At 70.9% G+C, this 57,236-nt stretch carries 47 protein-coding genes and 1 pseudogene (1 of these 48 only partly in view); 22 read left to right on the forward strand and 26 right to left on the reverse strand.

The window, feature by feature from the left end:
* Nucleotides 1-167 precede the first annotated feature (167 nt).
* From ccrA to pssA, 7 genes are all read left to right on the forward strand, one after another.
* Nucleotides 168-1,505, forward strand: coding sequence for a crotonyl-CoA carboxylase/reductase (ccrA, locus tag ACZ4MH_RS19735; protein WP_351597300.1), 1,338 nt, complete (start codon nucleotides 168-170; stop codon nucleotides 1,503-1,505).
* 38 nt (nucleotides 1,506-1,543) lie between these two features.
* The gene (locus tag ACZ4MH_RS19740) at nucleotides 1,544-3,556 is read left to right on the forward strand and encodes a protein meaA (RefSeq protein WP_351597302.1); all 2,013 of its coding nucleotides are present in this window, start codon (nucleotides 1,544-1,546) and stop codon (nucleotides 3,554-3,556) included.
* Entirely contained in the window at nucleotides 3,553-4,530 is a 978-nt protein-coding gene (locus ACZ4MH_RS19745) for an HpcH/HpaI aldolase/citrate lyase family protein (protein WP_351597305.1), read from the forward strand. Before ACZ4MH_RS19740 ends, ACZ4MH_RS19745 begins: the two co-directional genes overlap by 4 nt.
* 1 nt (nucleotide 4,531) lies before the next feature.
* Nucleotides 4,532-5,044: a MaoC family dehydratase gene (locus ACZ4MH_RS19750; protein ID WP_351597308.1), complete on the forward strand. Its 513-nt coding sequence runs from the start codon at nucleotides 4,532-4,534 to the stop codon at nucleotides 5,042-5,044.
* 2 nt (nucleotides 5,045-5,046) lie between these two features.
* Nucleotides 5,047-6,252: an acyl-CoA dehydrogenase family protein gene (locus tag ACZ4MH_RS19755; RefSeq protein WP_351597311.1), complete on the forward strand. Its 1,206-nt coding sequence runs from the start codon at nucleotides 5,047-5,049 to the stop codon at nucleotides 6,250-6,252.
* Nucleotides 6,253-6,420: 168 nt separating this feature from the next.
* A complete protein-coding gene (locus ACZ4MH_RS19760; RefSeq protein ID WP_351597313.1) occupies nucleotides 6,421-7,068 on the forward strand; it encodes a phosphatidylserine decarboxylase in 648 nt (215 codons plus the stop codon).
* Nucleotides 7,055-7,897, forward strand: coding sequence for a CDP-diacylglycerol--serine O-phosphatidyltransferase (pssA, locus tag ACZ4MH_RS19765; protein ID WP_351597316.1), 843 nt, complete (start codon nucleotides 7,055-7,057; stop codon nucleotides 7,895-7,897). The genes ACZ4MH_RS19760 and pssA overlap by 14 nt, the downstream gene beginning before the upstream one ends.
* A 273-nt stretch (nucleotides 7,898-8,170) precedes the next feature.
* Here the strand turns inward: pssA and ACZ4MH_RS19770 are convergent, their stop codons facing one another.
* Nucleotides 8,171-9,295, reverse strand: a complete 1,125-nt coding sequence (locus ACZ4MH_RS19770; RefSeq protein ID WP_351597319.1) for a glycerate kinase — start codon at nucleotides 9,293-9,295, stop codon at nucleotides 8,171-8,173.
* 217 nt (nucleotides 9,296-9,512) lie between these two features.
* Between ACZ4MH_RS19770 and ACZ4MH_RS19775 the strand changes: the two genes are divergently transcribed.
* Both ACZ4MH_RS19775 and ACZ4MH_RS19780 read left to right on the forward strand, forming a co-directional pair.
* The gene (locus ACZ4MH_RS19775) at nucleotides 9,513-10,622 is read left to right on the forward strand and encodes an ADP-ribosylglycohydrolase family protein (protein WP_351597322.1); all 1,110 of its coding nucleotides are present in this window, start codon (nucleotides 9,513-9,515) and stop codon (nucleotides 10,620-10,622) included.
* A gap of 74 nt (nucleotides 10,623-10,696) precedes the next feature.
* Nucleotides 10,697-11,194 (forward strand): NUDIX hydrolase, encoded by a 498-nt coding sequence (locus tag ACZ4MH_RS19780; protein WP_351597325.1) that lies wholly within the window; start codon nucleotides 10,697-10,699, stop codon nucleotides 11,192-11,194.
* 36 nt (nucleotides 11,195-11,230) lie between these two features.
* On the opposite strand, the gene ACZ4MH_RS19785 is transcribed toward ACZ4MH_RS19780, so the two are convergent.
* The 15 genes from ACZ4MH_RS19785 to ACZ4MH_RS19855 form a co-directional block, all read right to left on the reverse strand.
* Complete coding sequence (locus tag ACZ4MH_RS19785; RefSeq protein ID WP_351597362.1) at nucleotides 11,231-11,710, reverse strand: methylated-DNA--[protein]-cysteine S-methyltransferase; 480 nt, start codon at nucleotides 11,708-11,710, stop codon at nucleotides 11,231-11,233.
* Between the two features lie 100 nt (nucleotides 11,711-11,810).
* Entirely contained in the window at nucleotides 11,811-13,325 is a 1,515-nt protein-coding gene (locus tag ACZ4MH_RS19790) for an AlkA N-terminal domain-containing protein (protein WP_351597328.1), read from the reverse strand.
* 151 nt (nucleotides 13,326-13,476) lie between these two features.
* Nucleotides 13,477-14,037 (reverse strand): O-acetyl-ADP-ribose deacetylase, encoded by a 561-nt coding sequence (locus ACZ4MH_RS19795; RefSeq protein WP_351597331.1) that lies wholly within the window; start codon nucleotides 14,035-14,037, stop codon nucleotides 13,477-13,479.
* Nucleotides 14,038-14,184: 147 nt separating this feature from the next.
* Complete coding sequence (locus tag ACZ4MH_RS19800; RefSeq protein WP_351597334.1) at nucleotides 14,185-15,513, reverse strand: hypothetical protein; 1,329 nt, start codon at nucleotides 15,511-15,513, stop codon at nucleotides 14,185-14,187.
* A gap of 52 nt (nucleotides 15,514-15,565) precedes the next feature.
* Complete coding sequence (locus ACZ4MH_RS19805) at nucleotides 15,566-16,237, reverse strand: hypothetical protein (RefSeq protein ID WP_351597337.1); 672 nt, start codon at nucleotides 16,235-16,237, stop codon at nucleotides 15,566-15,568.
* Nucleotides 16,225-17,409, reverse strand: coding sequence for a putative T7SS-secreted protein (locus tag ACZ4MH_RS19810; protein ID WP_351597340.1), 1,185 nt, complete (start codon nucleotides 17,407-17,409; stop codon nucleotides 16,225-16,227). Before ACZ4MH_RS19810 ends, ACZ4MH_RS19805 begins: the two co-directional genes overlap by 13 nt.
* Nucleotides 17,406-17,705: a hypothetical protein gene (locus ACZ4MH_RS19815; protein WP_351597342.1), complete on the reverse strand. Its 300-nt coding sequence runs from the start codon at nucleotides 17,703-17,705 to the stop codon at nucleotides 17,406-17,408. The genes ACZ4MH_RS19810 and ACZ4MH_RS19815 overlap by 4 nt, the downstream gene beginning before the upstream one ends.
* A gap of 445 nt (nucleotides 17,706-18,150) precedes the next feature.
* Nucleotides 18,151-19,563: a phytoene desaturase family protein gene (locus ACZ4MH_RS19820; protein ID WP_351597344.1), complete on the reverse strand. Its 1,413-nt coding sequence runs from the start codon at nucleotides 19,561-19,563 to the stop codon at nucleotides 18,151-18,153.
* 106 nt (nucleotides 19,564-19,669) lie between these two features.
* Nucleotides 19,670-20,635, reverse strand: a complete 966-nt coding sequence (locus tag ACZ4MH_RS19825) for an inositol monophosphatase family protein (RefSeq protein ID WP_467754596.1) — start codon at nucleotides 20,633-20,635, stop codon at nucleotides 19,670-19,672.
* Nucleotides 20,636-20,753: 118 nt separating this feature from the next.
* Nucleotides 20,754-22,625: a gamma-glutamyltransferase family protein gene (locus tag ACZ4MH_RS19830; RefSeq protein WP_351597349.1), complete on the reverse strand. Its 1,872-nt coding sequence runs from the start codon at nucleotides 22,623-22,625 to the stop codon at nucleotides 20,754-20,756.
* A 119-nt stretch (nucleotides 22,626-22,744) separates the two neighbouring features.
* On the reverse strand, nucleotides 22,745-23,797 hold the full coding sequence (locus ACZ4MH_RS19835) for an ABC transporter ATP-binding protein (protein ID WP_351597352.1): 1,053 nt from the start codon (nucleotides 23,795-23,797) through the stop codon (nucleotides 22,745-22,747).
* Nucleotides 23,794-24,846 (reverse strand): ABC transporter ATP-binding protein, encoded by a 1,053-nt coding sequence (locus tag ACZ4MH_RS19840; protein ID WP_351597356.1) that lies wholly within the window; start codon nucleotides 24,844-24,846, stop codon nucleotides 23,794-23,796. The genes ACZ4MH_RS19835 and ACZ4MH_RS19840 overlap by 4 nt, the downstream gene beginning before the upstream one ends.
* Entirely contained in the window at nucleotides 24,843-25,754 is a 912-nt protein-coding gene (locus ACZ4MH_RS19845; RefSeq protein ID WP_467754597.1) for an ABC transporter permease, read from the reverse strand. The genes ACZ4MH_RS19840 and ACZ4MH_RS19845 overlap by 4 nt, the downstream gene beginning before the upstream one ends.
* On the reverse strand, nucleotides 25,751-26,704 hold the full coding sequence (locus tag ACZ4MH_RS19850) for an ABC transporter permease (RefSeq protein ID WP_467754598.1): 954 nt from the start codon (nucleotides 26,702-26,704) through the stop codon (nucleotides 25,751-25,753). The genes ACZ4MH_RS19845 and ACZ4MH_RS19850 overlap by 4 nt, the downstream gene beginning before the upstream one ends.
* Nucleotides 26,705-26,732: 28 nt before the next feature.
* Complete coding sequence (locus ACZ4MH_RS19855; RefSeq protein ID WP_351596009.1) at nucleotides 26,733-28,334, reverse strand: ABC transporter substrate-binding protein; 1,602 nt, start codon at nucleotides 28,332-28,334, stop codon at nucleotides 26,733-26,735.
* Nucleotides 28,335-28,529: 195 nt separating this feature from the next.
* Here ACZ4MH_RS19855 and ACZ4MH_RS19860 point away from each other — a divergent pair, with 195 nt between their 5' ends.
* From ACZ4MH_RS19860 to ACZ4MH_RS19900, 9 genes and pseudogenes are all read left to right on the forward strand, one after another.
* On the forward strand, nucleotides 28,530-29,303 hold the full coding sequence (locus ACZ4MH_RS19860; protein ID WP_351596012.1) for an SIR2 family NAD-dependent protein deacylase: 774 nt from the start codon (nucleotides 28,530-28,532) through the stop codon (nucleotides 29,301-29,303).
* Nucleotides 29,276-29,410: pseudogene (locus ACZ4MH_RS19865) on the forward strand (NAD-dependent deacetylase); the annotation flags it as partial. The gene ACZ4MH_RS19860 and the pseudogene ACZ4MH_RS19865, both read left to right, overlap by 28 nt.
* A gap of 98 nt (nucleotides 29,411-29,508) precedes the next feature.
* A complete protein-coding gene (locus ACZ4MH_RS19870; RefSeq protein WP_351596015.1) occupies nucleotides 29,509-30,585 on the forward strand; it encodes a lipoate--protein ligase family protein in 1,077 nt (358 codons plus the stop codon).
* A 471-nt stretch (nucleotides 30,586-31,056) separates the two neighbouring features.
* Nucleotides 31,057-32,526 (forward strand): xanthine dehydrogenase small subunit, encoded by a 1,470-nt coding sequence (locus ACZ4MH_RS19875; RefSeq protein ID WP_351596018.1) that lies wholly within the window; start codon nucleotides 31,057-31,059, stop codon nucleotides 32,524-32,526.
* Nucleotides 32,523-34,913, forward strand: coding sequence for a xanthine dehydrogenase molybdopterin binding subunit (xdhB, locus tag ACZ4MH_RS19880; RefSeq protein ID WP_351596021.1), 2,391 nt, complete (start codon nucleotides 32,523-32,525; stop codon nucleotides 34,911-34,913). Before ACZ4MH_RS19875 ends, xdhB begins: the two co-directional genes overlap by 4 nt.
* Before the next feature lies 1 nt (nucleotide 34,914).
* Entirely contained in the window at nucleotides 34,915-35,739 is an 825-nt protein-coding gene (xdhC, locus tag ACZ4MH_RS19885) for a xanthine dehydrogenase accessory protein XdhC (protein WP_351596082.1), read from the forward strand.
* Between the two features lie 266 nt (nucleotides 35,740-36,005).
* Nucleotides 36,006-36,509: a nucleoside deaminase gene (locus tag ACZ4MH_RS19890; RefSeq protein ID WP_351596024.1), complete on the forward strand. Its 504-nt coding sequence runs from the start codon at nucleotides 36,006-36,008 to the stop codon at nucleotides 36,507-36,509.
* 303 nt (nucleotides 36,510-36,812) lie between these two features.
* Nucleotides 36,813-38,984 (forward strand): hypothetical protein, encoded by a 2,172-nt coding sequence (locus tag ACZ4MH_RS19895; RefSeq protein ID WP_351596027.1) that lies wholly within the window; start codon nucleotides 36,813-36,815, stop codon nucleotides 38,982-38,984.
* Between the two features lie 5 nt (nucleotides 38,985-38,989).
* Complete coding sequence (locus ACZ4MH_RS19900) at nucleotides 38,990-40,609, forward strand: ABC transporter substrate-binding protein (RefSeq protein WP_351596030.1); 1,620 nt, start codon at nucleotides 38,990-38,992, stop codon at nucleotides 40,607-40,609.
* A gap of 80 nt (nucleotides 40,610-40,689) precedes the next feature.
* On the opposite strand, the gene ACZ4MH_RS19905 is transcribed toward ACZ4MH_RS19900, so the two are convergent.
* On the reverse strand, nucleotides 40,690-41,271 hold the full coding sequence (locus ACZ4MH_RS19905) for a CGNR zinc finger domain-containing protein (RefSeq protein ID WP_467754599.1): 582 nt from the start codon (nucleotides 41,269-41,271) through the stop codon (nucleotides 40,690-40,692).
* Between the two features lie 103 nt (nucleotides 41,272-41,374).
* On the opposite strand from ACZ4MH_RS19905, the gene ACZ4MH_RS19910 reads away from it, so the two are divergent.
* Nucleotides 41,375-42,169 carry an MBL fold metallo-hydrolase gene (locus ACZ4MH_RS19910; protein ID WP_351596036.1) on the forward strand — a complete coding sequence of 265 codons (795 nt, stop codon included), beginning with the start codon at nucleotides 41,375-41,377 and terminating at the stop codon, nucleotides 42,167-42,169.
* Nucleotides 42,170-42,227: 58 nt separating this feature from the next.
* On the opposite strand, the gene ACZ4MH_RS19915 is transcribed toward ACZ4MH_RS19910, so the two are convergent.
* The 3 genes from ACZ4MH_RS19915 to hydA form a co-directional block, all read right to left on the reverse strand.
* A complete protein-coding gene (locus ACZ4MH_RS19915) occupies nucleotides 42,228-43,754 on the reverse strand; it encodes an NCS1 family nucleobase:cation symporter-1 (protein ID WP_351596038.1) in 1,527 nt (508 codons plus the stop codon).
* Nucleotides 43,751-44,755 (reverse strand): TIGR03842 family LLM class F420-dependent oxidoreductase, encoded by a 1,005-nt coding sequence (locus ACZ4MH_RS19920; protein ID WP_351596041.1) that lies wholly within the window; start codon nucleotides 44,753-44,755, stop codon nucleotides 43,751-43,753. Before ACZ4MH_RS19920 ends, ACZ4MH_RS19915 begins: the two co-directional genes overlap by 4 nt.
* A gap of 66 nt (nucleotides 44,756-44,821) precedes the next feature.
* A complete protein-coding gene (gene hydA, locus ACZ4MH_RS19925; RefSeq protein WP_351596044.1) occupies nucleotides 44,822-46,228 on the reverse strand; it encodes a dihydropyrimidinase in 1,407 nt (468 codons plus the stop codon).
* Between the two features lie 379 nt (nucleotides 46,229-46,607).
* On the opposite strand from hydA, the gene ACZ4MH_RS19930 reads away from it, so the two are divergent.
* Nucleotides 46,608-46,805 (forward strand): hypothetical protein, encoded by a 198-nt coding sequence (locus ACZ4MH_RS19930; protein ID WP_351596047.1) that lies wholly within the window; start codon nucleotides 46,608-46,610, stop codon nucleotides 46,803-46,805.
* A gap of 79 nt (nucleotides 46,806-46,884) precedes the next feature.
* Here ACZ4MH_RS19930 and ACZ4MH_RS19935 read toward each other — a convergent pair whose 3' ends face one another.
* The 5 genes from ACZ4MH_RS19935 to lpdA form a co-directional block, all read right to left on the reverse strand.
* The gene (locus ACZ4MH_RS19935; RefSeq protein WP_351596050.1) at nucleotides 46,885-49,161 is read right to left on the reverse strand and encodes a terpene synthase family protein; all 2,277 of its coding nucleotides are present in this window, start codon (nucleotides 49,159-49,161) and stop codon (nucleotides 46,885-46,887) included.
* A 188-nt stretch (nucleotides 49,162-49,349) separates the two neighbouring features.
* Entirely contained in the window at nucleotides 49,350-50,960 is a 1,611-nt protein-coding gene (locus tag ACZ4MH_RS19940) for a M4 family metallopeptidase (RefSeq protein ID WP_351596052.1), read from the reverse strand.
* Nucleotides 50,961-51,282: 322 nt separating this feature from the next.
* Nucleotides 51,283-52,146: an endonuclease I family protein gene (locus ACZ4MH_RS19945; RefSeq protein ID WP_467754600.1), complete on the reverse strand. Its 864-nt coding sequence runs from the start codon at nucleotides 52,144-52,146 to the stop codon at nucleotides 51,283-51,285.
* A gap of 193 nt (nucleotides 52,147-52,339) precedes the next feature.
* On the reverse strand, nucleotides 52,340-52,534 hold the full coding sequence (locus ACZ4MH_RS19950) for a hypothetical protein (RefSeq protein ID WP_351596055.1): 195 nt from the start codon (nucleotides 52,532-52,534) through the stop codon (nucleotides 52,340-52,342).
* 97 nt (nucleotides 52,535-52,631) lie between these two features.
* Nucleotides 52,632-54,035: a dihydrolipoyl dehydrogenase gene (gene lpdA, locus ACZ4MH_RS19955; protein WP_351596058.1), complete on the reverse strand. Its 1,404-nt coding sequence runs from the start codon at nucleotides 54,033-54,035 to the stop codon at nucleotides 52,632-52,634.
* Between the two features lie 630 nt (nucleotides 54,036-54,665).
* On the opposite strand from lpdA, the gene ACZ4MH_RS19960 reads away from it, so the two are divergent.
* On the forward strand, nucleotides 54,666-55,073 hold the full coding sequence (locus tag ACZ4MH_RS19960) for an ATP-binding protein (RefSeq protein ID WP_351596061.1): 408 nt from the start codon (nucleotides 54,666-54,668) through the stop codon (nucleotides 55,071-55,073).
* Nucleotides 55,074-55,186: 113 nt separating this feature from the next.
* Here the strand turns inward: ACZ4MH_RS19960 and ku are convergent, their stop codons facing one another.
* On the reverse strand, nucleotides 55,187-56,338 hold the full coding sequence (gene ku, locus ACZ4MH_RS19965; protein WP_351596064.1) for a non-homologous end joining protein Ku: 1,152 nt from the start codon (nucleotides 56,336-56,338) through the stop codon (nucleotides 55,187-55,189).
* A gap of 63 nt (nucleotides 56,339-56,401) precedes the next feature.
* On the opposite strand from ku, the gene ligD reads away from it, so the two are divergent.
* Nucleotides 56,402-57,236 carry the 5' portion of a non-homologous end-joining DNA ligase gene (ligD, locus tag ACZ4MH_RS19970; protein ID WP_351596067.1) on the forward strand. 59 nt of this gene lie beyond the right edge of the window, so only the first 835 of its 894 coding nucleotides appear in the window; it begins with the start codon at nucleotides 56,402-56,404; its stop codon lies off the right edge, out of view.

The following is a 57,236-nucleotide window of genomic DNA, read 5'->3' on the forward strand; positions in this document are numbered from 1 at the left end:
TCCCCGCGAACCACTGGTCCGCGCGCCCGGATGCCTGCGTCACAGGCAACCTCCCGCGCACACCCGCGCCTGCCGAGCACCACACAGCCGAACCGACGGCACCGCCTTCGCACCACCCCCGACGTTCCCTCAGCCGTTCCCCAAGCGTGCTTCGCCGGAGGCATACCGTGAACCACATTCTGGATGCGATCGTCGCACCCGACAGCAAGCGCGAAGACTTCGCGAACCTGTCCATCCCCGAGTCGTACCGCGCGATCACCGTGCACAAGGACGAGGCCGAGATGTTCGCCGGCCTCGCCAGCCGGGACAAGGACCCGCGCAAGTCGCTGCACCTCGAAGAGGTGCCGGTGCCGGAGCTCGGCCCGGGCGAGGCCCTGGTCGCCGTCATGGCGTCCTCGGTCAACTACAACTCCGTCTGGACCTCGATCTTCGAGCCGGTGTCGACCTTCTCCTTCCTGGAGCGGTACGGCAAGATGTCGCCGCTCAGCAAGCGCCACGACCTGCCGTACCACGTCATCGGCTCCGACCTGGCCGGCGTCGTGCTGCGTACCGGCCCCGGCGTGAACTCCTGGCACCCCGGCGACGAGGTCGTCGCGCACTGCCTCTCGGTGGAGCTGGAGTCCTCCGACGGCCACAACGACACGATGCTCGACCCCGAGCAGCGCATCTGGGGCTTCGAGACCAACTTCGGTGGCCTCGCCGAGATCGCGCTCGTGAAGTCCAACCAGCTGATGCCCAAGCCGGACCACCTGACCTGGGAGGAGGCGGCGGCCCCCGGCCTGGTGAACTCCACCGCGTACCGCCAGCTGGTCTCCCGCAACGGCGCCGGCATGAAGCAGGGCGACAACGTCCTCATCTGGGGCGCCTCCGGCGGCCTGGGCTCCTACGCCACCCAGTTCGCGCTGGCCGGCGGCGCCAACCCGATCTGCGTCGTCTCCAGCGAGGACAAGGCGGAGATCTGCCGGAAGATGGGCGCCGAGGCGATCATCGACCGCAAGGCCGAGGGCTACAAGTTCTGGAAGGACGAGAGCACCCAGGACCCGAAGGAGTGGAAGCGCTTCGGCAAGCGCATCCGCGAGCTGACCGGCGGCGAGGACATCGACATCGTCTTCGAGCACCCCGGCCGCGAGACCTTCGGCGCATCGGTCTACGTCACCCGCAAGGGCGGCACGATCACCACCTGCGCCTCGACCTCGGGCTACATGCACGAGTACGACAACCGCTACCTGTGGATGTCGCTGAAGCGCATCATCGGCTCGCACTTCGCCAACTACCGCGAGGCGTGGGAGGCCAACCGCCTGATCGCCAAGGGCAAGATCCACCCGACGCTGTCGAAGACGTACTCCCTGGAGGAGACCGGCCAGGCCGCGTACGACGTGCACCGCAACCTCCACCAGGGCAAGGTCGGCGTCCTCGCGCTGGCCCCCGAGGAGGGCATGGGCGTGCGCGACCACGAGAAGCGCGCGAAGCACATCGACGCCATCAATCGCTTCCGGAACGTCTGAGCCGACGGAACGACGGAAACGTCTGGGAGACCACACTCATGACTGAGCGTCAGAAGGATCGTCCGTGGCTGATGCGGACATACGCGGGACACTCGACCGCCGAGGCGTCCAACGAGCTGTACCGGCGTAACCTCGCCAAGGGCCAGACCGGCCTGTCGGTCGCGTTCGACCTCCCGACGCAGACCGGTTACGACCCCGACCACGTCCTCGCCCGCGGCGAGGTCGGGCGGGTCGGGGTCCCGGTCTCCCACCTCGGCGACATGCGCCGGCTGTTCCAGGACATCCCGCTGGAGCAGATGAACACCTCGATGACCATCAACGCCACCGCCATGTGGCTGCTGGCGCTGTACGAGGTGGTCGCCGAGGAGCAGGGCGCGGACATCACCAAGCTGTCCGGGACCACGCAGAACGACATCGTGAAGGAGTACCTGTCGCGCGGGACGCACGTCTTCCCGCCGGGACCGAGTCTCCGGCTGACCACCGACATGATCACGTACACGGTCGCCCATATCCCGAAGTGGAACCCGATCAACATCTGCAGCTACCACCTGCAGGAGGCCGGGGCCACGCCGGTGCAGGAGATCGCGTACGCGATGTCCACCGCCGTCGCGGTGCTGGACGCCGTACGGGACTCCGGGCAGGTGCCGCCCGAGAAGTTCGGTGACGTGGTCGCGCGGATCTCCTTCTTCGTGAACGCGGGCGTCCGCTTCGTCGAGGAGATGTGCAAGATGCGCGCCTTCGGCCGCATCTGGGACAAGATCACCCGCGAGCGGTACGGCATCGAGAACCCCAAGCAGCGCCGCTTCCGGTACGGCGTCCAGGTCAACTCTCTGGGCCTGACCGAGGCGCAGCCCGAGAACAACGTCCAGCGGATCGTCCTCGAAATGCTGGCCGTCACGCTCTCCAAGGACGCCCGCGCCCGCGCCGTGCAGCTGCCCGCCTGGAACGAGGCGCTGGGCCTGCCCCGCCCCTGGGACCAGCAGTGGAGCCTCCGTATCCAGCAGGTCCTCGCGCACGAGTCGGACCTGCTGGAGTACGAGGACATCTTCGCCGGGTCGCACGTCATCGAGGCCAAGGTGGACGCGCTGGTCGAGGAGTGCCTGGCCGAGATCGACCGGATCCAGGAGATGGGCGGCGCGATGGCCGCCGTGGAGTCCGGCTACCTGAAGTCGCAGCTGGTCGCCTCGCACGCGGAGCGGCGCGGCCGGATCGAGGCCGGCGAGGAGAAGATCGTCGGCGTCAACTGCTACGAGTCCACCGAGCCCAACCCGCTCACCGCCGACCTGGACACCGCCATCATGACGGTCGACCCGGAGAACGAGGCGCGGGTGGTGCAGGCGCTGCACGAGTGGCGCGACTCCCGGGACGAGCACCGGGCGCAGGAGGCCCTGTCGGCGCTGAAGAAGGCGGCGGCCGGGGACACCAACCTCTTCGCGGCCACTCTGGAGTGCGCCAGGGCCGGTGTGACGACCGGGGAGTGGGCCTGGGCCCTCCGGGACGTCTTCGGTGAGTTCCGGGCGCCCACGGGCGTCTCCAGCGCCCCGCTGGCGGTCGCCGCCGAGCAGGGCACCCCGCTCGCGGCCGTCCGCGAGAAGGTCGCCCGCACCGCCGCAGAGCTCGGCAGCGGCAAGCTGCGCCTCCTGGTCGGCAAGCCCGGCCTGGACGGGCACAGCAACGGCGCCGAGCAGATCGCCGTACGGGCCCGCGACGCCGGCTTCGAAGTGGTCTACCAGGGCATCCGGCTGACGCCCGAGCAGATCGTCTCGGCGGCCGTCGCCGAGGACGTGCACTGCGTCGGCCTGTCCATCCTCTCCGGCTCGCACGCCGAGCTGGTGCCGGACGTGCTCGCCCGGCTGCGCCGCACGGGCGTGGACGACATGCCCGTCATCGTCGGCGGCATCATCCCCTCGGCGGACGCGGCAGCGCTGCGCGAGGCCGGTGTCGCCGCCGTTTTCACCCCGAAGGACTTCGGTATCACGGAGATCATCGGCCGTATCGTCGACGAGATCCGTACCGCGAACAAGCTCGATCCCCTGGAGGTCCCCGCATGACCAGCCCCGTGAACGGTCCCGTGAACCGTCTGCGTCCGCGCCGCTCCTGCCTCGCGGTGCCCGGCAGCAACCCGCGCTTCCTGGAGAAGGCCCAGGGCCTGGCCGCCGACCAGGTCTTTCTGGACTTGGAGGACGCCTGCGCGCCGCTGGCCAAGCCGGAGGCCCGGCACACCATCGTCAAGTTCCTCAACGAGGGCGACTGGACGGGCAAGACGCGCGTCGTGCGGGTCAACGACTGGACGACCGAGTGGACGTACCGCGACGTCGTGACCGTCGTCGAGGGCGCGGGCCAGAACCTCGACTGCATCATGCTGCCGAAGGTGCAGAGCGCCGACCAGGTCGTGGCGCTCGACTTCCTGCTGACCCAGATCGAGAAGACGATGGGCTTCGAGGTCGGCAAGATCGGCATCGAGGCGCAGATCGAGAACGCCCAGGGCCTCAACAACGTCAACGCGATCGCGCAGGCCTCCCCGCGCGTCGAGACGATCATCTTCGGCCCGGCCGACTTCATGGCCTCCATCAACATGAAGTCCCTGGTCGTCGGCGAGCAGCCGCCCGGCTACCCGGCCGACGCCTACCACTTCATCCTGATGAAGATCCTGATGGCCGCCCGCGCCAACAACCTCCAGGCGATCGACGGTCCTTACCTCCAGATCAAGAACGTCGACGGCTACCGCGAGGTCGCGAACCGCGCCGCCGCTCTCGGCTTCGACGGCAAGTGGGTGCTGCACCCCGGCCAGGTCGACGCCGCCAACGAGGTCTTCTCGCCCTCCCAGGAGGACTTCGACCACGCCGAGCTGATCCTGGACGCGTACGAGTACTGCACGTCCGAGGCGGGCGGCAAGAAGGGCTCCGCGATGCTCGGCGACGAGATGATCGACGAGGCCAGCCGCAAGATGGCGCTCGTCATCTCGGGCAAGGGGCGTGCCGCAGGCATGCAGCGCACGTCCAAGTTCGAAGCCCCGGAGGCCTGAGATGCAGTTCGGCCGCACCTACGAAGAGTTCACCGTCGGGGACGTGTACAAGCACTGGCCCGGCAAGACGGTCACCGAGTACGACGACCACCTCTTCTGTCTGCTCACCATGAACCACCACCCGCTCCACATGGACAGCAATTACGCCGAGTCCACGACCGACTTCGGCAAGAACGTGGTGGTCGGGAACTACATCTACTCGCTCCTGCTCGGCATGTCCGTGCCGGACGTGTCCGGGAAGGCCATCGCCAACCTGGAGATCGAGTCGCTCAAGCACGTGGCGCCGACCTTCCACGGCGACACGATCTACGGCGAGACGACCGTGCTGGACAAGACGCCGTCGAGGTCGAAGAACGACCGCGGCATCGTGTACGTCGAGACCAAGGGCTACAAGCAGGACGGCACGCTCGTCTGCGTCTTCCGGCGCAAGGTGATGGTGCCGACGGCCACGTACATCAAGGAGCGCGGCGGCGAGCAGCCCGGCCGCCCCGAGCTTCAGGTCAAGGAGAAGTAGCGATGGCGCGCCTGGCACAGACCGAGGGTCTGACGGACATCCAGCGGGAAATCCTCTCCACCGTCCGCGATTTCGTGGACAAGGAGATCCTTCCGGTCGCGACCGGGCTGGAGCACAAGGACGAGTACCCGACGCAGATCGTCGAGGGGCTCAAGGAGCTCGGCGTCTTCGGGCTGATGATCCCCGAGGAGTACGGCGGTCTCGGCGAGTCGCTGCTGACGTACGCCCTGACGGTCGAGGAGATCGCCCGCGGCTGGATGTCGGTGTCCGGCATCATCAACACCCATTTCATCGTCGCCTACATGCTCAAGCAGCACGGCACGCAGGAGCAGAAGGACTACTTCCTGCCGAAGATGGCGGCCGGTGAGATACGGGGCGCCTTCTCGATGTCGGAGCCGGCGCTCGGCTCGGACGTGTCGGCGATCTCGTCCAAGGGTGTGAAGGACGGCGACGAGTACGTCCTCAATGGTCAGAAGATGTGGCTGACGAACGGCGGTTCGTCCACGCTGGTCGCGGTCCTCTGCAAGACGGACGAGGGCCACCCCGAGGGCACGGCCCCGCACAAGTCGATGACGACCTTCCTCGTGGAGAAGGAGCCCGGCTTCGGCGAGGTCCGCCCGGGACTCACCATCCCCGGCAAGATCGAGAAGATGGGCTACAAGGGCGTCGACACGACCGAGCTCATCATGCAGGACCTCCGGATCCCGGCGAACCGCGTGCTCGGCGGCGAGACCGGACGTGGTTTCTATCACATGATGGACGGCGTCGAGGTCGGCCGGGTGAATGTCGCGGCGCGTGGCTGTGGCGTCGCGCAGCGTGCGTTCGAACTGGGCGTGGACTATGCCCAGCAGCGGCACACCTTCGGCAAACCGATCGCAAAGCATCAGGCCATCCAGTTCAAATTGGCCGAAATGGCGACAAAGGTCGAAGCGGCCCATGCGATGATGGTCAACGCCGCCCGCAAGAAGGACTCCGGCCAGCGGAATGACCTGGAGGCGGGCATGGCGAAGTACCTCGCCTCCGAGTACTGCAAGGAGGTCGTGGAGGACGCCTTCCGCATCCACGGCGGTTACGGCTTCTCCAAGGAATATGAAATCGAACGCCTGTACCGCGAGGCGCCCATGTTGCTCATCGGTGAAGGTACCGCTGAGATCCAGAAAATGATCATCGGGCGCCGGCTACTGGAGGAGTACCGCATCCAGGGGTGAATGTCCGTTTCGGGGTGTTTTCTTCGAGAAGAAGATCACACCCCGTGACCGGACTTCGGCCACGGATTGGCGTTGGCTCTTGGCCAGTTGCCGCTCGCACCCGATAGCATCCCCGGAAAGCCGCCGTCCCCCATTCCTACGCGGCATCCTCCGCTACGAAGGTCATCCATGCCCCACAGCCAATCCTCTGCACACCGCGGTCGCGTCCGCCTCGCGCGCGGAGCGTCGCCGTGGCTCCTGCCGACCGTCGCGACGGCAGCGGTCAGCCTGGCCCGCTCCCGGCGCTCGGGACGCTGGGCCGCCGTCGCCGTGCCCGCCACCGCTCTGGCGGCGGGCATGCTGTGGTTCTTCCGCGACCCCGAGCGCGACATCGCTCAGGGCCGCGTCATCTCCCCGGCCGACGGCGTGGTGCAGAGCATCATGCCGTGGAAGGACGGGCGCACCCGCGTCGCGATCTTCATGAGCCCGCTGAACGTCCACGTGAACCGCGCCCCGCTGGCCGGCACGGTCACGTCCGTCGAGCACATCCCCGGCGGCTTCGTCCCGGCGTTCAACAAGGAGAGCGAGAACAACGAGCGGGTCGTCTGGCACTTCGACACCGAGCTCGGTGACGTGGAGATGGTGCAGATCGCCGGTGCGGTGGCCCGCCGCATCGTTCCGTACGTCCCGGAGGGCACCAAGGTCGAGCAGGGCGAGCGCATCGGTCTGATCCGCTTCGGCTCGCGTGTGGACGTGTACCTGCCCGAGGGCGTCGAGGCCGCGGTCGAGGTCGGCCAGGCCACCACAGCGGGGGTGACTCGTCTTGACCGTGATTGATCCCGATACCCAGGCGGGCTGGGCGGCCGAGGAGGAGGACGACGACATGCCGCTGTCGACGCGGCTGTCGATAGCGGACACGCTCACCCTCGGCAACGCGATCTGCGGCTTCATGGCCGTCTACTTCACGACCACCGGCGTCCTGATCCCGCACCTCACGGGCACGGAGGACGGCGGCATGGCGCGGCACAGCGCCGCGATGGCCGTGATCCTGATGCTGCTCGCGTCGGTCTTCGACCTGTTCGACGGGCTGGTCGCGCGCAAGCTGCGGGCCTCGGCGATGGGGGCCGAGCTCGACAACCTCTCCGACCTGATCAGCTTCGGCCTGGCGCCCGCGTACTTCGTGGTGACCTGGGGCATGGTCGCCCAGGACGCGAACCAGCGGGTCTCGGTGGTCGCGGCGGTGGTGGTGCTGCTGGCGGTGATCCTCCGCCTCGCCCGCTTCTCCTGCGTGACGGTGCCGAACGGCATGTTCCAGGGCATGCCGAGCCCCTTCGGGGCGCTGACCGTCGTGGCGATCGTGCTGCTGGAGCTGCCGTTCCTGCCGACGCTGCTCGCGATCATCGGCGTGGCGTGGCTGATGGTGAGCCGGGTGGAGTACCCGAAGCCGCGCGGGCGGCTCGCGGTGGCGATGCTCTCCTGGATCGTGCTGAGCATGGGCATGCTCGCGGCGTGGGCGCTGGACGCGCCGGCCGGCCAGCTGCTCCTGCAGACCGGCTGCGCGCTGCAGGTCGTGACGGGCGCGATGATCCCGCTCTTCGCGACGGCCCGCCGGGTGAACACGTTCCGCGACAACCGCCGCGAGGCGCGGGCAGCGCAGCTGCCGTAGTTCCGGCGGCGGGTGGCCGACGTACGGAAGGCCCGGTACGAACCTTGCGTTCGTACCGGGCCTTCCGCATATCCAGCCCGTCCGGCGTTTGAGGACGAGCCCGGAGGGCGATCGGGGTCCAGGGGCGCAGCCCCGGTTTCGGGAAGGGGCGGGTCCGGGGCATCCTTCCCCAGGCCCGGCCCCGCCCTGCGGGCCGTACGCACGGGGCTCTGCCCCGGACCCCGCTCCTCAATCGCCGAAGGGGCTTGATTTGGCCGGAGGGGCTTGATTTGGCTACGCCAGGAAGTCCCGCGCCAGGGATTCTGCCGCCTGCTCCAGGAGCGGGCCCGCCTCGGCCATGCAGCGGGCCGGGTCCGGCTCCAGGGCCGTCAAGGGGTACGCCCGCTCGATTCCGGCCTGGAGGAGCGCCGACGGCGGAAGGAGCAGGCGGCCGCAGACCGCCACGACGGCCAGGCCGCGGGCGCGCGCCGCCGCGGCCACGCCCGCCGGTGCCTTCCCGTGCAGCGTCTGCTCGTCCAGCGAGCCCTCGCCGGTAATCACGAATGTGGCGCGCTCCAGCGCCGGGCCGAACCCGAGCACGTCGAGCATGACGTCGATGCCGGGCCGGAACGTCGCGCCCAGCCCGACCAGCGCGCCGTACCCGATGCCGCCCGCCGCGCCCGCGCCGGGCGCCACCGCGTACGAGGCCGCCTTCGGCCCCACCGCCGCTTCCAGCACCTTCGCGTAATGCGCCAGCGCCGCGTCCAGCGTGGCGACGTCCGCCTCGCTCGCGCCCTTCTGCGGGCCGTAGACCGCGGGCGCGCCCTTCGGGCCGGTCAGTGGGTTGTCCACGTCGCTGGCCAGCACGATCTCCGTGCCGGCCAGCCGCGCGTCGAGGCCGCTCAGGTCGGCGGTCGCGAGGGTCGCGAGCGGCCCGCCGCCCGGCGCGACCGGCTCCCCCGCCCGGTCCAGGAAGCGCGCGCCGAGCGCCGCGAGCATCCCCGCGCCGCCGTCGTTCGTGGCGCTGCCGCCCACGCCGAAGACGATGCTGCGCGCGCCCGCGTCCAGCGCGGCCAGCAGCAGCTCGCCGGTGCCGTACGTGGTGGCCGTCAGCGGCGCGAAGACGCCGTCCGGCAGGTGCTGCAGGCCCGACGCCTCGGCCATCTCCACCACGGCCGTACCGTCGGCGCGCAGCGCGAACGTGGCCGTGACGGGCGTGCCGGTGGGTCCGGTGACCCGCGCCTCGTGCCGGGTGAAACCGGCGGCCAGCGCCGCCGCGACCGTGCCGTCGCCGCCGTCCGCGACCGGGACGGCCGCCACGGAGAGGCCCGGTACGGCACGCCGCAGGCCCGCCGTGACGTGCTCGGCGACCTGGACGGCCGTCAGCGAGCCCTTGAACTTGTCCGCGGCGATCAGCACGTGTGCTGTGTCTGTCCTTGCTGCGTCCGCCACCCTGTTTCCCCTTGCTTCCGAACTGGCCGTCGCGCCGGTGTGACCCTATCCGGCGCGGAACCCGGAGAACAGAGTGACGTTTTCCGGGAAGCGGATTTACGATACCGCGAAGCGGATATTCGCGCTCCCAGATCGGCGTGTTGTGCCTGTTCACGCCGCCCCGCACTTCGGTACACCTGGAGCCATGACGCCGTCGCAGAACAGTGGGCCCGCAGCCGCCGCCCGGCCGCCCGGCCTCGCCGACCGGATACACGGCGGCTGGCTCGGCCGGATCGCCGGGAACATGCTGGGCAAGCCCATCGAGCACGGCGACCTGTGGACCCGCGAGCGCATCGACCAGTACCTGCGCCGGACCGGCGCACTGCCGCTCACTGACTACCTCCCCGCACCGCCCCCGCCGCCCGGCCCCGAGGAGTCCTGGCTGCGCCCCGAATGGCGAGCGTGCGTACGCGGCCGGGTCGACGGCAGCTGCCGCGACGACGACATCGACTACTCCGTGCTCGTACTGGACCTGCTGGAGACCCACGGCACGGACTTCACCACCGAACAGCTCGGCACCCTCTGGCTGCGCCGGCTGCCGTACCTGCAGACCTTCACCGCCGAGCGGGCCGCGTACCGCAACCTCGCCACCGGCATCCAGCCCCCGCTCGCCGCCACCACCGACAATCCGTACCAGGAGTGGATCGGCGCGCTGATCAGGGCGGACGTGTACGGCTGGGTGTCCCCCGGGCAGCCCCGCCGGGCGGCCGCGCTGGCCCGCAGGGACGCGGTCCTCTCGCACACCGGCAACGGCGTCTACGGCGCGATGTGGGCGGCCGCGCTGATCGCCGCGGCGTTCGAGGCGAGCGGGCCGCGCGAGGCCGTCGACGCGGCACTCGCCCGTATCCCCGCGGGCAGCAAGCTGGCCCGCACGGTCCGGCACACCGCGGCGCTGTACGAGTCGGGCGTCGGCTGGTCGGACACGCTCACCGAGATGGAGCGCGAGGTCGGCCACCTGCACTGGATCCACGTGGTCCGCAACGCCGCCGTGCTCACCGCCGGACTGCTCTACGGCGAGGGCGACTTCACCTCCACGATCGCGCTGACCGTACGCGGCGGCCTGGACACCGACTCCAACGGCGCGACGGCCGGCTCGGTGGCGGGCGTGCTGTGCGGCGCGGCGGCGATCCCGCCCCAGTGGACGGAGCCGCTCCACGACCGCCTGCGCACCGCCGTCTTCGGCTTCGACGGCGTACGGATCAGCGAACTGGCCGAGCGGACGTACCGGCTGGCGGCCGGCTGCCCTGACACCTGAACATCCGTACCGCACGTGCCGGACGAGGTCGAATGAGGCCGGAGGTGTCCGACGGGTCTCCTAGGATCCCGAACATGACCTTGGATTACGCCGCTTACATCGCAAGCCTGCCCCGGGTGCTCGCGGGCGCCGGCACCATTTTCCGCGACGCGGCCGGACGCGTCCTGCTCGTCGAGCCCAACTACAAGGACACCTGGATCCTGCCCGGCGGGACGGTGGAGTCCGACCAGGGCGAGTCGCCGCGGCAGGCGGCCCGCCGGGAGACCGCCGAGGAGATCGGCCTGGACATCGAGCCGGGCCGGCTGCTGGCCGTTGACTGGGTGCGCGGCAAGGAGCGGCCGCCGCTGGTGTCGTACCTCTTCGACGGCGGGGTACTGGACGAGACGCGGCTCGCCGCGATCCGGCTCCAGGAGGAGGAGCTGCTCTCCTGGCGCCTGGTGGACCCGGCGGAGCTGGGCGGCTATGTGGACGGGCCGATGGGACTGCGGCTGCGCGCCGCGCTGGACGCGTTGGCGGACGGCCACGGGCCCGCCGAGCTGGAGGACGGCGTACCGCCCCGGCGCCCGGCGTAGCCCGCGCCCGCCATCGCGCGGCCGACGCGGCCACCGTCACGCTGCCGTCGCCACCTCCCGCTCGAAGTCCAGCAGATGGCGCTTGCGGTCCAGGCCGCCGCCGTAGCCGGTCAGGCCGCCGCCCGCGCCGACGACGCGGTGGCAGGGCACGATGATGCCGATCGGGTTCTTGCCGTTGGCCAGCCCGACCGCGCGGGCGGCCGACGGCTTGCCGAGCCGGTCGGCCAGCTCGCCGTACGAGACGGTGCCGCCGTACGGGATCTCGCACAGCGCCGCCCACACGCGCCGCTGGAACGGCGTCCCGTCGAGCCGGAGCGGCAGGTCGAAGGCGGTCAGCTCGCCGGCGAAGTACGCCCGCAGCTGCCGGATCGCGGTGGCGAAGGGCTCGGCCGCCGGCTCCTCCGGGTGCCCGAAGGTCTCCTGCGGCGGCCGGTGCCGCTGATCGGTCATGTACAGGCCGGTGAGCGCGCCGTCCCGGGCGACCAGCGTGAGCGGCCCGACGGGCGTGCCGGTCATGACGGCGTGGGTGGCGTGGGTGGCGTGGGTGGCGTGGGTGGCGTGGGTGTGAACCGGCAGGGTGTTTCCCTCATGCGTGTGAACAGGCATGGTGCTTCCCTCACTTGGCGGGGAGGTGGTTGATCGGGTGGTCGTCCGTGGCCCAGAGGTACTGGACCGCGTACGCGCGCCAGGGGCGCCAGGCGGCGGCCCGGGCGACCAGCGCGGCCGGCGTGCCGGGCAGCCCCAGGCCCTGTGCCGCGCGGCGCACGCCGAGGTCGGTGGCGGTGAACGCGTCGGGGTCGCCGAGCGCCCGCATCGCGATGCACTCGATGGTCCAGGGCCCGAAGCCGGGCAGTTCGGCGAGGCGGGCGCGGGCCCGCTCGCGGTCGCTGCCGGGGCCGAGCTGGAGGTCCCCGTCGGCCAGCGCGGCGACCAGGCCGGTGAGCGTGGCGCGCCGGGTGCGCGGCATCGCGAGGGTCTCCGGGTCCAGCTCCGCCAGCGCGGCCGCGCTCGGGAAGAGGTGGGTGAGGCCCCCCTCGGGGTCCTCGATCCGCTCCCCGTACGCCGCGGCCAGCCGCCCCGCGTGCGTACGCGCCGCCGCCGTCGACACCTGCTGCCCGATCACCGCCCGTACGGCGAACTCGTCCGCGTCCACGGTGCGCGGCACCCGCCGCCCCGGCGCCTTGGCGATCAGCGGCGCCAGTACCGGATCGTCCGCCAGCAGCGCGTCGACCGCCTCGGGGTCGGCGTCCAGGTCGAGCATCCGGCGGCAGCGCGCGATGGCCCCGGCCAGGTCGCGCAGGTCGGTCAGGGACAGCCGGCAGTCGATGTGGTCGGGGCGCGGGGTGAGCGCCACGATGCCGTGTCCGTACGGGAGGCGCAGGGTGCGGCGGTACGCGCCGTCCCGCCACTCCTCCACGCCGGGGACGGCGGTGGCGGCGAGGTGCCCGAAGAGGTTGTCGGGGCACAGCGGCTTACGGAAGGGGAGGCGGAGGGCGAGGGTGGTGAGCGCCGGTGCGCCTTCGGGGCGAGCGTCTTCTGCGCGAGCGTCTTCTGCGCGAGCGGCGACCGGCCGGGCGCGCTGCCGCAGCTCGCTCGGCGACAGCGCGAAGACCTCCCGCACGATGTCGTTGAAGGTCCGAATACTGGCGAACCCGGCGGCGAACGCGATCTCCGCCATCGGCAGCGCGCTGGTCTCGATGAGCAGCCGGGCGGTCTGCGCGCGCTGGGCCCGGGCGAGGGCCAGCGGCCCGGCGCCCAGCTCGGCCAGCAGCTGGCGCTCGACCTGGCGCGGGCTGTAGCCCAGCCGCGCGGCCAGGCCCGGCACCCCGTCCCGGTCCACGACGCCGTCGCCGATCAGCCGCATGGCCCGCGCGACCGCGTCGGCCCGCTCGTTCCACTGCGGGGAGCCGGGGCTGGCGTCGGGCCGGCACCGCTTGCAGGCACGGAAGCCGGCCTGCTGCGCGGCGGCGGCGCTGGGGTAGAAACGCATGTTGGCGGGCTTGGGAGGTACCACCGGGCAGCTGGGCCGGCAGTAGATCTTCGTCGTGGTGACGGCGGTGAAGAACCACCCGTCGAAGCGGGCGTCCTTGGACTGCACGGCGCGTACGCACCGCTCGGTGTCGGTGTGCATGTCTCAAGGATTTCGCAGGCGGCGCCCGGTGGCTGGCGAGAATCCGACATGGACGTGAGCCACCGGCCACCGGCCACCGACCCGCGGCTTCCGCGTCCGCACCCGGCTTCCGCGATCGCACCCGGCCTCCGTGACCGGCCCCGGCGCCCGTTCACGCCTCCAGCGCCGCCGCGAACGCCTCCTGCCCCCGGTCGTCGAAGACGACGAAGCGGACCTCGTCCAGCGGACCTATGCCGCGGGCGATCACCTCACGCACCGTCCGCACGGCGATCCGCGCGCCGTCGTCCAGCGGCCACCCGTACACGCCCGTCGAGATCGCCGGGAAGGCGACCGTACGGGCACCGAGCCCCACCGCCACCCCCAGCGACTCGCGATAGCAGGACGCGAGCAGCGCGGACCGGTCCTCCTCGCGTGAGTACACCGGCCCGACCGTGTGCACGACCCAACGGGCCGGCAGCGCGCCCGCCGTGGTCGCCACCGCCTGCCCGGTGGGCAGCCCGCGCCCGTACCGCGACGCGCGCAGCGCCCGGCACTCCTCCAGGATCCGCGGCCCGCCCCGCCGGTGGATCGCCCCGTCCACTCCCCCGCCGCCCAGCAGCGAGGAGTTGGCGGCATTCACGACGGCGTCCACGTCCTGCTCGGTGATGTCCCCAAGGACGAGCGTCAACCGCACGCCCTCGTCGTACTCGTACTCGTACTCGGCCTTGCTCATACGGGCATCATGGCGCAGCGGACGCGGCCGCCGCAGGGTCGCATCCGGGACCAGAACCGAGACCGGACGACGACGAAGGTCCCGACCGGATCCCGGTCAGAACCTTCGTTCGCCCTGATGCGCGCTATCCAGCGGGCTGTCCCAAAACTAGGCCCGCAGCACCCGAACACCCGCCGAGGCCAGACCGGTCGCCAACTGCCTGTGCTGGGGTGTGCAAAGCTCGATGGCCTCACCCGAGTGCAGATGCAGGTCCAGTGAGCCGTCGCCCAGCCAGGGGGCCGGGGCGGAGTGCACCGCGCCGAGGACGTCGGCCAGGGCGATGTCCAGGGCTTCGCCGGCTGGGCCGCGCAGGTGGATGGCCGAGGCGGTCAGTGCTGCGGCGCCGGCTCGGGCGGGGCCGCGGTCCCAGGTGGCTGCTTCCGTGTCATGGGCTACGTCCTCGTTCAGGCCGAAGCTCACTGCGTACGGGGCGGTCCCGGCGGGGAGGGCCGCCTCTGCGGTGCGGGCCGCCGCGCGCCGGGCCCGGCGTTCACGCAGGCGTGCCACCAGGACGAAGGGCAGCAGCAGGATGACGATGCCCAGCGCCCCGGCTGCGGCGACCCCGAGGTTGGCCGCGGTGCGCGGGCGGACCATACAGACCGCGCCGAGGACGACGACGGTCGGGGCGATCATGAGGGCGACGACACGGTAGGACCGATTTGTACCGGACGGCTCACCGGCCTCCGGCACGGTGAGGCGCTCCCGGAAAATCCCGCGGTTGCGTTCCGTTCCCTGTGCGGACTCCCGCTCGCCGGACCAGCGGTAGCGTCGGGCGTACTTCGCCGTGACCTGCCAGGCCAGCGCCCCGGCGGTGAACAGAGCGGTGGCACCCATGACCGTGGTCGAGGAGGCCGTGTCTCCGTTCGCCAGGACGACCAGGAAGAAGACGGCACAGGCGAGGACCGCGATGCCGCCGAGGTTGCCACGCAGGTGCAGGCCGCGGTCGCGGACGTAGCGGTCGAGAACCCGGGGACGCTGATCCGCCGGCTCCAACTCGGCCGGTATGTCACCTGCCGGCAGAGCGCGGGCCGCGGGGATACGCTCCAGCACGTACCAGGCCCGGATGCGCTGCCACCGCAGCCGGTCCCGCGACCGGATGGACCGCAATCCCAGCAGCGCGGCGCCTGCAATCACAACGGTCCCGGCGAAGCCGAGCAAGTTCTGCCCCAACCGCCCGCCCTCGCCGTCGGCACCCGCCTGCACCGCGTCCGTCACACTGCCCGCGCCGAGCGCGACCGCGGCCACCAGTAGTGCTGCGCAGCCCAGAAAGCCGAGCCCACGCAGCCGGGAGAAGTCCTCGCGCACCAGAGATTCGAGAGCCTGCGCCCGTTCCCGCAACAGGGCAGCTCGGTTCGGATACGCCTGGACGGGTTCAGGCGCCGGATACGGCTCGCCCCGCCTTCGCCGGGCCGCCGCGAGGCTGTCCGCGGTGGTCATGAGGTACTCCTTTACGTCTTCTGCTGTGTGTACGCTCTGCCGGTTCCGCCGACTACTGACTGTCCGCGAAGACGGACCGCCCACCGATTACCGCCACGAGACCGGCCAGCTCCCACGCCTGGTCGGCAGCCAGGCTGGTGCCGATGACCAGCAGTCCTCTGCCACCCTCCGAAGGACAGGCCAGCGCACCGGCAAGTCCGATGGGCACCGAAGGCACGCCGACGCCTTCGCCGAGTCCTTCCGGGACGTGGCCGGGTCCTTCCGGGACGGGGCCGGGTCCTTCCGGGACGGGCAGGAACGGCTGGGCGACAAAGCCGAAGCCCATGCCCATGTCGGTGGTGTACGCCTCGGTGTAGGACGGCGCGGCATGGTAGTTCTCGGCGAACAGCTTGGTCATCAGCTCCCCCAGATCGAGGTCGCTGGGGTTGTCCGGAACCTCGACGACACCCGCGTAGATCTGCCAGGCCGCCTGCGCGCCGGTGCTCGGCAGCGGAGCAGTGATGATCCCGTACATCAGCACGCCATCGGCGTAGAGCGTGTCGTGCCACTGCAACAGAGCGTCTGTGAATTCCGCACGTCGCGTGGCCGCCACATCCGGATAGGTGAGTCGGACGAGCTCGGCACACCGGGACCGGGTGGCTTCGCGATCCGGGCTGTCGGCCAGCAGATCGAACCAGTCACCTGGTGTGTACAAGTGGACTCGTCCAGCGGCTAGTTTGCCCATGGCGCCACCGTGTCCTTGTTGGTCAGCGGGCCGAAGTCCCACTTCAGGAGCTTGCCTGCGGTTTCGATGGAGTCCTGTGAGCCTTCAGCGGTGAAGGCATCGCCGGTCCAGGTGGTGAAGTACTGGCCGGTCCGCATGACGAATTCGCTGTGCCCCATGGAGTACTCGGCTCCGTCGGCCGCCCGCGCCGTACCTCTGGCGAACTGGAAGTAACCCTGTGGTACTTCCTGCGCCGCCAACAGCCCGCCGAGCTGCTTGACCATCCTCGGCTGCTGCCCGCTCGCCTTGGCTGCGCTGAGTATCTCGTCGCCCAACCGTGCGCCGACCTTGCCGAGTCCGAAGCCGACCGCGTCGAGAATGACGTCCTTGGTGGCCAGAGCCTTCACGAAACTACCGGTCGTACCGACCGCAGACAGGTAGTGCGCCACGAGCGCGACACCCGCGAGCGCCAGGGAAGCAGCCCCCAGGAACTGCAGACCGGGCACCAGCGCGAGGAATCCGGTGACCGTGCTGAGGAATCCGGCGACATCACCGAGGGTCTTGAACAGCGGCGCCAGCTCTTTGAGCGTGCCCATCGGATCCATGACGGCATCCGCCAGGTCTTCCAGGGCGTCACCGACCGTATCACCCAACTTCTCCCAGAACCCGGGTTCGTTGGGCGCTTCATCGAGCGCCTTCTTCAGGCGGGAGGCGGACCTGGCACCTTCCTCCTCGTACGCGGCGTGCAGTTCGCGGGCGCGACGCTTGACATCGGCAAGGGCGTCGTCGCCTGAGCCGGACGATGCGCCTTTCCCTTCGCCGGACCCGCCCTTACCGTCCTTCTCGGCGTCAGACTTCTTGATGTCGTGTGCCTCGGACTCGAGGGCACGTGCACGCTTCTGGTGACTGTGCATGTATTCAGCCCAGTCGCCGAGCACATTCCTTGCCGTAGAGAATGCGCTGTACGCCTCAGCGACCTTGGGGCGGAAATCGTCGGCCAGCAAGGCACGGAACGAATCAGCCGCTTTCCCGCGCCATTCACCTTGATCCGCACCCTTCAGTACCCGGGAAATCTCACCGAGGGCTTCGGCAGTTCCACGGACCTGCCTGGCGACATCCTTGGCTATTTCGTAGTCGCCGGGGCACGGCACAAATCCTAGAATGGGAAAATCGTCGACCGTCGGTGCGCTCACTTCTTCTTCGCCGCCTTCGAAAGCGCCGCCGCCAGATCCCTGTCCATATCGTCGAACTTCTTCTGGATCTGGTCGAGCGCTTCCACGGCACCCTTGGTGAACTTACGCAGTTGCCCGAAGCCGTAGGACCACTCATCGCCGAACTCGTCCATGCGTCGCTCCAGCTCGGCCGCCCCCATAGCCTTCGCGTCCACCTTTTCCATGGCTCGCGCAGGCTTGTCGAGCACCTCTCCGATGTGAGCCATGTTGCGCCGCACTCGCTTCAGCATGGCATAGTCGACGTACAAATCGGACAAGATTCCCCCCGGTGTGGCACTTGCAGGCGCGGACTGTGCAATGAACAGGCCGAGCGAGACATGTTAAATGAGTGGAAGCCGAAGCCGCCACTTCCCGGCCGGAGCACCTGAACCGCGCACTCGAAATAGCGGCCCCCGCCCCACGCTGGGCTACATGCCTTCGAACTCGGCGAACCCGACGACCAACTACTGACTCATTTCCACCCTGCGCTTCGGAGCGACCATCGGGATATCCAGATAAATATGGCGTCCGCCTGGTGGATATTGACGTGTCCCGGTACGGGTGGATATTCCGGTGTCTGCCCCGAGATTCGTGGAGTTGGCTTGCTGGGTTCCTTACGTCAACGGCATTGCGCGCATCTTGCACTCGGCCGGGCTGAGCATCCCGAGTGCGGAGTGCCGGCGTTGCCGGACCTACGGGCATCATGGCGCATCCGCGCGCCGCTCAGCCCCGGGTCTCCCTGATGCGGCGCCAGGCGGCCTTTGCCGCGTTGTGGCCGCACATGCCGTGGACGCCGCCGCCCGGTGGGGTGGCCGAGGAGCAGAGGAAGACGGCGGGGTGGGTGGTGGTGTACGGGATGCGGCGGGGCTTGGGGCGGAGCAGGGTCTGGAGGCCGGAGAAGGCGCCGACGCCGATGTCGCCGCCGACGTAGTTGGCGTTGCGTGCGGCCAGTTCGGGCGGGCCGGCGGTCGCGCGGGCCAGTACGAGGTCGCGGAAGCCGGGGGCGAAGCGTTCCAGCTGGCGCTCGATGGCGTCGGTGAGGTCGCCCGTCCAGCCGTTGGGGGCGTGGCCGTACGCCCAGAAGGTGTGCTTGCCCTCGGGGGCGCGGGAGGGGTCGATCAGGCTGGGCTGCGAGGTGATGAGGAACGGGCGCTCGGGGGCGCGGCCCTCGTGGGCGTCGCGCAGCGCGCGGCCGATGTCGCCCTCGGTGGGGCCGACATGGACCGTACCGGCGCGGCGCGCCTCCTCGGAGGTCCACGGGACGGGTCCGGACAGCGCATAGTCGATCTTGAAGGCGGAGGGGCCGTAGCGGTACGAGCTGAAGGCGTTGCCGAGCCCCGCGATGCGGGCCAGCGCCGTCGGCGAGGTGTCGAAGATGTACGCGCGGGCGGGCGGCAGGTCGTCCAGTCGCTTGACCTCGTAGTCCGTGTGGATCACGCCGCCCTGGTCACGGAGGTACCCGGCGAGCGCGTCCGGGATGGCCTGGGAGCCGCCGCGGGCGATGGGCCAGCCGTACGCGTGCGCCGCCAGCATGAAAGTCAGGGCGATGGCGCCGGTGGCGATGCCGGTGAGCGGGTGGATGACGTGCGCCGCGCAGCCGGCGAAGACGGCGCGCGCCTTCTCGTCGTGGAAGCGGCGGTTCAGCACGGCCACCGGCGGGATGCCGGCCAGGCCGAAGCGGGCGAGGGTCACCGGGTCGCGCGGGAACCCTTCGAGGACGCCGCGCATCATGTCGCGCGCGAGCGTGTCCCACTTGCCGCGGAAGGGGTCGACCAGGCGGCGGTACGGGCCGGCGTCGCGGACGCCGAAGGACCGCGCGGTCTCGCCCACGGAGCGGGACAGCACGGCGGCGCTGCCGTCCGGGAAGGGGTGCGCCATGGGCAGTTCGGGGTGCAGCCACTCCAGGCCGTAGCGCTCCAGGGGGAGGTCGCGGAAGGCGGGCGAGCCGATCCCGGTCGGATGCACGGCCGCGCACGGGTCGTGCCGGAAGCCGGGGAGCGTCAGCTCCTCCGTACGCGCGCCACCGCCGATCGTGTCCCGCGCTTCGAAGACCTCGACGGACATGCCCCGGCGGGCCAGTTCGACCGCCGCGGTCAGGCCGTTCGGTCCGGCTCCGATCACCACGGCATCGAGCATCGTCGGCACCTGCGCCACTCCCCTCGTATCGATCCTCCTCTTCGAGGATCAGTCGGCGGCTGAGAGCCTGTGACCTCACTTCGGTCGGACTGGGGTCGGACTTCGGTCAGGGAGACGACACGGGCTCTGCGAGCAGATCGAGGATACGCCGGGCGGTGGCCGCGTCCCGCGCCGCGGTGAACGGCAGGGTGTTGCCCCCGGATATCCGGAACGGCGCGCCGGAGAGGGTCATGCTCACGCCGCCCGCCTCCTGGACGAGCAGCAGGCCCGCCGCGTGGTCCCAGGCGTTCTCCCATGTGAACGCCGTGGCCTCCAGGGTGCCGCGGGCGACGGCCAGGTACTCCAGGCCCGCCGAGCCGCAGGGGCGGGGCGCGACGCCCTCGCAGACCAGGCCGGACAGCGCGCGCTTCTCGGCGACGGTGGTGAAGTCGTGGTGGGACATGGCGACTTCGAGGGTCTTGCCCTCGTGCGGCGCGCCGGCACGGAGCCGGCGGCCGTTCAGCCGGGCGCCGCCGCCGCGCACCGCGACGGCCATCTCCTCCAGCGCCGGTGCGTACGTCCAGGAGGCCAGCAGCTCGCCGCGGTGGGCGAGCGCGACCAGGGTCGCGAAACCGGGGTCGCCGTGCACGAACTGCCGCGTGCCGTCGACCGGGTCCACGATCCACACGGGCGCGTCGCCGTGCAGCGCGTCCAGTACGGCGGGGTCGGCGTGCACCGCCTCCTCGCCCACCACGGCCGAGCCGGGGAGCAGGGCCGTGAGGGCTACCGTGAGGTGCTCCTCGGCGCGCTGGTCGGCGATGGTGACCAGGTCGTGCGGGCCGTTCTTCTCCACCACCTCGTGGGCGGCGAGCTGCCGGAAGCGGGGCAGGATCTCGGCCGCCGCGGCCTCGCGGACGGCCTTCTCGACGGCGTCGAGGTCGACGGCCGCGAGCACGGCCTCGGCCGTCCCGGCCGGGCCCGTCACGTCCGCCGCCCTGTCGTCCATGCCTGCCCTGTCCGTCCTGTCCGTCCTGTCCGCCCTGTCCGTCCTGTCGTCGTTGTTTGCAGGAATCGCAGGAATTGCTTCGATCATGTCTCCATGGAAGCACGGACCACTGACACGGCACCTGGAATCCAGATGAACCCCAGGTGCACGCGTTCGCCCCGCGGTGACCTGCGGTGACCTGCTGTGGCCGGCCGGTGTCCGGGGGTCAGCGTCCCACCGCGTACCCCTGCATCCCCCGCGGGTTCGCGGCGGCGGAGAGTACGCCGGTCTCCGGGTCGCGGGCGACCGCGCACAGTCGGCCCTCGGACCAGGCGTCGCCGACGGTCACGTCGTGGCCGCGCTCCCGCAGCCCCGCGACGACCTCCTCGCCGATGCGGGACTCCACCGTCACGCTCCCCGGCCGCATGGCGCGCGGGAAGAAGGACCCGGGGAAGGAGTCGGTGTGCCAGTTCGGCGCGTCGATCGCGCCCTGGAGGTCGAGGCCGCCGCGTACGGGTTCGCGCTGCGCCACGGCCAGGAAGAAGTGCAGCTGCCACTGGTCCTGCTGGTCACCGCCCGGCGTACCGAAGGCCATCACCGGCACCCCGTCGCGCAGCGCCAGGGACGGGGTGAGGGTCGTGCGCGGGCGGCGGCCCGGGGTGAGGGAGTTGGGCAGCCCCTCCTCCAGCCAGGCCATCTGCAGCCGCGTACCGAGCGGGAAGCCGAGGCCCGGGATCACCGGGTTGGACTGCAGCCAGCCCCCGGAGGGCGTGGCCGAGACCATGTTGCCCCAGCGGTCGACGATGTCGATGTGGCAGGTGTCGCCCCGGGTGGCCCCGCTGCGGTCGACCTCGGGGGCGACGGCGGCCTTGCCCGCGCCCCCGGTGCCGATACCGGTGCCGGTCGCGACGGTCGGCTCGCCCGCGCCGGAGACGCCCAGCGCGTCGAAGCCGGGCTCGCCGGCGGCGACGGCGGTGGCGTGCTTGCTGAGGCGCGGGGCGCGGCCGTCCGGTCGGCCGGGGCGCAGCTCGTACGAAGCGGTGCCGTCGATCAGCGCCCTGCGCTCGGCGTTGTACCCGGCCGAGAGCAGGGTTCCCAGCGGTACGTCGGTCGCGCCCGCGCCCTCCGCGTCGCCGTACCACGCCTCGCGGTCGGCCATGGCGAGCTTGGTGCCCTCGATGAGCCGGTGCACGTACTCGGGGCTGCCGTAGGCGGGCAGCTCCTCGGGGAGCAGCGCGAGCTGCTGGAGGAGGGCCGGACCCTGGGACCAGGCGCCCGCCTTGGCGACGGTCCAGCCGTTCCAGTCGTACGTGACCGGCTCCTCGTACGTGGCACGGAAGGCGGCGAGGTCGTCACCCGTGAGCGTGCCGGCGTGCCGCTCCCCGGAGGTGTCCATGGCGGGGCGCGCGGCGAACGCGGCCATCGCCTCGCCGATGAAGCCCTCGCGCCAGACGCGGCGGGCCGCGTCGATCTGCGCCTCGCGGCCGGGGCCCGCCGCCTCGGCCTCGCGGATCAGCCGCTCCCAGGTGTCGGCGAGCGGCCGGTTCCGCAGAAGTCCGCCGGGGGCCACGGAGCGGCCGCCGGGGAGGTAGATCTCGGCCGAGGTCGGCCACTCGTTCTCGAAGAGCTCGCGGACGGTCTCCACGGTCTCGCCGACCCGGTCGACGGCCGGGTGCCCGTCGCGCGCGTAACCGATGGCGTACGAGAGGACCTCGGCGAGCGTCTTCGTGCCGTGGTCGCGGAGCAGCAGCAGCCAGGCGTCGAACGCGCCCGGTACGGCGGCGGCGAGCGGGCCCGTACCGGGGACGAGGTCCAGGCCGAGCGAGGTGTAGTGCGCGACGGTCGCGCCGGCCGGCGCTGGACCCTGGCCGCACAGCACCTGTACGGGGCCGTCGGCCGGGGCGAGGATGATCGGGACCTCGCCGGCCGGGCCGTTCAGGTGCGGCTCGACGACGTGCAGTACGAAGCCGGCGGTGACCGCGGCGTCGTAGGCGTTGCCGCCGCCCTCCAGGACCGCCATGGCGGACTGGGATGCCAGCCAGTGGGTGGTCGAGGCCATGCCGAAGGTTCCCTGGAGGGTGGGGCGGGTCGTAAACACGTGGCTCCCTTGTGGTCGCGGTTCTGCGGATCGTGCGGGTGGTGCCGTGGCGCGCCAGGGATCGCCCTGCGGGCTCGTCCTCAATCGCCGGACGGGCTTGATTTTGCTGGGCTTCGTCTTCAAGCCGACGGGCTTGATTTGGCTGGGCTTCGGCCTTCGAGTGGAGGGGCGGAATCGTCCACCAAGTGGCAGGAAACCCTGCGGGCCCCCGGTAGCTCCCGTAGCTGCGGGACTTCCGTGCGGCAGCGGTCCACCGCTGCCGGGCAGCGGGTGTGGAAGTGGCAGCCCGGGGGTGGGGTGAGTGGGCTCGGGAGGTCGCCGTGCAGGACGATGCGTTCGCGGGTGCGCTGGGCGACCGGGTCCGGTACGGGGGCCGCTGACAGGAGCGCCTGTGTGTACGGATGGAGGGGCTCGGCGAAGAGCCGGGCCGTCGGCGCCTCCTCGACGATCCGGCCCAGGTACATCACGGCGATCCGGTCCGCCAGGAACTCCACGGCGGCCAGGTCGTGGGTGATGAACAGGCAGCCGAAGCCGCGGTCCCGCTGCAGGTCGGCGAGGAGGTTGAGGACCGACGCCTGCACGGAGACGTCCAGCGCCGAGGTCGGCTCGTCCGCGATCAGCAGGTCAGGGGCGACGGAGAGCGCGCGGGCGAGGGAGATTCGCTGGCGCTGGCCGCCGGAGAGCTCGTGCGGGTGCCGGTCGGCGTGTTCGGGGCGCAGCCCGACCTGGCCGAGCAGCTCCTCGACGCGGGCCCGGAGGCCGGACCTCGGTACCAGGCGGTGCAGCCGCAGCGGCTCGGCGACGATCTGCCCGATGGTCATGCGGGGGTCGAGCGAGGAGGACGGGTCCTGGAAGACCAGGTGGACATCGGTACGCAACGGGCGCATGGCGCGGCGCGAGAGGTGGGTGATGTCGGTGCCCTTCAGGGCGATGCGGCCGCCGGTCGGCTCGTCGAGGCGGACCACGCAGCGGCCGACCGTGGTCTTGCCGCTGCCCGACTCCCCCACCAGGCCGAGCACTTCGCCGCGCGCGATGGTCAGGCTGACACCGTCCACGGCACGGACGGCGCCTCCGGAGGAGGCGAAGTGCCGCTCCAGGTCGCGTACTTCGAGTACGGGAGGCACGTCGGCCCCGCCGTCACGCGCGGCCGGTATCTCATGTGCGGCGCTCATCCGGCGGCCTCCTCGTGCGCGGTGGCGGGCGTGGCGGTGGGTGTCGCGGCGGGTGTCGCGGCGGGGTGCCAGCACGCCACGCGGTGGCCGGACTCCGGTGTCAGCGGCGGCCGCGCCGTCCCGCACCGCTCGTCGGCGTGCGCACAGCGGTCGGCGAAGGTGCAGGCGTCCGGCTGGGCGGTCAGGCTCGGTACCAGTCCGGGGATCTCCGGCAGCCGGCGCTTCCCTTCCTGGCCCGGCCGCAGTACTGCCCCCAGGAGGCCGCGCGTATACGGGTGCCGGGGCGCGGCGAACAGCTCGTCTACCGGGGCCTGTTCGACGGCCCGGCCCGCGTACATCACCAGCACCCGGTCCGCCGCGTCGGCGACCACGCCCAGGTCGTGGGTGATCAACACGATGGCGGTGCCCAGGCGCTCGCGCAGCGACTGGAGGACCTCGAGGATGCCGGCCTGGACGGTGACGTCCAGCGCGGTGGTCGGCTCGTCGGCGATGAGGACGGCCGGGTCGCAGGCCACCGCGACGGCGATCATGACGCGCTGCCGCATACCGCCGCTGAGCTGGTGCGGGTACTCCGCCACGCGGCGCTCCGGCGCGGGGATGCCGACCAGGCCGAGCAGTTCGACGGCTCTCTCCTTCGCCTCCTTGCGGGTCAGGCCCTGGTGGCGGCGGAGTACCTCGCCGATCTGGCGGCCGACGGTGAGGACCGGGTTCAGCGAGGTCATCGGCTCCTGGAAGATCATCGCGAGGTCCTTGCCGCGGACCTTCGCCAGCTCCTTCTCGTCCGCCCCGGCCAGCTCCCGGCCGCCGAGCCGGACGGACCCGGTGACGGTCGCGGTGGACGGCAGCAGGCCCATGACGGCCATGGAGGTGACGGACTTGCCGCAGCCCGACTCGCCGACGATGGCGAGGACTTCACCGGCCGCCACGTCGTACGAGAGGGAGTCGACGGCGTGCACGGTACGGGTGTCGGAGCGGAAGGAGACGGACAGGTCGCGGACGCTCAGTACGGGTGCGCCGGGCACGTCAGGAGCCTGGTGCGGGGTGCTCATCGGGTGCCTCCGCGGGGGTCGAGGACGTCGCGCAGTCCGTCGCCGAGCAGGTTGAAGGCCAGCGTCGCGGCGACGATGGCGAGGCCGGGGAAGACCGCCATCCAGGGCGCGGGGCCGAGGAAGGGCTGGGCGCCGGCGAGCATCACGCCGAGCGAGGGGGCCGGGGGCTGGACACCGAGGCCGAGGAAGCTGAGCAGCGCCTCGCCGATGATCGCGGCGGGGATGCCGACGGTGGCCTGGACGATCAGCGCCGAGGTCGCGTTGGGGAGGATGTGCCGGACGAGTACGGTGCCGTCGCCGCCGCCGTTGACGATCGCGGCGCCCACGTAGTCCAGGTGTTTCAGGCGCAGCGTCTCGGCGCGTGCGATGCGGATGACGGCCGGTACCTGCGAGATGCCGATGGCGAGGGTGGCGTTGAGCAGGGACGGGCCGAGGACCGCCGCCAGCCCGACCGCGAGGACGAGGAAGGGGAAGGCGAGCAGGGTGTCGGTGAGCCGGGAGACCGCGGAGTCGGCGTACGTGCCGTAGTACCCGGCGGCCAGACCCAGCGGTACGCCGATGACGAAGGCCAGTACCACGGCGAGCAGGCCCACCTGCATGGACGCGCGGGCGCCGTAGATCACCCGGGAGAGCTGGTCGCGGCCGAGGTCGTCGGTGCCGAGCCAGTGCGCCCAGGAGGGCGGTGCCAGCGCGGCATCGAAGTCCGGGCCTGCCGGGTCGTACGGGGCGAGCAGCGGGGCGCAGAGCGCCGCCAGTACGAAGACGGCGGCGATCACCGCGCCGGTGAGGGCGAGCCGGTTCCTGCGCAGGGCGCGCAGCCGGGTGCGCAGGGTGCCGGGGCGCGGCGTGCCGGCGGCGGGCGCGGGCGGCGCGGCGGGCGCGACCGGGGTGTCCGGAGTGGCGGTCATCGGGCACCTCCGAGCCGGATGCGCGGGTCGATGACCGAATAGAGCACATCGACCGCGAGGTTGACGAGGATGTAGGCGGCGGAGGTGCACAGCACCACGCCCTGGAGCATCGTGTAGTCGCGCGTGAAGACCGCGTCGATGGTGAGCTTGCCGAAGCCGGGCAGGACGAAGATCTGCTCGGTGACGACGGCGCCGGAGATGAGGTGTCCGAGCTGGAGGCCGAGGACGGTCACCACGGTCACCAGGCTGTTGCGCAGCGCGTGCCCACCGATGACCTGACGGCGTGACAGTCCCTTGGCGCGGGCGGTGCGCACGTAGTCCGCCGACAGGCTGTCGAGCATCGCGCCGCGGGTCTGCCGCATCACGACGGCCGCGAGCCCGGAGCCGAGGACGACGGCCGGCAGCACCATGCGCCGCAGATTGTCGACCGGGTCCGTGCCGAACGGCACGTAACCGGACGCCGCGAAGACCGGTACGGCGATCGCGAAGGCGAGTACGAGGACGATGCCGAGCCAGAAGGTGGGGACGGAGAGCCCCAGCAGGGCGACGGCGTTGGCCAGCCACTCCGTCGCCTTTCCGCGCCGCACGGCCGCCAGTACGCCCGTCCCGATGCCGAGGACGACCGCCAGGAGGAGGGAGAGCGCGGCCAGTTCGAGCGTCACGGGGAGGGCGTTCAGTATGGAATCCAGGACGGGCAGGCCGGTGCGGGCCGAGGTGCCGAGGTCGCCGGTGAGGGCGTGGCCGACGAACCGCCCGTACTGGACCACGATGTTGTCGTTCAGCCCGTACGCCTCGCGGATCGCGGCCAGCGCCTCGGGGCTGCGCTCCTCGCCCGCCAGCGCGAGGGCCGGGTCGCCGGGCAGCGCGCGGATGCCGGCGAAGACGACGACGCTGACGAGGAAGAGCGTGATCAGGGACTGGCGCAGCCGGGTGAGGAGGTAACGGCTCATCGGGCGTACCCCGCATCCATGAAGCAGTTCATCGGGCGTACCCCGCGTTCTTCACGCGCACCAGGCCGTCGCCGTAGACCCGCACGCCTGCCACGTTCTTCCGCGCCACGACGTAGTTCTTCTGCCGGTAGAGGTAGATCAGCGCGTGCTGATCGCTTATACGGTCGGCGAGTTGCGTGTAGACACGGGCGCGGCCGGTCCGGTCGGCAGTAGTACGCCCCTCGGCGATCAGCCGGTCGATCGCCGGGTCGGAGATGCCGTACGTGTTCATCGCTCCTGCCGTGCCGACGAAGGAGGCGATGTTGCCGTCCGGGTCGAGCCGCCCGGACCAGCCGCTGACGTATGCGTCGAACTGCCCGGCGTCGGTCTCCTCCAGGAGCGTGGCGTACTCCATGGGCCGCAGCCGTACGTCGAAACCGGCCTCGCGCGCCATCGCCTGGATCACCTGGCCGAGGCGGCTGTCCTCGGGCGAGGTGGAGACCTTCAGCTCGATCGGAACCGGGAGCCTGACGCCCGCCTCCTTGAGCAGCTTCTTCGCGCGCGGCAGGTCGCGCTCCGGGCAGTCGGCGGGCCCCGGCGCGATGGCCGACTCCGGCGAGACGGGGCCGCAGGCCGGCTCGTACATGCCCTGGAAGACGACCTTGTTGATCAGCTTGCGATCCAGGGCGAGCGCGAAGGCTTCGCGGACGCGCGGGTCGCGGGCGAGCACCGTGCGCAGCTTCCCGGGCTTCTCCCCCGTCCCGTGCACGTTTCCGATGTTGAAGCCGAGGCCTTGGTAACCGAGCGAGGGCGAGTTGAAGAGCTGGAGCTGCGGTTCGGTGAGCGAGCTCTGCACCTCCACCGGGCCCATCTGGTCGCCGACCTGCACATCGCCGGAGCGCAGGTTCGCCAGCCGGACGCCGCCGTCGGTGATGGTCTTGTAGACGACGCGGTTCAGGTGGACCTTGTCCGCGTCGTAGTACCGGGGGTCCTTCGTGAGCACGATGCGGTCGCCCGCGACGCGTTCGACGTACTTGAACGGGCCGACGCAGGACGGGTGGTTGGTGAAGTTCTTGCCGTACTTCGCGAGCGCACGCGGGGACATGACCATCCCGGCGCGGTCGGCGAGCACGCCGGTGAGCGGGACGTACGGCGTCTTCAGGCGAATGCGGACGGTGTACCGTCCGGCGGCCTCGGCCTTGACCAGCGGGCCGAGTTCGGTGGCGCGGGCGGAGCCGGGGAGGGTGCGATGACGTTCCAGGGACCGGGCGACGGCGGGCGCGTCGAGGCGGGTGCCGTCGCTGAACGTCACGCCGTGGCGGACCGGGATGGTCACGGTCCGGCCGGCGTCGGAGGTCTTCGGCAGGGCGGTCGCCAGCTGCGGCACGACCTTGCCCGCGCGGTCGGTGTCGTACAGCTTCTCGCACATGCCGGCGAAGACGGTGCGGCCGACGAGGGTCTGCGCGAGGGTCGGATCGAGCTTGTCGGGGTCGGACTTGAGGGCGACGGTGAGCGTGCCGCCGTCCTTCGTGGGGCGGTGGTCGGTCATCCGGACCCCGCCCACCTCGGTGGCGGCGGAGGTGAGCGACCCGCACCCCGCGGCGCTGATCACCAGCCCAACTGCCAGCGGAACAGCCGCTGTTCGGCGCACGTGACGCTACCTCCCGAACGATCATCAAGAACGCATCGCGAACGATCACCAGGAACGAATGCAGCAGACCGTATTTCGCATACAGACGACCGGCAAGAGGCTGTCCCGGATCTTGGGCAGTTTCTGGTTACATCTAAATAACCGCACCCGACAACCCGGCCAAGTCCCCCACCCCGCCCCGCGTACGCTGGCGGCATGAGCGTCGCGATCCTCAGCGGTGCCGGGATCTCCACCGACTCCGGCATCCCCGACTACCGCGGGCCGAACGGCGTGTGGCGCCGCGACCCGGACGCCGAGAAGCTCGTCACGTACGCGTACTACATGAACGACCCCGAGATCCGGCGCCGGTCCTGGCTGATGCGGCGGGACGGCCCGGCGCTGCGCGCGAAGCCGAACGCCGCGCACGAGGCCGTCACCCGCCTGGAGCGCTCCGGCGTCCCCGTCCGCGTGATCACGCAGAACGTCGACGGGCTGCACCAGCTCGCCGGGATGCCCGACCGCAAGGTCCTGGAGCTGCACGGCACCGCCCGCACCGCGGTCTGCACCGAATGCCGCGCCCGGACGCCGATGGCCGACGCGCTGGCCCGGGTGACCGCGGGCGACCCGGACCCCGCGTGCCTCGACTGCGGCGGGATCATGAAGTCGGCGACCGTGATGTTCGGCGAGATCCTGGACCCGGAGGTACTGGGCGCGGCGATCACAGTGGCGAAGAACTGCGACGTCTTCCTCGCGGTCGGCACGAGCCTGTCCGTCCAGCCCGCCGCATCCCTCGCGGGCCTAGGGCGTGTCTTTCGGATCATCCCGGGGCCGCGACGCCTGGCACAGCACCTCGCGGCGTTGTCGCATCACCCACGGACACCCAGTCCGAGGGCGACGCTCCGCCTTGCGATGCACCGCACCAGACGCCGCGACCTGGTCCGGGCTGATCCAAAAGACACGCCCTGGCCGCCGACCACGGCGCCCGCCTGATCATCGTCAACGCCGAGCCGACCCCGTACGACGACCTCGCCGACGAGATCGTCCGCGACCCGATCGGCGAGGCGCTCCCCCGGCTGCTGGCCGATTTGCACCCGTGACCGCCGACAGGCTTGCCCCCCTTTGACGGGGAATGCCGGTGGCGGCGTTACGGTTGACCCGGCGGCCGGCCGGTCGGACGGCCGCGGAGACGTGGAGGATGAGCGCCGTGCAGAGCAGGCATCACGGTGAGTACAAGGTGCCCGGCGGCAAGCTGGTCGTCGTCGACCTGGAGGTCGCGGACGGCGTGCTGCGCCACGTCCGCGTCGCCGGTGACTTCTTCCTGGAGCCGGACGACGCGCTGCCGGCCATCAACGCGGCCTTGGAAGGCGCGCCCGCCGACACCGGCACCCGCGGCCTGGCCGACCGTATCGAGGCCGCCCTGCCCGAGGACGTCGCCATGATCGGCTTCACCGCCGAGTCGGTCGGCGTCGCGGTCCGCCGGGCCGTCGCCCAGGCCACCGACTGGACCGACTACGACTGGCAGATCATCCACGAGCCGCCGCAGGCGCCCGCGCTGCACATGGCGCTCGACGAAGTACTGACCACCGAGGTCGCCGAGGGGCGGCGCCCGCCGACGCTCCGCGTCTGGGAGTGGGACCGCCCCGCCGTGATCATCGGCAGCTTCCAGTCGCTGCGCAACGAAGTGGACCCCGCGGGCGCCGAGAAGCACGGCGTCACGGTCGTCCGGCGGATCAGCGGCGGCGGCGCGATGTACGTCGAGCCTGGCAACACGATCACGTACTCGCTCTGCGTCCCCGAGTCCCTCGTGCACGGCCTGACCTTCGCGGAGAACTACGCGTACCTCGACGACTGGGTACTCGGGGCGCTCGGCGACATGGGCATCAACGCCTGGTACAAGCCGCTCAACGACATCGCCACGGACGCCGGGAAGATCGCCGGCGCGGCCCAGAAGCGCATCGTGGCGGGCTCCGGCGCCGTCCTGCACCACGTGACGATGTCCTACGACATCGACGCGGACAAGATGGTCGAGGTGCTCCGCATCGGCAAGGAGAAGCTCTCCGACAAGGGCACCACCAGCGCCAAGAAGCGGGTGGACCCGCTGCGCCGCCAGACCGGCCTCCCCCGCGCCCAGGTCATCGACCGCATGATCACCTCCTTCCGCGCCCGCTACGGCGGCACGGACGGCACGGTCACGGAGGAGGAGTTCGCCCGCGCCCGCGAACTGGCGACCGCCAAGTTCAGCTCCCCGGAGTGGACGACCCGGGTGCCGTAGGGCTCGGGTGCCGCAGGGCTCGGGTGCCGCAGGGCTCGGGTGCCGTAGGACTGTCGAACCCGGGTGCCGTAGCGCCAAACCTGTAAAGCCGCAGGGGCCTTGACCAATGGTTCTGCGGCAACGTAGCGTCAACTGCACTGACTCGTGACTCGTGAGCTGCCGGAAGGAGGCGAAGTCGAATGTCCACCCTCTTCGACCTGCATCGCCTCGCTCTCCGGACCGCCTGGATCCCGGGTCGTGTAGCACACGGCTGCTGAGCAGCCCTTCTTCCGGCGTGCCCGTTTCGCGGCCCCGGCATCTTCTTTCCGTCACCGCCTGCGGCACGTCGCCGCGCGCTGATCAGCGCTGCGGATTCTTGCGCCGTGCCGATTCACGCGGCGGCTATTTGAGCTGTGCCATCTCGAAATAGAAAGCTCCTGAAATGGCGACTAGGACAACCATATCGACCGCGCGCCGAAATGAGGATGTGCCATGGTAGCGGCACGGATCACGGTCAACGGGAAAGAAACCCCCATTTCACCGGCCGCCCCCCACACCACGGTGCTGGATTTCCTGCGCGAGCGGGGACTCACCGGCACCAAGGAGGGCTGCGCCGAGGGCGAGTGCGGCGCCTGTTCGGTCCTGGTGGCCCGCCCCGGGGTGAACAAGCCGACCGACTGGGTGGCGGTCAACGCCTGCCTCGTCCCGGCCGCGGCGCTCGACGGCCAGGAGGTCATCACCTCCGAAGGCCTCGCCACCGCCGGCGCACCCGGCACGCCGCCCGCGCTGCACCCGGTGCAGGAAGAGATGGCGGTCCGCGGCGGCTCCCAATGCGGTTACTGCACACCGGGGTTCATCTGCAGCATGGCCTCCGAGTACTACCGGCCGGACCGCTGCGCGCACGAGGGCTCGGAAAAAGCCGATGAGGTCGACGGTGAGCACGGTCCGAATGGATTCGATCTGCACTCGCTGAGCGGAAACCTGTGCCGTTGCACCGGTTACCGTCCGATTCGCGATGCCGCGTTCGCCGTGGGTGAGCCCGCCGAGGACGACCCGCTGGCGCAACGCCGCGAGCAGTCCCCGCCGGAGCCGGTCGCCACTGAGTACTCCCAGGACGACAAGGCGTTCGTACGGAAGAACACCCTTTCCGAGACGCTGCAGTTGCTGCGCGAGCGGCCCGAAGCGGTCGTCGTCGCCGGCTCCACCGACTTCGGCGTCGAGGTGAACATCCGTTCCCGGCGCGCGGAATGCGTGGTCGCCATCGACCGGCTCGCCGAAATGCGGGAGCTGCGCGTCGAATCCGATTACATCGAGATCGGCGCCGCGCTGACGCTCACCGAGATCGAGCGCAAGCTCGACGGTGAAGTACCTCTTCTTGCCGAGCTGTTCCCGCAGTTCGCGTCCCGGCTGATCCGCAACGGTGCGACCCTCGGCGGCAACCTGGGTACCGGCTCGCCCATCGGCGACAGTCCGCCGGTACTGCTGGCCCTTGAGGCGTCGCTGGTGCTCGCCGACGCCGACGGCGAGCGCGTGGTCCCGCTGGCGGACTACTTCACCGGTTACCGGCAGAGCGTGCGCCGCCCCGACGAGCTGATCCGCGCGGTGCGCATTCCGCGGCCGCTGTCGCCGGTCACGGCCTTCCACAAGATCGCCAAGCGGCGCTTCGACGACATCTCCAGCGTCGCGGTCGGCTTCGCGCTCGACATCGAGGGCGGAATCGTCCGCAAGGCCCGCATAGGTCTGGGCGGCGTGGCCGCCACCCCGATCCGCGCGCTCGCCACCGAGGCGGCCCTGGAGGGCAAGCCGTGGGTGACGGAGACCGTCGAGGCCGCGGCCCGGGTGCTGCGCGGTGAAGGCACGCCGATGAGCGATCACCGCGCCAGCGATCTCTACCGTTCCGCGATGCTCGGCCAGAGCCTGCTGAAGCTGCACGCACAGACCACCGAGGCGGTGTCGTCATGAGTCATCTGTCCGAGATTCCCGAAAAGCCGGTAGTCGGCGTTCCGATGCCGCACGAGAGCGCCGGCCTGCACGTCACCGGTACCGCGCTCTACACAGACGACCTGATCCACCGCACCAAGGACGTGCTGCACGCCTACCCGGTCCAGGTCATGAAGGCGCACGGCCGGATCACCGCGCTGCGCACCGAGCCCGCGCTCGCCGTGCCCGGTGTGGTCCGCGTGCTGACCGGTGCCGACGTGCCCGGCGTCAACGACGCCGGCATGAAGCACGACGAACCGCTCTTCCCCGACGAGGTCATGTTCCACGGCCACGCGGTCGCCTGGGTGCTCGGCGAGACCCTGGAGGCGGCCCGGCTCGGTGCGGCGGCCGTCGAGGTGGAGCTCGACGAGCAGCCCTCCCTCGTCACGCTCCAGGACGCGATCGCGGCCGGCAGCTATCACGGTGCCCAGCCCCTCATGGAGACCGGTGACATCGACGCCGGCTTCGCCGACTCCGCGCACGTCTTCACCGGCGAGTTCCAGTTCGCCGGTCAGGAGCACTTCTACCTGGAGACGCACGCGGCGCTCGCCCAGATCGACGAGAACGGGCAGGTGTTCATCCAGAGCAGCACCCAGCACCCCTCGGAGACCCAGGAAATCGTCTCCCACGTGCTCGGTGTGCCGAGCCACGAGGTGACGGTGCAGTGCCTGCGGATGGGCGGCGGCTTCGGCGGCAAGGAGATGCAGCCGCACGGCTTCGCGGCCGTCGCCGCGCTCGGCGCCAAGCTGACCGGCCGGCCGGTCCGGTTCCGGCTCAACCGGACCCAGGACCTGACCATGTCCGGCAAGCGGCACGGTTTCCACTCCACGTGGAAGATCGGCTTCGACGCCGAGGGCCGCATCCAGGCCCTCGACGCCACCCTGACCGCGGACGGCGGTTGGAGCCTGGACCTGTCCGAGCCGGTCCTGGCCCGCGCGCTGTGCCACATCGACAACACGTACTGGATTCCCAACGCGCGCGTCGCCGGTCGCATCGCCAAGACCCACACGGTCTCCAACACCGCCTTCCGCGGCTTCGGCGGGCCGCAGGGCATGCTGGTGATCGAGGACATCCTGGGCCGCGTCGCGCCGCAGCTCGGCCTGGACCCCATGGAGCTGCGGGAGCGCAACTTCTACCGGCCGGGCCAGGGCCAGACGACGCCGTACGGACAGCCGGTCACGCAGCCCGAACGGATCTCCACCGTCTGGCAGCAGGTCCAGGACGACGCCGGCATCGCCGACCGCAAGCGTGAGATCGCGGCTTTCAACGCCGCGCACCCGCACACCAAGCGGGCCCTCGCGATCACCGGCATCAAGTTCGGCATCTCGTTCAACCTCACCGCCTTCAATCAGGGCGGCGCGCTGGTGCTGATCTACAAGGACGGCTCGGTCCTGATCAACCACGGCGGCACCGAGATGGGCCAGGGCCTGCACACCAAGATGCTGCAGGTGGCCGCGACCACGCTGGGCATTCCGCTGCACAAGGTGCGCCTCGCCCCGACGCGTACGGACAAGGTGCCCAACACCTCGGCCACCGCGGCCAGTTCCGGCGCCGACCTCAACGGTGGCGCGATCAAGAACGCCTGTGAGCAGCTGCGCGAGCGGCTGCTGCAGGTGGCCGGCACCCAGCTCGGCGCGAACGCCTCGGACGTCCGCATCGTCGAGGGCGTCGCACGCGCCCTGGGCAGCGACGCGGAGCTGGCCTGGGACGACCTGGTGCGCACCGCGTACTTCCAGCGCGTTCAGCTGTCGGCTGCCGGGTACTACCGGACCGAGGGCCTGCACTGGGACGCGAAAACGTTCCGGGGCTCGCCGTTCAAGTACTTCGCCCATGGCGCCGCCGCGACCGAGGTGGAGGTGGACGGCTTTACGGGCGCGTACCGCATCCGTCGCGTCGACATCGTCCACGACGTCGGCGACAGCCTCTCCCCGATGATCGACATCGGTCAGGTCGAGGGCGGCTTCGTGCAGGGCGCGGGCTGGCTGACGCTGGAGGACCTGCGCTGGGACACCAGTGACGGCCCGAACCGCGGCCGGCTGCAGACCCAGGCCGCCAGCACCTACAAGCTGCCGAGCTTCTCGGAGATGCCCGAGGAGTTCAACGTCACGCTGCTGGAGAACGCCACCGAGGAGGGCGCGGTCTTCGGGTCCAAGGCGGTGGGTGAGCCTCCGCTGATGCTGGCGTTCTCGGTGCGCGAAGCGTTGCGGCAGGCCGCCGCGGCGTTCGGGCCCACGGGAGTCAGCGTGGACCTCGCCTCCCCCGCGACCCCGGAGGCGGTGTACTGGGCCATCGAAGCGGCTCGCGGCGGAGACACGGGGAGCAGCGGCACCGAAGCCCCCGTCACTGCGAGCGCCTTGAGCAATGCCTGACATGACCTGGGTGGCCGCGGTCGCGCGGTTGCGGGCCCGCCGGGAGACCGGCGTGCTCGTGACCGTCGCGACCGTGCGCGGTCACGCGCCCCGCAAGGCCGGTGCGAAGCTCGTCGTGGGCCGGACCGAGACGTGGGGTTCGATCGGCGGCGGCAACATCGAGGCCGTCGCGGTCGACCGGGCCCGCGAGCTGATCGGTTCGGCCGGTCCGGAGCCGGAGCTGATGGACTTCGCCCTCAACGACAAGGTCACCGGCAAGCACGGCGTGCAGTGCTGCGGCGGAGCCGTCAGCGTGCTGCTCGAACCGCTGCCGGTGGTCCCGGCGGTGGCGATCTTCGGCGTCGGGCACGTCGGCTACGAACTGGCCCGCATCCTGGCCCGCCACGACGTCGATCTGCACCTGGTCGACAGCCGCCCCGACATGCTCACGGACGAGCGGCTCGCCGTGCTGCGTACGGACGCGGTGGCACAGGTCCACGTGCACCACACACCGCTGCTCCCGGAAGAGGTGCTCGCGGAGCTGGCGCCCGGCACCCACATCCTGATCATGACGCATGACCACGCCGAGGACGCCGCACTGTGCGACGCGGCCCTGCGCACCACCGGTCTCGGCTCGATCGGGCTGATCGGCTCGGCCGCCAAATGGGCCCGCTTCCGCAAGCGCCTGTCCACCGAGGGCGGCCACGACGACGCCACCATCGACCGGATCAAGACCCCGATCGGCCTCCCCGAGATCAGCGGCAAGGAACCGGCCACGATCGCGGTGAGCGTCGCGGCGGACCTGCTCCGGACCTTCGCCCAGGACCGGCCCCTGACCGGCTCCTGACCGGCCCGGGACCGGCCCCTGACCGGCCCGGGACCGGCTCATGTAGGAATCTACGAAGATCGCGTTTCGGTCGGCCCATGCTTTCATGCCTTCCATCCCTGGCTGGTTCCAGCCCCTGCCTGTGTACTTGGCGTCAAGTCGCGAAGCCCCAGGGCGCCTTGCGATGAGCAGGAGGGGGGCGCGCCGTGCTGTCCCACCTGCGCCTTTTCCCCGCACGCAGGGCGGCACCCCACACCCACCCTCTCTCTTCGCGAAGGAGCACCACCATGACCGCTCAGGCCCAGGAAACCAACGCCCAGGACGTCGAGCAGGCCTGGATGCAGCAGGCAATCCTGCTGGCAACCACCAGCGTGGCCAACGGCGGCGGCCCGTTCGGCGCCCTGGTCGCCAAGAACGGCGAGGTCGTCGCCACCGGCAACAACCAGGTCACCTCGACCCTGGACCCCGTGGCGCACGCCGAGGTCACCGCGCTGCGCAACGCCTGCAAGGAGCTGAACACCTTCTCCCTCGAAGGCTGCACCCTGGTCACCTCGTGCGAGCCGTGCCCGATGTGTCTGTCCTCCTCGCTGTGGGCGCGCGTCGACCGGATCATCTACTCCGCCGACCGGCACGACGCCGCGGTGGCCGGCTTCGACGACCGCAAGTTCTACGACCTGTTCGAGAAGAAGCCCTCGTCGATGTGGCCCATGGCGGTCCAGCACCTGGACCTGCCCAACCGCACGGAGCCGTTCGACGCGTGGCTGGCCAAGACCGACCGCATCGCGTACTGACGCGGAATCCACGGGGGGCAGCCCGCCGGCGGCGCGAAACCACTTCGCACCGCCGGCGGGCTGATCTCGGCTCGGCCCCATGGCCTGGCGCGTCGTCACCCCCAACTCCGCGGTAAAGCAACCCACTCCGCTCCCTTCCCCATGGGCCTCATTACCCCGAAGAATGGGTGCGCGTTCCACTAGCCTCTTTCCGGCACACCGGTCACCGGTCACAGACCAACCGGCCAACCAGTCACCCGGCCAGCCGGCGAACCGGTCATCACCCGTTCCCGGGCGGGAGAGCGCTCCATGGGGGAGGAGTTCGTGCGTGACGATTTGGGGTTCGAGAAGCTGCTCAGCGAGGAGGGCTTCTTTGCGCGGCTGTTCGGGCGGTCGCCGTCGGGCAGCGGGCGGGAGCCACTGTACGGTCCCGACCTGCCGGTAGTACTCCTCACCGGCGGCCCCGGCATGGGCAAGGGGCGGCTGTTGCGCGCGGTGCGGGACCGGTTCGCCACCAAGGTGCCGGTGATCTATCTGGACAGCGGCTCGCCGGTGTACGCGGACCGGGCGGAGCCGGAGCCGGGCGCCCGCTCGGATGCGACCGAGGCGCTGGCCGAGGTCGCCCGGCGGCTGAGCACCTGGCAGGGTACGGGCGGCTCGTTCGCGTTCCCCCGGCTCTTCGCGGGCCTCGCGGTGATCGCGACGGGTGCCGCCGAGGGCACCCCTGAGGCGGTCGCGACGGAGGTCGAACGGTACGAGGAGCTGCCCCAGAAGGGGCGTCTCCGCGGCCTGGGTGGCGGCGACTTCTGGAAGGGCGTGATCCGCGGGACCGTCCGGAATCTGCTGACGACCCTGTCCGGGGAAGAGCTCGATCCGTACTCCGCCGCCGTGAGCAACGCGCTGCTGGACGCCCTCTTCGAGCGCCTGGCGCCCCGCGGCAGGGTGGAACTGGAACGCATCTACGGCGCGTATCCGGGCGCGGCGGGTCAGCCCAAGCACGGGCTGAGCAATCTCGCCGCCGACTTCAAGGCCGGCGGCGAGGCACGCGAGCTGGCCGAAGGCTTCCTCTTCCGGGCGCTGCGCGAGGATCTCGAGGCGGCGTACGCCTCGGCGTTCGGCTGGCTGAGCAGGGTCGGCCGCCCCGGGCTGCTGTTGGACCACGCCGTATCGCCGCTGGGAGAGCGGCTGTTGTGCGCCGTGCTCACCGACCGCCGGGGCGGGCAGCGCGACCGCGTGGTGATCGTGGGCACGGCGCTCCGGGCGGACGGCGGCGCCTTCCTGCACGGCGGCCTGCCGCCGGAGGAGGTGGTGCCGCCGGCGGAGTTCCGGCTCGCCAACGGCGGTCCGCCCGCGTGGTCCCGGCGCACGGACGGCGGGCCGGACCGGGCGCCGCTGGCCGACGGAGTACTGCTGTTGCGGATGCCGTTCCTCACCGGGGACCAGCTGCGCCAGGAGACCGAGCGCCGGCAGACGCGCGCGGAGCCGGAGGGCGGCGCGAACCGCCGCCGCATCGACGCCGCCGTGGCACGGCTGAGCGGCGGACGGCCGCACACGGTGATCCGGCTCGCCGCCGCTGCCGCGGCCTTCCGGATGCCCGTGGACGCCAACGACCGGGACCTCCTGGCCGCCCCGCTGCTGCTCCCCGGCGACGGCACCACCGAGCGGCCGGTGACGGAAGTACTGCTCCAGGAGCTGATCCTGGACCAGCTGCCGGTGGGGCTGCCGAGCGAGCACCGCGACCAGTGGCTGGACCTGCTCACGCATCTGTCGGTGGCACATGACGAGGAGTGCGCGGATGTCCTGCTCCGGCACCATCAGTCGGGCCGCGTACACCACTTGACGGTGCATCATGTGTCGCAGCTGCTCACCGACACCGGGTGGCCCAGCTGCGAACGGCACTTCATCGGGGACTTCGGGCTGCGCCAGCTGCTCGTACACCGGCTGTACGGGCTGCGCCCCGGCGCCGCCGCCTGGTACGCCGATCATCACCTGCTGCGGGACCACTACGCGCTCCGCGCGGCGGTGGGTGAGGAGGCGCCGGGCGGCGGGGCGTTCCGCTCGGTCACGGCGCACCGGATGAACCACCACCTGGTCTCCGGCGGTGCGGACGACGTGGCCCGCCATCTGGCGGCCACGCTGCCCGGGCGCCCCCAGGAGTGGTGCGCGGAGCTGCTGGAGATCGCGCAGGCGCCGTATCCGGGCGGTGCGGATGCCCGGCGGGAGCGCGCGCAGGGCCTGGTGGCGGTGGACGGTCCGGCGCTGCGCCGCACCGTCGACCAGCTGCTGCACGCGGTGTGGCTGTGCGAGGAACGGACCAGACCGACCGGAAAGGAGACGGCCCGCACACTCGCCAAGCTGCTGGAGCTGCTCTCGATCATGGAGTTCGACGGCGCGGGACAGCTCAGCAAGACGGCGACCCACTGGAGCGGCCTGGCGGCGAACGAGCAGCCGTTGCTGCGCTGCACCTGCACAGAGCAGCTGGGGCGAAGGAGATAACGGGGATGCCCATATGGAAGAAGTTCCTCTACGCGCTGCTGGCCGTGGGGGCGTTGGCCGGCTGCGGGTGGCTCGCTGTGGTCATCACCCACAAGCTGGACACCTGTGCCGACGGCATCGAGCGGGTCGGTGACGAGTGCATCGGCGTCAACGGCGAGGGTTACGACTTCGGCACGGCGGAGATCGCCGACGTGTCCCGCGCCATCGCCCGCCAGAACAAGAAGATCGACGGCCAGCCGCACGTCACGGTGGCGGTGATGCTGCCGCTCCAGTCGGACAGGGCGGCGCTGCGCCGGCAGATGCGCAGCGACCTCCAGGGCGCGTATCTGGGGCAGCGGCAGGCCAACGAGGGCGAGGGAGAGCCGCCGAAGATCCGGCTGATGCTGGCCAACCCCGGGCGGGACTACAAGCAGCAGGAGCAGGTGGTGGACACCCTGCTGCAAATGGCCGACTCGCCCGAGGACCGGCTGCGCGCCGTCACGGGCTTCAACCTCAGCCTCGGTGACACGGAGAAAGCCGTCAAGCGGCTGACGGAGCGCAAGATCCCGGTACTCGCCTCGCGGATCAGCGGGGACCGGATCGCGAACGAGGACCGGACGGACGGGACGGCGAAGCTGCGCTTCCCGGGCCTCGCCCGGATCCTCCCCACCAACCACGACGCGGCCCAGGCGCTGGCCAACTTCAACGGCGAACGGGGTCGGCAGAACCGCAGGACCGTGCTGGTCTACGACCAGCGCAGCGACGGATACAACGAGTCGCTGGCGAAGGCGTTCAGCGGGATCAAGGAGAAGGGCCCGGCCGGCCCCGCCGCGATGCCCTTCGAGTCCCCGGCCATCGACGAGGCGGGCTCGACCGGTAACCAATTCGCCCAGACGGCCAACAACATCTGCGACTCCGGCGCCGACACGGTGTACTTCGCGGGCCGCACGCTGCATCTGCGCATCTTCGCGCTCAAGCTCGCCCAGGTGGACTGCAAGAACCGGCACTACACCATCGTCAGCGGCTCCGACGCGGCCTCGCTGCGGCAGGACATGACGGAGAAGAACTGGGAACAACTGCGCGGCACGGACGGCAGGCCGAAGGTGACGGTGCAGTACGCAGCCCCCGCGCATCCGGACGCCTGGCGTACCGAACTGGCCGACTGGAACCGGAAGTGGGACGCGGGCCACGACCGCAAGCCCACCGCGGCGGAGCTCCCCCAGTACCTCACCGAGCCCATGGCGGCCCTGACCACCCTGAAGAAGCGGATCGAGAGCACGCGCAGCGAGGGCGTACGGCTCGGCTCCGACCCGAACCTGCAGGACTCCCGGACGATGCTGGTGTACGACGGCCTCATGACCATCGGCAAGGCGCTGCACCAGGCGCAGAAGGGCGGCGCCGAGGCCGTGCCCAGCCGTGAGGACGTCGGCAGGCAGTGGTCCCTGCTCCAGTCCCGCCACCGGGTCCAGGGCACGAGCGGCCTGATCTGCCTGACCAGCGGGGGCAACGCGTACGACAAGCCGGCCGCGGTCGTCGAGCTGGACCCGGGCCGAAGCGGCCTCGGCAAGCTGAAGTTCGTCGGCCTGGGCTGGCCCACCGGCCACGAACAACCGAAGAACTGCGTGATCCCGAGCAGCACTCCCTAGTTCCCGCGCCTTCACGGCCCCGGAGTCCTGGCTCGGACACCAGGTGCTGTCGTGTCCCACCGGCCGGCGATGTGGCGTCGTCACTCCATCGCGGTGCGGCGGGCGTAGGCGCGGGCGGCGCGGGCGCGGTCGCCGCAGCGGGTCGAGCACCACTGGCGGCGCCCGTGCTTGAGCAGGAAGCGGTTGCAGGGCGGGGAGGCGCAGGCGGTCAGGCGGGCGGCGTCGGGGGACGTGAGCAGGTCGGCGGCGTCGGCGGCGATGACCGCCAGGGCGTGCTCGACGATCGCGGTGGTGGGGTGGGGCGCGGCGCGGTAGGGGCCGGTCTTCTCGTCCCACAGCAGGAGGGATGCGGTGGGTACGCGGGTCATCGCGTCGTTGATCGCCGTGACGGCGGCGGGCAGGGCGGGCTGCCCGGCGACACGGGAGGCCAGGAGCGACCTGACCTGTTCGCGCAGTGAGCGCAGCTGCGTCGCGCAGACCTCCGCCAGGCCGGCGCCGGCCGGGGCGAGGTCGCGTTGCTCCAGCCACTGCTCGGCCTGCGCCGGAGTGCCCAGGAGGTCGGCGGTGTGCCCGCCGGGCAGTGCGACGGCGCTGTTGACCAGGGCCAGGGCGGGGTGCTCCGCCTCGCCCGGCGCCGACGGCAAGGCTGCTTCTTCCCTCATGAACTCTTCCACGCTTCTCATGGTACGGGTTGCACTCATCCGTGAGTCACGCCTACAGTCCACTCACGGTTAACACGCAACCTATCCGTGAGGAACTTCTTTCGTGTCTTCCCCGATCCTGCAGACCGCCGCCTTCCCCGTCCGCGTCTTCGGCGGCCCGACTGCCCTCTTCGAGTACGGCGGCCTGCGCTTTCTCACCGACCCGACCTTCGACGGCCCCGGCGACCACCCGGCACCGGCCGTCATGCTGACCAAGACCGCGGCGGCTGACGGCAGCCCGGCCGATCTCGGCCGCGTCGACGTGGTGCTGCTCTCGCACGACGAGCACGCCGACAACCTCGACACCTCCGGCCGCGCCCTGCTCGCCGACGTCCCGCTGACACTCACCACCCCGGGCGGCGGGGAGCGTCTCGGAGAGGCGGCCGCCGGCCTCGCCGACTGGCAGTCGATCGAGCTCGAGCGCCGGGACGGCGGGCCCGGCACGGTCACGGTGACCGGCGTGCCCGCCATCCACGGCCCCGGCAAGCGCGAGGAGGTCGAGCCGATCTGCGGCGAGGTCGTCGGGTTCGTCCTGACCGGCGAGGGCCTGCCCACCGTCTACGTCAGCGGCGACAACGCCTCTCTCGACGCGGTCAAGGAGATCGCCGGGCGCTTCGCCCCGGTGGACACGGCCCTGCTCTTCGCCGGAGCGCCCCGCTTCTCCGAGGTCTTCGACGGCGGGCTGATCGTCCTGGACAGCGCCCAGGCCGCAGAGGCCGCGAAGATCCTCGACGCCGGCCGCGTGGTCCCCGTCCACTACGACAGCTGGGCCCACTTCACCGAGGGCCGCGACGAGCTCATCGCCGCCTTTGCCGCCGCCGGCCTCGCCGACCGCGTCGACTTCGGCGTCCGCGGCTGACCCCACGCACGTCGGGCCCGTGCGCCGGCCAGTCTCTCCAGTGCCTCCAGGCCGGCAGTCACCCCTCCCGACGCCGAGCCATCAGCGCCGTGTACAGCACCAGCGACGCGCAGAGTCCCACCGCCCAGCCGTAGTCCGCGAGAGGGCGGAGGAAGGGGAGCAGGCCGTCGGCGGGGAAGGGGCCCTTTCCCGGAGCGGAGTACGAGCCGCCGACTGCCAGCAGTCCGCCGACGGCGAAGGCGAGGACGGCGCGCCAGTTCCAGCCGCCTCGGTACCAGTAACGGCCGCCCGGACGGTACAGGTCGGCGAGGTCGAGAACGGTCCGGCGGATGATCCAGTAATCCGCGATGAGGACGCCGGCGACGGTGCCGAGGAGGCCGCCGACCACTCCGAGCCAGGTGAAGATGTACAGCTCGGGCGTGGCGGTGAGCTTCCACGGGAGGACCAGGACGCCGATCACGCCGGTGATCAGCGCGCCGCTGCGGAAGGTGAGGAAGCGCGGGGCGAGGTTGGCCAGGTCGTACGCCGGGGAGACCACGTTGGCCGCGATGTTGACGCTGATCGTCGCGATGAGGACCGTGACGAGGGCGAAGAGCAGGCCGAAGACGTTGTCGGCCTTGCCGGCGAGGGCGACCGGGTCCCAGATCGGCGCGCCGTACACGGCCTGCGAGCCGGAGGTCACCAGCACGGAGAGCAGCGCGAAGGCCGTCATGGTGGTGGGCAGTCCGAGCGTCTGCCCCCAGACCTGGGCCCGCTGTCCGGCCCCGAAGCGCGTGAAATCGGGGATGTTGAGGGACAGCGTCGCCCAGAAGCCGATCATCCCCATCAGGGACGGGAAGAAGACCCGCCAGAAGTCCGGGCCCCAGCCCAGCGTGCCCGGCTGGTCCAGGAGGGGGCCGAGGCCGCCTGCCTTTGCGGCGATCCAGGCGAGGAGGGCCACCGCGCCGATGAGGACGAAGGGAGCCGCCCAGTTCTCGAAGCGGCGCAGGGTCTCCATGCCGCGCGCGATGATGGCGAGTTCGAGCGCCCAGAAGACGGCGAAGCAGAGCCAGAGGGTCCAGGGGTACCCGGCGACGGGCGTCGCCGCGGCCCAGCCGCCGCCGAAGATCTTGCCGAGCAGGATGTAGATGCCCTGGCCGCCGATCCAGGTCTGGATGCCGAACCAGCAGCAGGCGACGGCGGCCCGTACGAGGGCGGGGAGGTTCGCACCGCGCAGCCCGAAGGACGCGCGGGCGAGGACCGGGAAGGGGATGCCGTACTTGGGTCCCGCATGACCGGTGAGCAGCATCGGCAGCAGGACGATGACGTTGGCGAGGGCGATGGTGAACACGGCCTGTCTCCAGTCCATGCCCAGCGCGACCAGGCCGGAGGCCAGCGTCCAGGAGGGGATGTTGTGGGCCATGCCGACCCAGAGGGCGGCGAAGTTGTACGTGGTCCAGTGCCGGTCGGCGGCCGGTACGGGGCGCAGATCGGCGTTGGCGAAGCGGCCGTCGGCGGGTATCGCGTCCGGCGGCAGCTCGATGCGGCCGTCCGGGTCCGGGTGGCCGTCGTCCCGGCTGTCCGCCGACGCCGTGGGCGTGTTCACTCCGCCGCCAGCACCGGGATGACGTGCTCGCCGTACGCGTCGATCGTGGCTTCCTTCGCGTCGTGCATCGCGTAGAGGGCGAATTGGTCGACGCCCAACGCGCGCAGGGCACGGAGCTTGTCGAGGTGCGCCTCGGGTGGGCCGAGGAGGCAGAAGCGGTCGACGATCTCGTCGGGGACGAAGGCGGTGTCGGGGTTGTCGGCGCGGCCGTGGTGCGCGTAGTCGTAGCCCTCGCGGGTCTTGATGTACGCGGTCAGCTCCTCGGGGACCATGCCGGAGTGCTCGCCGTACCGGCTCACCAGGTCCGCGACGTGGTTGCCGACCATGCCGCCGAACCACCGGCACTGCTCGCGGGCGTGTGCCAGGTCGCCGCCGACGTACGCGGGCGCCGCCACGCAGATCGTCAGCGCGTCCGGGTCGCGCCCGGCCTCGGTGGCCGCGTTCCGTACCGCCTTGATCATCCACTCGGCCAGGAAGGGGTCGGCGAGCTGGAGGATGAAGCCGTCGGCGAGCCGGCCGGCCATGGCCAGCGCCTTGGGACCGTACGCGGCCATCCAGACGGGCAGCTTCCCGTCGCGGACCCACGGCAGCCGCAGCGGCTTGCCGTCCACGACGGCCTCGCGGCCCTCGGCGAGGTCGCGGATGACGGGGATGGCCTCGCCGAGGCGGGCGAGGGTGTTCGGGCGGCGCCCTGCGACCCGCATCGCCGAGTCGCCGCGGCCGATGCCGCAGACCGTGCGGTTGCCGTACATCTCGTTCAGGGTGGCGAAGGTGGAGGCGGTGACCTCCCAGGTGCGGGTGCCGGGGTTGGTGACCATGGTGCCCACGGTCAGCCGCTCGGTGTGTTCGAGGATGCGGCCGTGGATGACGAAGGGCTCCTGCCAGAGCACGGCGGAGTCGAAGGTCCAGCCGTAGCGGAAGCCCTGCCGTTCGGCGCGGCGCATGAGCCCGACCACGGCCGAGCCGGGCGGGTCGGTCTGCAGGACGACTCCAAAGTCCATCGCTTCAACTCCCTGGTGTAGAGCCGGTGATGACTGACGTCCCGGGTGCGGGCCTTGCGGCCCGGCTCAGGAGAGGTACTGGGAGGTCGCCCGCGGCACGTACTGTCCGTGGCCCGCGCGGCCGGTGAACTCCCGGCGGTCGATGACCAGTTCGCCGCGGGAGAGGACAGTCTCCACCTGACCGGTCACCCGTCGCCCCTCGTACGCGGAGTAGTCCACGTTCATGTGGTGGGTTTCGGCCGACATGACCTGCTCGGCGTGCGGGTCGTAGATGACGATGTCGGCGTCGGCGCCGGGCGTGATCGTGCCCTTCTTCGGATACAGCCCGAACATCCGGGCGGGCGCGGCGCAGGCGATCTCGATCCAGCGGCGGCGGGTGAGGTGGCCGTCCAGTACGGCCTGGTGGAGCAGGTCCATGCGGTTCTCGACGCCGGGCATGCCGTTCGGGATTTTCGAGAAGTCGCCGCGGCCGAGCTCTTTCTGGCCGCGGAAACAGAAGGGGCAGTGGTCGGTGGAGACGACCTGGAGGTCATTGGTGCGCAGGCCGCGCCAGAGCGCCGCCTGGTGTTCGCGCGGCCGCAGCGGAGTACTGCAGACGTATTTCGCGCCCTCGAAATCGGGCTCGGCGAGATTGTCGGTGGAGAGGAAGAGGTACTGCGGGCAGGTCTCGCCGAATACGGGGAGTCCTTTGTCGCGGGCCTGCGTCAGTTCCGCGACGGCTTCCTCGGCGGATACGTGGACGACGTAGAGCGGCGCGCCGGCGACCCTGGCGAGCTGGATCGTACGGTGTGTGGCCTCGGCCTCCAGCAGCGCGCGCCGCACCTCGCCGTGGTAACGCGGATCGGTCCTGCCCTCGGCCAGCGCCTGTTCGACGAGGACGTCGATGGCGATGCCGTTCTCCGCGTGCATCATCACCAGTCCGCCGTTCCCGGCGGCCCGCTGCATGGCGCGCAGGATCTGTCCGTCGTCGCTGTAGAACACCCCCGGATAGGCCGTGAACAATTTGAAGGAGGTCACCCCCTCCGCCACCAGCAGGTCCATTTCCTTGAGGGTGTGCTCGTTCACGTCGGAGAGAATCATGTGGAACGCGTAGTCGACGGCGCATTGCGCGTCGGATTTCGCGTGCCACTGGTCGAGGCCGTCGCGCAGCGATTTCCCGCGGGACTGCACGGCGAAGTCGATGATGGTGGTCGTGCCGCCCCAGGCCGCCGCCCGGGTGCCGGTCTCGAAGGTGTCGCAGGAGGCGGTCCCGCCGAACGGGAAGTCCATGTGCGTGTGCGCGTCCACGCCGCCCGGGATGACGTACTTGCCGGTGGCGTCGATGACCCGGTCGGCCGATTCCGACCAGCCGAGCGCGTATTCCGGGCCGTTCGCGGCCAGCGCGACCACCCGGCCGCCCTCGACCAGCACATCGGCGTGGATCTCGTCGGCGGCGGTGATGACCAGCCCGCCACGGATGACCGTACGACTCACAGTCCTGTCCCCTTCCACCGCCGGCACTCCGGCACTGACCGGAGCGGCAGAAGCAGCCCACGCGCATCGTCGCCCGGGCACCGACCCACCCCTGCCGTCCCTGACACCGCGTCGCGGCCGGTCTACACCCGTAGAACCCGGCCGGATCCACAGACGGTAGAAGCATGACACCCGACCGGGCAATACCGCCGTCGTTGACCCACCGGAACGAGCGGGTTACTCCACCCGGGGATTGCCCGCTCGGGCTTCGACAATCCGTGACGGTCGGCGAGCGATGCGTACGTACGGTCACCGCGGCGGCCGCCGATCCGCCTTCGGTGTGCATACCGGCCCATCTGCGGCAAAGATGGAGGAACACCGTGAGGCGCGAGGAGGCGGCATGGACAAGCAATCGCGGCCCGAGCCCGAGGATCTCACCACTCCGGACCGCAGCCTGCACAGCGGTCCGTCGGCCGACGCCACCCCCGAGGACCTGGTGATGGCCACCGGGCGTGACCTGACGCCCAAGAATCTGGAATGGGCACGCCGCAAACTGGCCACCGAAGGGCAGGCGGCAATGGAGAAGATCCTGCCCTGAGAGCCGTGATGGCCCGCCGGCTGCGCGCCGGCGGGCCGTCCGCGCGTCAGCCGACAGGCCCGGACCGCGGGACCGAACCTCAGCCGACGGGCTCGGGCCGCGGGACCCGGAACGCCGAGGTGCCGATGCCGGTGGGGACCGGCGGGCGCCGGCCGCCGGCCGCGCCGGAGCCGCCGCCGGGCCGCTCCGCCGCGTGGTGCCGGACGAGGTCCGACTCCTTGTAGCGCCGGCAGTCGTAGTGCCACTTGAGGATGCCGGACATCCAGTCGCGCAGCTCCGCGATGTAGGTGTCGAGACCCTTCCTGGCGTCCTCCCCCAGGCCGAAGTCGTCGTAGAGGACCGGCAGTTCGTTCGCCACGATGTGCTCGAACTGGTCCAGTCTGCTGTTCATGAGGTCATCGACGATGCGCAGCCCCGTCGGGTAGTCGACGTCGAAGAAGTTCTGCACGACCAGGATCGCGTTGTGCACCTCGCCCTCGTACTCGATCTCCTTCTGGTACGAGAAGACGTCGTTGAGCAGGCAGGCGTAGTCGATGACGGCGTTCTCCAGGGCGCGCCACGGCCCGCTCTCGTAGATCTCGCCGGGGACGGAATTGCCGTGGCTGATCCGGGACAGGCTCATCGTCATGTCGGAGCCGAAGGTGTGGCGCCGCATCTCGATGTAGTCGACGGGGTCGGGGATGCGGTTCTGCACCATGTTGTCCAGCTCCCAGAGCCAGCTCCTGGTCATCACGCGCACCGCGTCGTGGAAGCGGCGGCGGTTCTCCGCGCTCATCGGGCCCGCCGTGCGCTGCCACAGGTCGGCCAGGCCGCGCTCCAGCGCGTGGGTGGCCGGCGGGGGCGGGGTGCAGTCCAGCGGCATGCAGGCGGCCAGCCGCTCGTCCATCGCCTTGGCCCCGGCCAGGTCGCCGCGGCGCCCGAACACCACGGGGTAGTAGTCGTCGCCGTACGTCCCCCAGGCGAGCCACGCGGAGCTGAGGTCGAGCTCCTCCAGGGTGGCGTCGGGGTCCAGGCCGGCCGAGCAGAGCGGCAGGTCGTAGTCGAGAAGCTTCTCCTCGGTCCACACCTGCGAGCCGGGGATGCCGGGCTGCTCCTCCAGGATGCCCATCCGGTGGGCCCACTCGACGAGGTGCTTCCGGGAGGTGTCCAGGTGCCGGCAGAGCCGGCCGGGCAGCGGCTGCTTGAAGTCCGGCAGCCGGGAGGGGCCGACCTTCTGGAACGGTACGTGTGTGAAGGTGCGGGCGCGGGCGGCCTCGGCGCGCGCCGTGGTCGGCGCCGCCGGCGTGACGTCCAGCGCGGCCAGGCCCAGGGCGCCCAGCGGCAGCGAGAAGAAGCGGCGCGGGGCCGCGGGGGCCGTGCCCTCCCCCGCGCCGTTCATGTACCGGCTGGAGACCATGTGCCATTCCTGGCCGCCGGACTGCCAGTCCTGCAGACCCTTGACGTACGCGAGGACTCTGGCCTGCTCGTCCGGCGCGAGCGCGTACTCCGCGAAGAGCGGCTCCAGTTCGGTGAGCGTGGTGTGCTCGAACTGCTGGAGGCGTGAGGTCAGCAGGTCGTTGACCGCCTCGGCGGCCTCCTGGGTCGAGCAGTCCAGGAACCGCTCGAGGACCAGGATGCCGTTGCTCAGCTCACCCTCGTCCTCGACCTCGCGCTGGTAGGAGAAGATGTCGTTGCGCAGGTGCACGGCGTCGGAGAAGGCGTCGCGCAGCACCCGCAGCGGCCGGGAGGCGGCGACGCGGTCCGGGACCTCGGCCCTGGCCGCGTACTCGATGAGTCCGGCGGACCAGGGCGCGCCGCCGACCTTGCGGCGCATCTCGATGTACTCCACCGGGTTCGCCACCCGGTGGGCGTTGATGTTCGACAGCTCCCAGAGGGATTCGTTGAGCAGGTTGACCGTGCTCTCCGAGAAGCGCTCGCGCCACTTCGGGGACATCGCGGGGACCGTGCGGGCCCACAGGTCGGCGAGGCCGGCCTCCACCGGGTTGGTCGGCTCGGGCATCCCCTCCGCGAGGTCCATCGGCATGAAGGCGGGCAGCCGGTCGAGATACGCCTTGCCGCCCTCGCGGTCACCGGAGCGCTTGAAGGTCTCCAGGAAGTGGTCGTCGAAGAAGAAGACCCAGACATACCAGTCGGTGACCAGGGCGAGGTCGTCGGCGGTGCAGTCGGGGTGGGTGTAGGCGCACAGCAGTGCGTAGTCGTGCGCGTCGAGGTCCCGTTGCTCCCAGATGCCGGACCCCTCGAGCATGTTCATCTCGCGCGCCCATTGCCTGCTGTGCGTGCGGGCCGCTTCGAGGTGTGGGTTCAGGCGTGCCGGATACGGCGTGTAGAAATCCGGCAGGTGGAAGGGTTGTGTCACGGGTCCCCGGCCTTTCTCGACGGTGCCGGGGGGCGGGCATGGCGGGCACCCTTGCGGATGCCCGCGCCCCCCGGCGTGCCTCGGGGGACTACCCAACCGGTGGACCGAAAAGCGGGATACCGGAGTAGTCACCCGGACGAGTGATCGAGAAGTGGCCGTACCGGGGTGTGCCGGCTCAGCGCACGGTGTCAGCGCACGTTGATCGCGGCCCAGGCGGCGTTCACGGCCTGGTACTCGGCGCTGGAGCCACCGTAGAGGTCACTCGCGGCCGAGAGCGTGGCGGTGCGGGCCGCCGCGTAGTTGGTCGTGGACGTCATGTACGTGGTGAGCGCCCGGTACCAGATCTTCTCGACCTTGGCGCGGCCGATCCCGCTGACCGCCTTGCCGTCGTAGGTCGGGCTGTTGTAGCTCACGCCGTTGATGGTCTTGGCGCCGCTGCCCTCGGAGAGCAGGTAGTACCAGTGGTTGGCCGGGCCCGAGGAGTAGTGGACGTCGATCCGGCCCAGGTCCTTGGACCAGGAGTCGCGCGAGGCGCCGTCCTTGCTGGGCTTGTCCATGTAGCGCAGCGGGCTGCCGTCACCGTTGATGTCGATCTTCTCGCCGATGAGGTAGTCGCCCGGGTCGCTGGCGTTCTGCGCGTACCACTCGACGGAGGTGCCGAACATGTCCGAGGTGGCCTCGTTGAGGCCGCCGGACTCGCCGCTGTAGCGCAGCCCCGCGGTGTTGGAGGTGACGCCGTGGCTCATTTCGTGCGCCGCCACGTCCAGCGACGTCAGCGGGTTGGCGTTGCCCGTGCCGTCCCCGTAGGTCATGCAGAAGCAGCTGTCGGACCAGAAGGCGTTGACGTACGCGTTGCCGTAGTGGACGCGCGAGTACGAGGCGACGCCGTCGTTCTTGATGCCGGAGCGGCCCAGCACGTTCTTGTAGAAGTCCCAGGTGGTGGCGGCGCCGTAGTGGGCGTCGACGGCGGCGGACTGGCGGCCGCCGCCCCAGACGTCGTCGGCGTCGTGGAAGAGGGTGCCGGTGCCGGAGGTGCCCTGGTTCAGGTCGTAGGTCCGGTGGCCGCCGCGGGCGCCGTCCTTGAGGTCGTAGCCGGAGCCGGTGGACGTGGTACCGAGGGAGACCGTGCCGTTGTAGTCACCGGTGCCGGTGCCGGTCTCGATGCGCTCGTCGGCGAAGAGCTGCTTGCCGGTGGCCGCGTCGGTGACGACGTGCAGTTCGCTGGGGGTGCCGTCCTTCTGGACGCCCTTGACGACGGTCTCGTAGGCGAGCACGGGCTTGCCGTCGGCGGCCCAGATCACCTTGCGCGGCGCCTGCTTCGCATCGGTCTTCGTGTTCTTCTCGGCCGCCGAGGTCTTCAGCGCGCTCTTCTCGGCGCTCGCCGCGGGCAGTTCGGCCGTGGTGGTCGGCACGGCTATTCGTGCCTTCACCGCCTTGGTGACCTTGCGGTCGCCGTTCTTCTTCTCGTGCACGACGAGGTCGCCGCCGAGGACCGGCAGGCCGTCGTAGGTCCGCTCGTAGCGGGTGTGCACCGTGCCGTCGGCATCCTTGATGACGTCCCGGGCGACCAGCTTCTCCTTGCCGCCGAGGCCGATGGCGCGGGCGGTGGCGGCGGCGCCGGACTGGGCGTCCTTGACGGCAGCGGCGCGCTGGCCGGCCGACAGGGCGACGGCACCGGTCTTCTCGGCGCTCTGGGCGCCGGCCGGGGCGCTCTGTACGCCGAGCACGACCGTGGCCGCCGAAGCGACCAGGGCAGCGGCACGGAGGGCGGACTTACGTCTGTGGGCAGAGCCTCTCACGCGGTCTCCTTGGTACGGGGCCGCGGGGTGGCGGCCCGTCGAGGGGGGTGGACGGCCATGGGTAGCGGCCGCCCGCTCATACGAGTCGTACGGAGTGGTGCGGGTGGTACGAGGCGGTACATGGTCCGCGCGCACACACGGAACCAGCCCCTCCTGTTGTGAACCAGCAGTTGGGACGGACAGAGCGTGCCACTTCCTGACCGTTTCCAACAGATCAGCAACGAGAATTTGACCGCCCGTTATTCGTACAGCGATCACATGCGCAAGCGGGGAGGCCGGATGGTGGCCGCGGCGGGCGGCCACCACCCCTGACCGCGTACGGTCACCAGATGTCGTTGACCCACTCCGGGTGGTCGATGAACGGGTTCCGGTTGTGCTGGTACTTGTCGAAGATGACCTCGTTGCGGTTCTTTTCGAAGTCGTCCGGCGGGTCCTGCTCGCTCCAGGTCTTGAGGACGCTGAGCCGGCCGATGGCGGGGGCCGAGCCGTTGTCGACCTTGTCGTTGGGCTCCAGGTCGGCGAAGCCGTCGTCCCCGTCGTAGCGGACGGCCATGTAGAGGATCATGCGGGCCACGTCGCCCTTGACCGCGTCGCGGGGCTCGAAGGAGTCGCCGTCGGTGTAGTTGCCGGGCGCCTCGCCGACCTCGCTGCCGCCGTTGTCGAAGTCCTTGTTGCCGCGGGTGCTGTTGACCGACACGTCGGCCGGGCGCAGGTGGTGGATGTCGGTGCCGGGCCCGGTGGCGGTGCCGAAGTCGCCGTGCGACTTGGCCCAGACGTGCTCGCGGTTCCACTGGTCGGGGTCGCCGCCGTTGTCGTCCTTGCTCTGCGAGCGGCCGGTGTAGAGCAGGATGACGTTCGCGGAGTTCTTCGGGTCCTGGTCGGTGACCTTCAGGGCGTCCCAGACCTGGCTGTAGCTGAGTTTGCTGACGCCGGAGCTGATGATCGTGTGCAGCGCGGACTTGAGCGCGGGACCGGTCTTGCCGAGCGCGTCCTTGTAGTACGTGTCGTCGTACGTGGTGGTGTCGTACGCGGTGGCGGTGATGCGGTGCGGAGGGGCGGGCTCGGGGGCCGCGGTGGCCGGTACCTGGACGGCCAGGGCGAGCAGCGCTGTACCTGTGAGTGCCGTGACGATTCTGCGCCGAGTGGCGGTACGGGATATGTCCACGAGTGGTGTCCTCTCCCCCATGCGCGTGGGCCGGCCCGCGCGGATACGTGGGGGAGCGCGGGCCGAGGCCGGCCGACGGTCTGTCGGCCGCAGGCATGCTGCCACTCCGGCATCACCACGGTGTGACCTTTGTGGTGTGAAGGAGTGTCAGGAGTGTGGAGATCTACGGGCGTAGAGCGCCACGCGTCGCTCAAGGGGCGGGCCTGCCGCCCTCTCAAGGGGAGATCTCCGCGAGTTGCGGGAACTGCTGCGATAGCAGCACGCACAGCAGCGAGACCAGTACCGCGGTCACGATCACCCCGAGGCAGCCGAACACGTCCCGCAGCGTGCTCGCGAGCGGGCCGAGGCGGACGCGGAGCGGATGATCGCGCAGCCGGTACGGGCGGCTCCCCCGGGACACACTGGACATGCCTCAGTGTCGCCGGACCCCGCCGCGCCGCCGCTCGTTTTCGGCTCGGCCACGGCGGGGCACGGAGTGCCGCGACCAGGGGGTATGGCCCGGCTTCTCACATATTGATCATGTGCCCCGCGAGCCCGTGCACGGCCTCCTTGACCGCCTCGCCGAGCGTCGGGTGTGCGTGGACGTTGCGGGCCACCTCGTGGACGGTCAGGTCCCACTGCTGAGCCAGCGTCAGTTCCGGTAGCAGTTCGGTGACTTCGGGGCCGATGAGGTGGGCGCCGAGGAGTTCGCCGTAGCGGGCGTCGCTGAGGATCTTCACGAAGCCGACGCTGTCGCCGAGGCCGTGCGCCTTGCCGTTCGCGGTGAACGGGAACTTGGCGACCTGGACGTCGAAGCCCTGCTCCCGGGCCTGCGCCTCGGTCCACCCGAAGCTGGCGATCTGCGGCTGGCAGTACGTCGCGCGCGGGATCATGACGTACTCCAGCTCCATGGTCTCCGCGTCCGCGATCGTCTCGGCGGCGACGATGCCCATGGACTCGGCGGCGTGCGCGAGCATCAGCTTCGCGGTGACGTCGCCGATGGCGAAGAGGTGCGGGACGTTCGTACGGCAGCGGCCGTCGACGTCGATGGCGCCGCGCTCGGTGAGCCGTACGCCGGTGTTCTCCAGGCCGTAGCCCTCGACGCGCGGCTGGAAGCCGATCGCCTGGAGGACCTTGTCGGCCTCCAGGGTCTGCCGCTGCCCGCCGGTGCTGACGTGCACCTTCACGCTGCCGCTACCGTCGTCGTCGATGGCCTCGACGCGGGTGGAGGTGAGGAGGTTGATGCCCAGGCGCTTGTACCGCTTGGCCAGTTCGGCGGAGACCTCGGCGTCCTCCAGCGGGACCAGCCGGTCCAGGAACTCCACGATGGTGACGTCCACGCCGTAGCTGCGCAGTACGTACGCGAACTCCACGCCGATCGCGCCGGCGCCCGCGATGATGATGCTGCGGGGCAGCTCGTCGCTGAGGATCTGCTCCTCGTAGGTCACCACCCGCTCGCTCAGGGAGGTGCCCGGCAGCAGCTTGGTGGTGGCGCCCGCGGCGATGATGCAGTGGTCGAACGTGACGGTCTCGGAGCCGCCGTCGGAGAGCGCGACCTGGAGGGTGTGCGGGTCGGCGAAGGTGCCGCGGCCCTCGTACTGCGTGATCTTGTTCTTCTTCATGAGGTAGTGCACGCCCTTGACGCGCCCGTCCGCGACCTTGCGGCTGCGGGTGTAGGCAGCGCCGTAGTCGAAGGTCACCTCGCCACTGGCCCGGATGCCGAAGGTCTTGGCCTCCTGCGTGAACAGCTGCGCCAGCTCGGCGTTGCGCAGCAGGGCCTTGGAGGGGATGCAGCCCACGTTCAGGCAGACCCCGCCCCAGTACTTCTCCTCGATGACGGCCACGCTGCGGCCGAGCTGGGCCGCGCGGATCGCGGCGACGTAGCCACCGGGGCCCGCGCCGAGGACGACAACGTCAAAGTGTGCACTCATACCGGCAGCGTAGGTCGGTACCGGTCGCGTGCGCAGGGCGTTGGCGGGACGCCGCGTAGGCCGTTGGCGGGGTGCCGCGTAGGCCGTTCGGCGCACCCGCGTCGGGAAAGGGGGAAGCCCCGGCCAGACGGGGGAAGCCGGCCGGGGCTGGTGTGAGGGGCGCGTCCGCGGATACCGCGGGGGCGCCGGAGAGCGAGGTCAGCGGCGGTGCGTCGCCGTCCCTCACTTCCTTTGAATAGTAAACCATCGTTCGCAGTACGGGCGAGCCGGGGGCCCGGTGGGTGGCACCGGGGGCCGGGCGGCGGGCCGCGTCGGGCCGCACGGAGCCGACACGCGGCGCCGCGGGTCCGCCATGATCGGCTTGATCCGTCCGCCGTGGGGCGTGCGCCGGTGACCCTCAGGGTGCCCGCTCCGGGAGCGGGTACGCCCTTGAGCGCCGGGCGCCCCCTGAGGTGCGGGTGTTCACTCCGTCACAGCGGGTCGGCAAACGGGTTCTCGATGGTTGGGGCGTGTTCGAGCGGGAATGACCGCTCCCGTCGGCAGGCCGTGCGTGATCGCACCGGCCACGGTGGAGGGGTCGACGCGCTGACCGTATGCCCTCCGCCACCGTTGAAGGAGGGAGTGAGACCCATGCACGCGAACAGGAACCGCGCCGCACGCGTCGAATACGCGTTGCCGCGGGAGGTCGCGTCGGCCCGCTGGGCCAGGAGGTTGACCAGCGGCTTCCTCGGCCATCCGGAGATGCCCGACGGGGTGTCGGGCCGGGTGGACGAAGCGGTACTCATCGTGTCCGAGCTGGTCACGAACGCGGTGCGGCACGGCAACAGCCGCTGCCGGCTGCGCCTCAGTGCCGCCGCGAGCGGCGTCACCATCGAGGTGCACGACGACAGCCCGCGCACCCCCACCGTCCAGCCGCTCACCGAAGAGGCGGTCGGCGGCCGGGGAATGGCCATCGTGGGACTGCTGTCCCGGCAGTTCGACGTCACCGCGGACCGCGGTGGTGGCAAGACCGTACGGGCGGTCCTCGCGGGCACGTGAACAGTCACGCGCACCGCATCGACCGACGCGCCGCACGGCGCACCAGCGGGGCCGGGACCCCGCCCCGCCTTCCGTACCGGTACGCCTCCGGGTCCGCCGTCCGGACCGGCCGCTCAGCCCGCCTTGCGGCGTGACGCGGTCTTCTTCGCCGGGCTCTTCTTCGCCGCCGCCTTCTTGGCCGAGCCGTCCTGACCGGTGGCCGCGCCCTTCTTCGACGCACCCGTCTTCGCGGCGGTCGTCTTCGCGGCAGTGGCCTTCGATGCGGTCGTCCTCGCGGCGGTCGACTTCTTCGCCGCGGTCTTCTTGCCCGTCGTCTTCGCGGCCGTACGCGCCGGGGCCTTGCGGGCCCTCCGTTCCGCGCCGCCGGTGCCCTCCGCGGCCTCCTCCGCCTCTTCGCCCTCTTCGGAGTCTCCGGAGTCTCCGGACTTACGGCGCAGCCGCGTGACGGAGGCGCCCGTGCCCTCCTCGGCTTCCGCGCCGCCGCCGCGCCCCTCCTGGGCCGCCCGGACGCTGTCCTCCAGGGCCGCCATCAGGTCGATGACCTTGCCGCCGCGCCGGGGGCCCTCCGAGGGCACGGCCGGCTCGCCGCCCTCCAGCTTCGCGGTGACCAGCTCCTCGACCGCGTCCCGGTAGTCGTCGTGCAGCTCGTCCTGGTCCAGCTCGCCGAGCGAGTCCATCAGGGTCTCGGCGAGGGTGAGTTCGTTGTCCCGGATCTGGACGTCCTCCTTGGGCGCGAGGCCGGCCGGGGAGCGGATCTGGTCGGGCCACAGCAGCGCGTGCATCACGATCGCGTCGTCGTGGACGCGCAGCATGGCCAGCGTCTCGCGGTTGCGCAGCGCGACCTTGCCGATGGCCACCTTCTGGTGGTGCACCAGCGCGTCCCGCAGCAGGACGTACGGCTTGGCGGCGGACGGGCCGTTCGCACCGAGGTAGTACGCCTTGTCCATCTGCAGCGGATCGATGCCGGCGGCGTCGACGAACGCGAGGATGGTCAGCGTCTTGGCGGTGGGCAGCGGCAGCTGGGCCAGGTCGGCGTCGGTGAGCGGGACGATCATGTCGGAGGCGGCCTGGTACCCCTTGCCGATCTCGTCCTGGGGCACCTCCTCGCCGTCCAGCTCGCACACCTTGCGGTAGCGGATGCGGCCGCCGTCCTTCTCATGGATCTGGACGAAGGAGACCGCCGAGGCGCTGTCCGTCGCGCTGTACATCTTCACCGGGATGCTGACCAGGCCGAAGGAGATCGACCCGTTCCAGATGGATCTCATGCGTGCGTCCCTTAGCGTTCGATCGTTCGTCCCTTATGTCACGATTCGTGGGACTCTCAGGGTATGCCGATCACCGAGATCGAGGGACGCCGGCTGACGGTCACCCGCCTGGACAAGGTGCTCTACCCGGCCACCGGGACCACGAAGGGCGAGGTGCTGCACTACTACGCGCTGACCGCGGGCGCGATGCTCGCCCACCTCTACGACCGCCCGGTCTCCTTCCTGCGGTACCCGGACGGCCCGGACGGCGAGACGTTCTTCACCAAGAACGTGCCCCCCGGTACGCCCGCCTGGGTGAAGACCGTCGATCTGACGCGCCGGAGCGGCAAGACCGGCCGCCAGGTGGTGCTGCAGGACACCGCGTCCCTGATGTGGGCGGCCAACCTCGTCGTGGAGCTGCACACCCCGCAGTGGCGCAAGGACGAGCCGGGCGTGGCCGACCGGATGGTGCTGGACCTGGACCCCGGCGCGCCGGCCACGATCGTCGACTGCTGCGCGGTCGCCGGGTGGCTGCGCGAGCGGCTGTCGGCCGACGGCCTGCACGTGTACGCCAAGACCTCCGGGTCCAAGGGGCTGCACCTGCTCGTGCCGGTCGAGCCGACGCCGTCGGAGGAGGTCACCGCGTACGCCAAGGACATCGCGGTGGAGGCGGAGCGGGCGCTGCCCGAGCAGGTGGTGCACCGGATGACCAAGGCTCTGCGGCCCGGCAAGGTCTTCATCGACTTCAGCCAGAACAGCGCGGCGAAGACCACGGCGGCCCCGTACACGGTGCGCGCCCGCGCCGAGCCGACCGTCTCCACACCGGTGACCTGGGACGAGATCGCCGGCTGCGCGGACCCGGCGGACCTGCACTTCCTCATCGACGACATCGCGGAGCGCCGCGAACGGTACGGCGACC

The sequence above is a fragment of the Streptomyces sp. NPDC026301 genome (assembly GCF_055567935.1).

Excerpts from the sequence above, each read along its gene's own strand:
- ACZ4MH_RS19795 (WP_351597331.1), bottom strand. The coding sequence starts at position 14,037 with ATGAGCAAGGCCGAGTACGAGTACGAGTACGACGAGGGCGTGCGGTTG.
- ACZ4MH_RS19760 (WP_351597313.1), top strand. The coding sequence starts at position 6,421 with ATGCCCCACAGCCAATCCTCTGCACACCGCGGTCGCGTCCGCCTCGCG.
- ACZ4MH_RS19780 (WP_351597325.1), top strand. The coding sequence starts at position 10,697 with ATGACCTTGGATTACGCCGCTTACATCGCAAGCCTGCCCCGGGTGCTC.
- ACZ4MH_RS19835 (WP_351597352.1), bottom strand. The coding sequence starts at position 23,797 with ATGAGCGCCGCACATGAGATACCGGCCGCGCGTGACGGCGGGGCCGAC.
- ACZ4MH_RS19820 (WP_351597344.1), bottom strand. The coding sequence starts at position 19,563 with ATGCTCGATGCCGTGGTGATCGGAGCCGGACCGAACGGCCTGACCGCG.
- ACZ4MH_RS19745 (WP_351597305.1), top strand. The coding sequence starts at position 3,553 with ATGACCAGCCCCGTGAACGGTCCCGTGAACCGTCTGCGTCCGCGCCGC.
- ACZ4MH_RS19755 (WP_351597311.1), top strand. The coding sequence starts at position 5,047 with ATGGCGCGCCTGGCACAGACCGAGGGTCTGACGGACATCCAGCGGGAA.
- xdhB (WP_351596021.1), top strand. The coding sequence starts at position 32,523 with ATGAGTCATCTGTCCGAGATTCCCGAAAAGCCGGTAGTCGGCGTTCCG.
- xdhC (WP_351596082.1), top strand. The coding sequence starts at position 34,915 with ATGACCTGGGTGGCCGCGGTCGCGCGGTTGCGGGCCCGCCGGGAGACC.
- ku (WP_351596064.1), bottom strand. The coding sequence starts at position 56,338 with ATGAGATCCATCTGGAACGGGTCGATCTCCTTCGGCCTGGTCAGCATC.
- ACZ4MH_RS19930 (WP_351596047.1), top strand. The coding sequence starts at position 46,608 with ATGGACAAGCAATCGCGGCCCGAGCCCGAGGATCTCACCACTCCGGAC.
- ACZ4MH_RS19950 (WP_351596055.1), bottom strand. The coding sequence starts at position 52,534 with ATGTCCAGTGTGTCCCGGGGGAGCCGCCCGTACCGGCTGCGCGATCAT.
- ACZ4MH_RS19800 (WP_351597334.1), bottom strand. The coding sequence starts at position 15,513 with ATGACCACCGCGGACAGCCTCGCGGCGGCCCGGCGAAGGCGGGGCGAG.
- ACZ4MH_RS19905 (WP_467754599.1), bottom strand. The coding sequence starts at position 41,271 with ATGAGGGAAGAAGCAGCCTTGCCGTCGGCGCCGGGCGAGGCGGAGCAC.
- ACZ4MH_RS19875 (WP_351596018.1), top strand. The coding sequence starts at position 31,057 with ATGGTAGCGGCACGGATCACGGTCAACGGGAAAGAAACCCCCATTTCA.
- ACZ4MH_RS19750 (WP_351597308.1), top strand. The coding sequence starts at position 4,532 with ATGCAGTTCGGCCGCACCTACGAAGAGTTCACCGTCGGGGACGTGTAC.
- ACZ4MH_RS19740 (WP_351597302.1), top strand. The coding sequence starts at position 1,544 with ATGACTGAGCGTCAGAAGGATCGTCCGTGGCTGATGCGGACATACGCG.
- ACZ4MH_RS19960 (WP_351596061.1), top strand. The coding sequence starts at position 54,666 with ATGCACGCGAACAGGAACCGCGCCGCACGCGTCGAATACGCGTTGCCG.
- ACZ4MH_RS19825 (WP_467754596.1), bottom strand. The coding sequence starts at position 20,635 with ATGATCGAAGCAATTCCTGCGATTCCTGCAAACAACGACGACAGGACG.
- ACZ4MH_RS19860 (WP_351596012.1), top strand. The coding sequence starts at position 28,530 with ATGAGCGTCGCGATCCTCAGCGGTGCCGGGATCTCCACCGACTCCGGC.
- ACZ4MH_RS19850 (WP_467754598.1), bottom strand. The coding sequence starts at position 26,704 with ATGAGCCGTTACCTCCTCACCCGGCTGCGCCAGTCCCTGATCACGCTC.
- ACZ4MH_RS19785 (WP_351597362.1), bottom strand. The coding sequence starts at position 11,710 with ATGACCGGCACGCCCGTCGGGCCGCTCACGCTGGTCGCCCGGGACGGC.
- ACZ4MH_RS19870 (WP_351596015.1), top strand. The coding sequence starts at position 29,509 with ATGAGCGCCGTGCAGAGCAGGCATCACGGTGAGTACAAGGTGCCCGGC.
- ACZ4MH_RS19805 (WP_351597337.1), bottom strand. The coding sequence starts at position 16,237 with ATGGGCAAACTAGCCGCTGGACGAGTCCACTTGTACACACCAGGTGAC.
- ACZ4MH_RS19920 (WP_351596041.1), bottom strand. The coding sequence starts at position 44,755 with ATGGACTTTGGAGTCGTCCTGCAGACCGACCCGCCCGGCTCGGCCGTG.
- ACZ4MH_RS19890 (WP_351596024.1), top strand. The coding sequence starts at position 36,006 with ATGACCGCTCAGGCCCAGGAAACCAACGCCCAGGACGTCGAGCAGGCC.
- ACZ4MH_RS19945 (WP_467754600.1), bottom strand. The coding sequence starts at position 52,146 with ATGGGGGAGAGGACACCACTCGTGGACATATCCCGTACCGCCACTCGG.
- ACZ4MH_RS19840 (WP_351597356.1), bottom strand. The coding sequence starts at position 24,846 with ATGAGCACCCCGCACCAGGCTCCTGACGTGCCCGGCGCACCCGTACTG.
- ACZ4MH_RS19775 (WP_351597322.1), top strand. The coding sequence starts at position 9,513 with ATGACGCCGTCGCAGAACAGTGGGCCCGCAGCCGCCGCCCGGCCGCCC.
- lpdA (WP_351596058.1), bottom strand. The coding sequence starts at position 54,035 with ATGAGTGCACACTTTGACGTTGTCGTCCTCGGCGCGGGCCCCGGTGGC.
- ACZ4MH_RS19790 (WP_351597328.1), bottom strand. The coding sequence starts at position 13,325 with ATGCACACCGACACCGAGCGGTGCGTACGCGCCGTGCAGTCCAAGGAC.
- ACZ4MH_RS19900 (WP_351596030.1), top strand. The coding sequence starts at position 38,990 with ATGCCCATATGGAAGAAGTTCCTCTACGCGCTGCTGGCCGTGGGGGCG.
- ACZ4MH_RS19845 (WP_467754597.1), bottom strand. The coding sequence starts at position 25,754 with ATGACCGCCACTCCGGACACCCCGGTCGCGCCCGCCGCGCCGCCCGCG.